This window comes from Gluconacetobacter johannae, assembly GCF_014174305.1.
Classification (GTDB): Bacteria; Pseudomonadota; Alphaproteobacteria; order Acetobacterales; family Acetobacteraceae; genus Gluconacetobacter; species Gluconacetobacter johannae.
The window spans coordinates 115,344-173,014 of the sequence record NZ_JABEQH010000003.1 but is presented as its reverse complement, the minus strand read 5'-3'; the positions used below and the strand labels follow the sequence as shown (position 1 = coordinate 173,014).

General features: G+C 69.0%; 49 protein-coding genes and 1 riboswitch (2 of these 50 cut by a window edge). Of the genes, 13 read left to right on the top strand and 36 right to left on the bottom strand.

From position 1 onward, the window contains the following. Positions 1-619: the 5' end (the start) of a TonB-dependent receptor gene (locus tag HLH21_RS03360; protein WP_246379124.1), read on the bottom strand. It extends 1,961 nt beyond the left edge of the window; the window shows 619 of its 2,580 coding nt (coding positions 1-619); the start codon lies at positions 617-619; its stop codon lies off the left edge, out of view. Positions 620-887: 268 nt separating this feature from the next. Here HLH21_RS03360 and HLH21_RS03355 point away from each other — a divergent pair, with 268 nt between their 5' ends. The 3 genes from HLH21_RS03355 (at position 888) to HLH21_RS03345 (ending at position 5,764) form a co-directional block, all read left to right on the top strand. After that, a complete protein-coding gene (locus tag HLH21_RS03355; RefSeq protein WP_182941242.1) occupies positions 888-1,841 on the top strand; it encodes a LysR substrate-binding domain-containing protein in 954 nt (317 codons plus the stop codon). Positions 1,842-1,983: 142 nt separating this feature from the next. After that, positions 1,984-4,281, top strand: a complete 2,298-nt coding sequence (locus tag HLH21_RS03350) for a TonB-dependent receptor (protein WP_246379123.1) — start codon at positions 1,984-1,986, stop codon at positions 4,279-4,281. Between the two features lie 88 nt (positions 4,282-4,369). Continuing rightward, positions 4,370-5,764, top strand: coding sequence for an amino acid permease (locus HLH21_RS03345; protein ID WP_246379122.1), 1,395 nt, complete (start codon positions 4,370-4,372; stop codon positions 5,762-5,764). Between the two features lie 17 nt (positions 5,765-5,781). On the opposite strand, the gene HLH21_RS03340 is transcribed toward HLH21_RS03345, so the two are convergent. The 18 genes from HLH21_RS03340 to glgA form a co-directional block, all read right to left on the bottom strand. Beyond that, positions 5,782-6,072, bottom strand: coding sequence for a hypothetical protein (locus HLH21_RS03340; protein ID WP_182941367.1), 291 nt, complete (start codon positions 6,070-6,072; stop codon positions 5,782-5,784). Further along, on the bottom strand, positions 6,072-6,719 hold the full coding sequence (locus HLH21_RS03335; RefSeq protein ID WP_182941239.1) for a cytochrome c oxidase subunit 3: 648 nt from the start codon (positions 6,717-6,719) through the stop codon (positions 6,072-6,074). Before HLH21_RS03335 ends, HLH21_RS03340 begins: the two co-directional genes overlap by 1 nt. Continuing rightward, complete coding sequence (locus HLH21_RS03330) at positions 6,712-8,367, bottom strand: cytochrome c oxidase subunit I (protein WP_182941236.1); 1,656 nt, start codon at positions 8,365-8,367, stop codon at positions 6,712-6,714. Before HLH21_RS03330 ends, HLH21_RS03335 begins: the two co-directional genes overlap by 8 nt. Before the next feature lie 5 nt (positions 8,368-8,372). Beyond that, positions 8,373-9,338 carry a cytochrome c oxidase subunit II gene (coxB, locus tag HLH21_RS03325; protein WP_182941233.1) on the bottom strand — a complete coding sequence of 322 codons (966 nt, stop codon included), beginning with the start codon at positions 9,336-9,338 and terminating at the stop codon, positions 8,373-8,375. Beyond that, entirely contained in the window at positions 9,335-10,102 is a 768-nt protein-coding gene (locus HLH21_RS03320) for a thioredoxin domain-containing protein (RefSeq protein ID WP_264811894.1), read from the bottom strand. Before HLH21_RS03320 ends, coxB begins: the two co-directional genes overlap by 4 nt. Positions 10,103-10,107: 5 nt before the next feature. Further along, on the bottom strand, positions 10,108-10,488 hold the full coding sequence (locus HLH21_RS03315) for a hypothetical protein (protein WP_182941230.1): 381 nt from the start codon (positions 10,486-10,488) through the stop codon (positions 10,108-10,110). After that, positions 10,481-11,527, bottom strand: coding sequence for a hypothetical protein (locus tag HLH21_RS03310; protein ID WP_182941227.1), 1,047 nt, complete (start codon positions 11,525-11,527; stop codon positions 10,481-10,483). Before HLH21_RS03310 ends, HLH21_RS03315 begins: the two co-directional genes overlap by 8 nt. Beyond that, the gene (locus HLH21_RS03305) at positions 11,524-12,024 is read right to left on the bottom strand and encodes a c-type cytochrome (protein ID WP_182941225.1); all 501 of its coding nucleotides are present in this window, start codon (positions 12,022-12,024) and stop codon (positions 11,524-11,526) included. The genes HLH21_RS03310 and HLH21_RS03305 overlap by 4 nt, the downstream gene beginning before the upstream one ends. Beyond that, entirely contained in the window at positions 12,021-12,521 is a 501-nt protein-coding gene (locus HLH21_RS03300) for a DUF3341 domain-containing protein (RefSeq protein ID WP_182941222.1), read from the bottom strand. The genes HLH21_RS03305 and HLH21_RS03300 overlap by 4 nt, the downstream gene beginning before the upstream one ends. Further along, positions 12,518-13,876: an NrfD/PsrC family molybdoenzyme membrane anchor subunit gene (gene nrfD, locus HLH21_RS03295; RefSeq protein ID WP_182941219.1), complete on the bottom strand. Its 1,359-nt coding sequence runs from the start codon at positions 13,874-13,876 to the stop codon at positions 12,518-12,520. The genes HLH21_RS03300 and nrfD overlap by 4 nt, the downstream gene beginning before the upstream one ends. Then, positions 13,873-16,710: a 4Fe-4S dicluster domain-containing protein gene (locus HLH21_RS03290; RefSeq protein WP_182941216.1), complete on the bottom strand. Its 2,838-nt coding sequence runs from the start codon at positions 16,708-16,710 to the stop codon at positions 13,873-13,875. Before HLH21_RS03290 ends, nrfD begins: the two co-directional genes overlap by 4 nt. Continuing rightward, positions 16,698-17,351, bottom strand: coding sequence for a cytochrome c3 family protein (locus HLH21_RS03285; RefSeq protein WP_182941213.1), 654 nt, complete (start codon positions 17,349-17,351; stop codon positions 16,698-16,700). The genes HLH21_RS03290 and HLH21_RS03285 overlap by 13 nt, the downstream gene beginning before the upstream one ends. Positions 17,352-17,494: 143 nt before the next feature. Continuing rightward, on the bottom strand, positions 17,495-20,260 hold the full coding sequence (treY, locus tag HLH21_RS03280) for a malto-oligosyltrehalose synthase (RefSeq protein WP_182941210.1): 2,766 nt from the start codon (positions 20,258-20,260) through the stop codon (positions 17,495-17,497). Next, positions 20,257-22,323: a 4-alpha-glucanotransferase gene (malQ, locus tag HLH21_RS03275; RefSeq protein WP_182941207.1), complete on the bottom strand. Its 2,067-nt coding sequence runs from the start codon at positions 22,321-22,323 to the stop codon at positions 20,257-20,259. Before malQ ends, treY begins: the two co-directional genes overlap by 4 nt. Next, on the bottom strand, positions 22,316-24,079 hold the full coding sequence (gene treZ, locus HLH21_RS03270; protein WP_182941204.1) for a malto-oligosyltrehalose trehalohydrolase: 1,764 nt from the start codon (positions 24,077-24,079) through the stop codon (positions 22,316-22,318). The genes malQ and treZ overlap by 8 nt, the downstream gene beginning before the upstream one ends. A gap of 25 nt (positions 24,080-24,104) precedes the next feature. After that, positions 24,105-26,213 carry a glycogen debranching protein GlgX gene (glgX, locus tag HLH21_RS03265; RefSeq protein WP_182941201.1) on the bottom strand — a complete coding sequence of 703 codons (2,109 nt, stop codon included), beginning with the start codon at positions 26,211-26,213 and terminating at the stop codon, positions 24,105-24,107. After that, positions 26,210-28,429, bottom strand: coding sequence for a 1,4-alpha-glucan branching protein GlgB (gene glgB / locus HLH21_RS03260; protein ID WP_182941199.1), 2,220 nt, complete (start codon positions 28,427-28,429; stop codon positions 26,210-26,212). Before glgB ends, glgX begins: the two co-directional genes overlap by 4 nt. Before the next feature lie 63 nt (positions 28,430-28,492). After that, on the bottom strand, positions 28,493-30,148 hold the full coding sequence (gene glgA, locus HLH21_RS03255) for a glycogen synthase GlgA (protein ID WP_182941196.1): 1,656 nt from the start codon (positions 30,146-30,148) through the stop codon (positions 28,493-28,495). Between the two features lie 301 nt (positions 30,149-30,449). Here glgA and HLH21_RS03250 point away from each other — a divergent pair, with 301 nt between their 5' ends. After that, on the top strand, positions 30,450-31,727 hold the full coding sequence (locus HLH21_RS03250) for an MFS transporter (protein WP_182941193.1): 1,278 nt from the start codon (positions 30,450-30,452) through the stop codon (positions 31,725-31,727). A 12-nt stretch (positions 31,728-31,739) separates the two neighbouring features. Here the strand turns inward: HLH21_RS03250 and HLH21_RS03245 are convergent, their stop codons facing one another. Further along, positions 31,740-32,879 (bottom strand): glycerate kinase, encoded by a 1,140-nt coding sequence (locus HLH21_RS03245; protein WP_182941190.1) that lies wholly within the window; start codon positions 32,877-32,879, stop codon positions 31,740-31,742. 136 nt (positions 32,880-33,015) lie between these two features. On the opposite strand from HLH21_RS03245, the gene HLH21_RS03240 reads away from it, so the two are divergent. The 3 genes from HLH21_RS03240 to HLH21_RS03230 all read left to right on the top strand — a co-directional run bounded on the left by HLH21_RS03240 (position 33,016) and on the right by HLH21_RS03230 (position 35,294). Further along, positions 33,016-34,224: a sugar diacid recognition domain-containing protein gene (locus HLH21_RS03240; protein WP_246379121.1), complete on the top strand. Its 1,209-nt coding sequence runs from the start codon at positions 33,016-33,018 to the stop codon at positions 34,222-34,224. A gap of 88 nt (positions 34,225-34,312) precedes the next feature. Further along, on the top strand, positions 34,313-34,492 hold the full coding sequence (locus HLH21_RS03235) for a CsbD family protein (protein ID WP_182941363.1): 180 nt from the start codon (positions 34,313-34,315) through the stop codon (positions 34,490-34,492). 130 nt (positions 34,493-34,622) lie between these two features. Next, entirely contained in the window at positions 34,623-35,294 is a 672-nt protein-coding gene (locus tag HLH21_RS03230) for an HAD family hydrolase (protein WP_182941187.1), read from the top strand. Between the two features lie 22 nt (positions 35,295-35,316). Here HLH21_RS03230 and HLH21_RS03225 read toward each other — a convergent pair whose 3' ends face one another. Further along, a complete protein-coding gene (locus HLH21_RS03225) occupies positions 35,317-35,778 on the bottom strand; it encodes an Lrp/AsnC family transcriptional regulator (protein WP_182941184.1) in 462 nt (153 codons plus the stop codon). Positions 35,779-35,888: 110 nt separating this feature from the next. Between HLH21_RS03225 and HLH21_RS03220 the strand changes: the two genes are divergently transcribed. Next, positions 35,889-37,337, top strand: coding sequence for an aminotransferase class V-fold PLP-dependent enzyme (locus HLH21_RS03220; protein ID WP_182941181.1), 1,449 nt, complete (start codon positions 35,889-35,891; stop codon positions 37,335-37,337). Between the two features lie 168 nt (positions 37,338-37,505). On the opposite strand, the gene thiC is transcribed toward HLH21_RS03220, so the two are convergent. Then, positions 37,506-39,383 carry a phosphomethylpyrimidine synthase ThiC gene (gene thiC, locus HLH21_RS03215; RefSeq protein ID WP_182941178.1) on the bottom strand — a complete coding sequence of 626 codons (1,878 nt, stop codon included), beginning with the start codon at positions 39,381-39,383 and terminating at the stop codon, positions 37,506-37,508. Between the two features lie 69 nt (positions 39,384-39,452). Continuing rightward, positions 39,453-39,560: riboswitch (TPP riboswitch) on the bottom strand. A gap of 55 nt (positions 39,561-39,615) precedes the next feature. Between thiC and HLH21_RS03210 the strand changes: the two genes are divergently transcribed. Beyond that, positions 39,616-40,155 carry a peptide deformylase gene (locus HLH21_RS03210; protein ID WP_306414189.1) on the top strand — a complete coding sequence of 180 codons (540 nt, stop codon included), beginning with the start codon at positions 39,616-39,618 and terminating at the stop codon, positions 40,153-40,155. A gap of 8 nt (positions 40,156-40,163) precedes the next feature. Here the strand turns inward: HLH21_RS03210 and aroD are convergent, their stop codons facing one another. Both aroD and pckA read right to left on the bottom strand, forming a co-directional pair. Further along, positions 40,164-41,015, bottom strand: a complete 852-nt coding sequence (gene aroD, locus HLH21_RS03205; protein WP_182941175.1) for a type I 3-dehydroquinate dehydratase — start codon at positions 41,013-41,015, stop codon at positions 40,164-40,166. Positions 41,016-41,087: 72 nt separating this feature from the next. Next, complete coding sequence (pckA, locus tag HLH21_RS03200) at positions 41,088-42,671, bottom strand: phosphoenolpyruvate carboxykinase (ATP) (protein ID WP_182941172.1); 1,584 nt, start codon at positions 42,669-42,671, stop codon at positions 41,088-41,090. A 267-nt stretch (positions 42,672-42,938) separates the two neighbouring features. Here pckA and HLH21_RS03195 point away from each other — a divergent pair, with 267 nt between their 5' ends. After that, positions 42,939-44,309, top strand: coding sequence for a sugar porter family MFS transporter (locus HLH21_RS03195; RefSeq protein ID WP_182941169.1), 1,371 nt, complete (start codon positions 42,939-42,941; stop codon positions 44,307-44,309). A 95-nt stretch (positions 44,310-44,404) separates the two neighbouring features. Further along, positions 44,405-45,550, top strand: a complete 1,146-nt coding sequence (locus HLH21_RS03190; RefSeq protein WP_182941166.1) for an aminotransferase class I/II-fold pyridoxal phosphate-dependent enzyme — start codon at positions 44,405-44,407, stop codon at positions 45,548-45,550. 7 nt (positions 45,551-45,557) lie between these two features. Here HLH21_RS03190 and HLH21_RS03185 read toward each other — a convergent pair whose 3' ends face one another. Genes HLH21_RS03185 through HLH21_RS03170 form a run of 4 tightly spaced genes read right to left on the bottom strand, consistent with a single transcriptional unit; the run spans position 45,558 to position 49,602 of the window. Beyond that, positions 45,558-46,454 (bottom strand): pirin family protein, encoded by an 897-nt coding sequence (locus HLH21_RS03185; protein ID WP_182941163.1) that lies wholly within the window; start codon positions 46,452-46,454, stop codon positions 45,558-45,560. A gap of 56 nt (positions 46,455-46,510) precedes the next feature. Further along, on the bottom strand, positions 46,511-48,103 hold the full coding sequence (locus tag HLH21_RS03180) for a Na+/H+ antiporter (RefSeq protein ID WP_182941160.1): 1,593 nt from the start codon (positions 48,101-48,103) through the stop codon (positions 46,511-46,513). 33 nt (positions 48,104-48,136) lie between these two features. Further along, complete coding sequence (locus HLH21_RS03175) at positions 48,137-48,694, bottom strand: NADPH-dependent FMN reductase (RefSeq protein WP_182941158.1); 558 nt, start codon at positions 48,692-48,694, stop codon at positions 48,137-48,139. 35 nt (positions 48,695-48,729) lie between these two features. Continuing rightward, on the bottom strand, positions 48,730-49,602 hold the full coding sequence (locus HLH21_RS03170; protein ID WP_264811903.1) for a pirin family protein: 873 nt from the start codon (positions 49,600-49,602) through the stop codon (positions 48,730-48,732). Between the two features lie 198 nt (positions 49,603-49,800). Here HLH21_RS03170 and HLH21_RS03165 point away from each other — a divergent pair, with 198 nt between their 5' ends. Next, positions 49,801-50,463, top strand: a complete 663-nt coding sequence (locus HLH21_RS03165; protein ID WP_182941152.1) for a DNA adenine methylase — start codon at positions 49,801-49,803, stop codon at positions 50,461-50,463. A gap of 18 nt (positions 50,464-50,481) precedes the next feature. Here HLH21_RS03165 and HLH21_RS03160 read toward each other — a convergent pair whose 3' ends face one another. The 8 genes from HLH21_RS03160 to HLH21_RS17130 form a co-directional block, all read right to left on the bottom strand. Continuing rightward, positions 50,482-51,258, bottom strand: coding sequence for an amino acid ABC transporter ATP-binding protein (locus HLH21_RS03160; RefSeq protein ID WP_220789649.1), 777 nt, complete (start codon positions 51,256-51,258; stop codon positions 50,482-50,484). Further along, positions 51,255-51,962, bottom strand: coding sequence for an amino acid ABC transporter permease (locus HLH21_RS03155; RefSeq protein ID WP_182941147.1), 708 nt, complete (start codon positions 51,960-51,962; stop codon positions 51,255-51,257). The genes HLH21_RS03160 and HLH21_RS03155 overlap by 4 nt, the downstream gene beginning before the upstream one ends. Before the next feature lie 4 nt (positions 51,963-51,966). Further along, complete coding sequence (locus HLH21_RS03150; protein WP_220789648.1) at positions 51,967-52,884, bottom strand: substrate-binding periplasmic protein; 918 nt, start codon at positions 52,882-52,884, stop codon at positions 51,967-51,969. Positions 52,885-52,886: 2 nt separating this feature from the next. Next, positions 52,887-54,224, bottom strand: a complete 1,338-nt coding sequence (locus HLH21_RS03145; protein WP_182941144.1) for an LLM class flavin-dependent oxidoreductase — start codon at positions 54,222-54,224, stop codon at positions 52,887-52,889. Between the two features lie 27 nt (positions 54,225-54,251). Next, the gene (locus tag HLH21_RS03140; protein WP_182941141.1) at positions 54,252-54,983 is read right to left on the bottom strand and encodes a class II aldolase and adducin N-terminal domain-containing protein; all 732 of its coding nucleotides are present in this window, start codon (positions 54,981-54,983) and stop codon (positions 54,252-54,254) included. A gap of 75 nt (positions 54,984-55,058) precedes the next feature. After that, positions 55,059-56,180: a glycosyltransferase family 4 protein gene (locus HLH21_RS03135; RefSeq protein WP_182941355.1), complete on the bottom strand. Its 1,122-nt coding sequence runs from the start codon at positions 56,178-56,180 to the stop codon at positions 55,059-55,061. A 16-nt stretch (positions 56,181-56,196) separates the two neighbouring features. Beyond that, on the bottom strand, positions 56,197-57,024 hold the full coding sequence (locus HLH21_RS03130) for a UDP-2,3-diacylglucosamine diphosphatase (protein ID WP_182941138.1): 828 nt from the start codon (positions 57,022-57,024) through the stop codon (positions 56,197-56,199). 58 nt (positions 57,025-57,082) lie between these two features. Further along, positions 57,083-57,214, bottom strand: a complete 132-nt coding sequence (locus HLH21_RS17130) for a hypothetical protein (RefSeq protein WP_264811891.1) — start codon at positions 57,212-57,214, stop codon at positions 57,083-57,085. Positions 57,215-57,452: 238 nt separating this feature from the next. On the opposite strand from HLH21_RS17130, the gene HLH21_RS03125 reads away from it, so the two are divergent. After that, a protein-coding gene (locus tag HLH21_RS03125; RefSeq protein WP_182941353.1) for a histidine phosphatase family protein crosses the window boundary here: on the top strand, positions 57,453-57,671 show its start. The gene runs 330 nt beyond the window's last position; 219 of the gene's 549 nt are visible here — the first part of the coding sequence; its start codon is at positions 57,453-57,455; the stop codon falls past the right edge of the window.

Here is a 57,671-nt window from a genome sequence, read left to right as displayed (position 1 = left end):
GGAACCGCATCGTGCCGCCCAGGCTGGAATTGCCCGGCAGGTCGACACCGCCGGCGCCCTGCGATGTCTCGACGCCCTGGATGTCGTCGGAAATCCAGGCGTTGGCGACATTGATGCCGCTGACGCTGGAATAGGTCTGGTCATTGAGCGGAATGCCGTCGAGCGTCATCCCGATCGAATCCTGGAAGAAGCCGCGCACATACACGCTGGTCCCCCAGGTATCGAGGCCGAGCGGATCGCTGGAGCTGAAGCTGACGCCGGGCAACTGGCCGACCGACTTCAGCACGTTGGTGCCTGCGACTTGCGATTCCAGCATCGCGCGGGTCACGCTGACCTCGCCGCCGTGGGAGACATGATGGCTGGCGACCACGTTGACCGCCTCGTCCGCCGCGGGGGCAAGGCCGGCACGGCGCACGGGCGCGCCGGTCGTCTTCGCGGCTCCCTGCCGGGTGGCGCGGACTGCCGCGGGCCGGTGCTTCGCGGACGCATGCGGCGACGGCGCGGCTGATTCGGGCGCCGTCTGCGCGAAAGCCGGCTCGCCGCCGATCACGCCGATCATGCCGCCCAGCACGGCCGAGCCAAGAAGCCGCGCACGCAGGAGCCGCCTGTTTCGTACCATAACCCGTCCTGATCGCATGTAATGCCTTTCCCCGACGCCGCGTCTCGCGTGCATCCCATTCTGCCCGCTCGACCTGACTGTCGAGCCCGGCGGGTTCCATTTGACAAGACGTTTTGTACCCGGACCGTCCGGTTTCGCCTCGAACAGATGCGTTTGTGTCACACCTGTTAATCCAGCGTAACAATATGTAGAAGTTGCCTTCGTTGCAGCACCGGTGCCAAAAAGGCACCATTCATCCCTCGTGTCCCCTCACCGTCCCCGGATTCCCATGGCAGACAAGCGTGTTTTTCCCCCATTCGGACCGCTTCGCGCCTTCGACGCGTTCGGCCGGACCCGCGGCATCCGCCGGGCGGCGGAATGGCTGCGGATCGACCACGCCGTCGTCAGCCGTCACCTGCGCGCCCTGGAACAATGGACGGGCGTGCCCCTTCTGGACCGGGCAGCCGGTGGACTGACCGAGGCCGGCAAGGTCTATCACGACCGGATCGCCGCCGCCCTGGACGAGATCGCCAACGCGACCGAGGCCCTGCGTACCGGCGACCTGCCGCAGCTCAGCGTCTGGTGCGTTCCGGGATTCGCCTTTCACTGGCTGGTGCGCCGCCTGGGCGCCTTCCGCGACGAACATCCCGAGATCGACCTGATCCTGCGCCCCAGCGACGAGCGCGCGTCGTTCTGGTCCGATGGGGTGGACGCCGACATCCGCTATCGGCTGGACGGCACGACGACGCCCTCCCCGCCGGGGATCCGCCAGGCGGAACTGGCCCGGCCGCTGGTCTTTCCCGTGGCCAGTCCCGATTTCGTCCGGCAGGCCACGGGTGGGCTCCAGCGGATCGAGGATCTGACCTCGCTGCCCCTGCTGGCCGAGGAAAACAGCGACGAATGGCTGGCCTGGTTCGCGATGCAGGGGGTACCGGTACCCACGGTCACCCCGGCGGCCCGGCTGTGGCATGCCCATGTGATGCTGGCCGCCGCGCGCGAAGGGCACGGCGTGGCGTTGGCCAACCAGTTCCTGCTGGAAGACGACCTGAAATCGGGCAACCTGGTGCGGCTGGGAACGGCCGACGGCCCGTTTCCCGGCGCCGCCATCGGGGCCTACACGCTGTTCATCCCCGAAAACCGGTGGGACCGGCCGGCCCTGGTCCGGTTCCGGACCTGGCTGTCCCACATTGCCGGATCGTTCCAGCCCTGCGACGCCCCCCTGCCCCCCGACATGGTGGCGTAAAAAAGTCGGGACCTGTTGTCCGTACGCAACAAGCGGCGAAAACCCGACCGGAAAATGGCCGGTTTATATTGAAACGTTATATCATACGGTTTAGAGGGACAAGAGAACACACCCTCCTTCCCAGCCGGACAGATCGCCCCGCATGCCCGTATTTCGCCCTTCCGCCCGTCGCGCGTCGATGACCCTGTTGCTGTCGGGTGTGGCCCCCGTGGCCCTGACCATGGCCCTGGCCATGACGCCGGCGCGCGCCGACACGACCGCGCCCGTGGCGCAGGGACAGCCCGCCGGGACCAAAACCGCCCCATCGTCGCCCTCGACCGGCCAACCCGCCGCGCCGGACGCCACGACCCCGTCCTCGGCCCCCGAGCGCATCACCGTGACGGCGCGCCTCGACCGGGCGCGCTCGGCCCTGCAACCCTCGACGGGGGCCACGGTCTATCGCTTCAGCCGTACCGCCATCGAAACCGTGCCCGGCGGGGACAACGCGCCGCTGAACGGCGTGCTGTTGCAGGCCCCCGGCGTGACGCAGGACAGCTACGGCCAGATCCATGTCCGCGGCGACCATAACGAGGTCCAGTTCCGCCTGGACGGCGTGCAGCTGCCCGAAGGCCTGACCGTGTTCGGCCAGACGCTGATGACCCGCTTTGCCGATTCCCTGTCGATGACGACGGGCGCGCTGCCCAGCGAATACGGTTTCCTGCAGGCGGCGGTGATCGACATCACCACCAAGAACGGCGCCACGAACCCCGGCGGCGATGCCTCGGTCTATGGCGGGGCGCGGGATTATTTCTTTCCGTCCCTGCAATATGGCGGACATCACGGAAAATGGGATTATTTCGCCACCGGCGATTTCCTGCACGACCGGATGGCGATCGAGAACACCACCCCCAGCTTCAACGCCGTGCACGACCTGAGCAACCAGTACCACGCCCTGGGCCACCTGCGGTACACGGCCGACGAGGACACCCGCATCAGCCTGATCGCCGGCGTGTCCAACGCGGAATACCAGCTTCCGAACAACCCCGGACAGCAGACGCAATTCCAGCAGCCGGCCTATTCCGGCAGCGCGCTGGCGCAGCAACTGGCCGGCAGCGTGGACAGCGCCGGCCTGGACGAGCGCCAGAAGGAAATCACCGATTTCGGCATCCTGTCCCTGCAGAAGGAAATCGGAAAGTTCAGCCTCCAGACCTCGGCGTTCGTCCGGTACAGCAGCCTGCGCTATTCCCCGGACATGCTGGGGGACCTGGTCTATAACGGCATCGCGCAGCAAGCCGCGCGCTCGGTCTTCTCGTCGGGCAGCCAGAGCGACGTGACATGGCGCATCAACCGCCGGCACACCATGCGCTTCGGCTACCAGGCGTTCGTCGAACGCAACGTGTCCAAGGCGGATTCTCTGGTCTACCAGCAGGCGGGCGTCGATGCGAACGGCGACCCGGTCTATGGCGACAGTCCGGTTTCGATCCATGACGGCAGCGGACGCACCGGCTGGATCTGGGGCCTGTACGCCCAGGACGAATGGCAGCCGCTGCGCGCGCTGACGGTCAATTACGGGCTGCGGCTGGACGGGGTGGACGAATACACCCACCAGAAGCAGCTCAGCCCCCGCCTGAACCTGGTCTGGACCCCGCTGCGCGGCACGACGCTGCATGCCGGCTATTCCCGCTATTTCACCCCGCCGCCGTTCGAGGTCGTCAGCGGCACGTCGGTCAGCCGGTTCGACGGCACCAGCGCCGCCGCACCCGGCACCCGCAACGACACCGTCCGGGCCGAAAGCGACCATTATTTCGATGCCGGCATCACCCAGCAGATCCTGCCGGGCTGGCGCGCCTCGTTCGACGCCTATTACAAGCTGGCGCACAACCTGATCGACGAAGGCCAGTTCGGCGCGCCGATCATCCTGTCGGGCTTCAATTATCGGCGCGGACAGGTGAACGGCTACGAGGTCAGCACGTCGTACGACCGTGGCCCGCTGTCGCTGTACGGCAACATGGCCTGGTCGCGCGCCATCGGCAAGGACATCACCAGCGCGCAATTCAATTTCTCGCCCGACGACCTGGCCTATATCCGGCAGCACTGGGTCCATCTGGACCACGACCAGCGCTGGACGGCGTCGGCGGGCGGGTCTTACACCTTCTTCCACCGCACCGGGCACCCCACGCGCCTGTCGGCCACCATGGTCTACGGCAACGGCCTGCGCGCGGACAGCGACATTCCAAACGGTGCGAAGCTGCCGCAATATGTCACCTTCAACCTGTCGCTGGTCCAGTCGTTCCGGGACCTGTTCCATGTGCCGTTCCTGAAGCGCACCCAGGTGCGGCTGGACGTCACCAACCTGTTCGACCGCACCTACGAACTGCGCGACGGCAGCGGCATCGGGGTCGGCGCGCCGCAATACGGGCTGCGCCGCACCATCCTGACCGGAATTTCCCAGCAATTCTGACCGCGTCTCCGGCAGGCCATGACATTCCGGTTCCGATACCTATAATCGGGGCCGAAATGCCCTGACACCAGGCGGGAGGCCCAAGCCGATGTCCATCTCCACCGCCGTGTCGCCGGCATCGTCCGTGCCGGACGATGCCGGGGACGCGCGACTGCGTAAGCGCCATGTGGCGATGATCTCGATCGGCGGCGTGATCGGGGCCAGCCTGTTCGTGGGCTCGTCCAGCGCCATCGCCACCGCCGGGCCGGGCGTGTTCCTGTCCTACCTGCTGGCCGGGCTGATTATCCTGTGCGTCACCCGGATGCTGGGCGAAATGACCGTCGCCGCCCCCGACGCCGGGTCGTTCGTCGCGCACATCCGGCGCGGCATCGGCCCGCGCACCGCCTTCGTGGGCGGATGGACCTACTGGGTGATGTGGGCGACCATCCTGGGGATCGAGGCGATCGCGGCGGCCAGCTTCCTGGCGCCGCTGCTGCCGCTGCCGTTCCTGGCGATCGAATGCGCCATCATCGCCGTGATGACCGCCATCAACCTGTGCTCGGTCCGGGGATACGGCGAATTCGAATACTGGTTCTCGATGACCAAGATCATGACCATCGTGATCTTCATCGCCATCGGCGGCTGCGCGCTGCTGGGCTTTACCGGATACCGCACGGACATCCCCTCCAACCTGCTGGCCCATGGCGGCCTGTTCCCGCACGGGGGCTTCGCCCTGATGGCCAGCATTCCCGCCATCATGCTGTCGATGGCCGGCGCCGAGATCACGACCATCGCCGCCATGGACTCCACCCACCCGGCGGAAAGCGTCGGCCAGGCCACGCGCTCGGTGGTGCTGAAAATCCTGATCTTCTACCTGCTGTCGATCGGGCTGATCCTGTGCCTGACGCCGTGGGCGGCGGTGATTCCGGGGCGTTCGCCGTTCCTGACGACGCTGCAACGCCTCGACATTCCCTTCGCGTCGCTGCTGATGACGGGGGTGATGCTGGTCGCTACCCTGTCGGCGCTGAATTCGGGCCTGTACGTGACATCGCGTGTCCTGTGCGAACTGGCCGAAAGCGGGGACGCGCCGCGCCTGTTCCTGTCGCGCAGCGCCAACGGCACGCCGCGCCGGGCCATCCTGGCCGGCAGCGTCATCGCCATCCTGGTGGCCCTCGCCGGCATGCTGTCGCCCGACCTGGTGTTCGCCTTCCTGGTCAGCGCGACCGGCACCTTCGTGCTGTTCGATTATGTGCTGATCGCAATCGCCCAGATCCGCCTGCGTCGCCGGACCATCGCCCGGGGCGATCACCCCACCTTGCCGATGTGGGGCTTCCCGTGGATTTCCTACGTCACGCTGGCCCTGCTGGTGGGCGCGCTGCTGACGATGCTGGTCGCGACGACGCATACGCGGATGGAAGTCATCCTGGGGTCCCTGACCGTCGGTTTCATCGTCCTGCTCGAAAAGGGCACGCTGGCGCTGCGCGGCGCACCAGCCGAGGACTGACCCCGCACCCCCGGATGCTACTCCGCGGTCGGCCCCGGCAGGGCGGCCGCGTGCACCGGGACGGTCGTGCGCGTGAAACTGTCCAGGCTGCCCAGCGCCAGCAGGATCGTCAGCCAGAACAGGCCGCCCAGCGCGAAGATGATCGCAAGCGGCGGCGCGCGCAGGATCTGCATGAAACCCAGCACGATGACCAGCACCATCAGGACGGCCAGCACGCCCACGCCGATGCCGGACCCCATGCGCGCGGCCACCAGTTCCGCCGCCAGCAGCAGGACCAGCATTCCCCAGCAGGCCGCGATGCGCGCCATCACGCCCGCCCGATCAGATAGAGCAGCGGAAACAGCAGCATCCAGACCAGGTCGACGAAGCTCCAGTACAGCCCCACGATATCCACGGGCGTGTTCCAGGCGGCACTGAACGCCCGGTGCCGGGCCTTGCGGCAGATCCACAGGATCAACCCGATGCCGACCACCATGTGCATGCCGTGCAGGAAGGTCGCCAGGAAATAGAAGCTGTAGAAAAGCTGGGCGCCCCCGGCGTCAGGGCCATGAAGGGCGAAATGCGGGCCGGGAAACAGGTTCTCCCGGAATTCCTGCCCCCATTCGCCCCCCTTCAGGGCCAGGAACGTCAGGCCCAGCGCCGCCGCGCCGAACCCGGCCCGGACCACGCGGCGGTTGTCGCCGCGCTTTCCGGCCTCGACCGCCATCGTATAGACCGCGCTGCTGGTAATCAGGATCAGGGTGTTGGCGGCCCCGATCGCCAGATTGGTGTGCCGCACGCCCTCGGCCCAGCCACCGGCGCGGGTATGCGAATAGATCAGGCAGATCAGGAACAGCCCGCCGAACAGCAAGGCCTCGCTGGCCAGGAACAGCCACATGCCGGCGATCGCGGTCTCGTCCCGATGCAGGGGCGTCTCGTACGGGGAGTGATGATCCAGCGCCGAACCGTCAGACATGCGGCCCCCCCACGGCCGTGCCCGGCGGGCCGGCGCGGCCGTCCAGTTCGGCGTAATCATAGGCGTAGGTGGTCACCACCGGCGTCTCGGCGAAATTCTCGACCGGCGGCGGCGATGCGGTCCGCCATTCCAGCCCGGTCGCCCGCCACGGATTGTCGGGCGCGCGCGCGCCGCGAAACAGCGACCAGGTGAAATAGACCAGCGGCAGCGCATAGGCCACGGCCAGGATGCCCGCCCCGGCCGAGGACAGCACGTTCAGCACCTGGAACTGCGCGGGATAGGTGGCATAGCGGCGCGGCATGCCCTCGAACCCCAGGATGAACTGCGGCAGGAAGGTCAGGTTGAAGCCGAAGAAGATCAGTCCGGCGGCCAGGCGCCCCCAGGTCTCGGGATACATCCGGCCGGTGATCTTGGGCCACCAGTAATGCAGCCCCCCGAAATAGGCCGACACCATGCCGCCGACCATGATGTAGTGGAAATGCGCCACCACGAAATAGGTCTGCGTCAGATGCACGTCGGCGGCCAGCGAGGCCAGGAACAACCCGGTCAGCCCGCCCACGGTGAACAGCCCGATGAACCCCATGGCATACAGCATCGGCGCGTCCAGCCGGATCGACCCGCCATGCATCGTGCCCAGCCAGTTGAAGACCTTGATGGCCGACGGGACCGAGACGAAGAAGCTGAACATCGAAAAGACGATGGCGGAATAAAGCGACGTCCCGGCCACGAACATGTGGTGCCCCCACACCACGAAGCCGATCGCCGCGATCGAGACCGAGGACCACGCCACGAACCGGTAGCCGAACACCGGCTTGTGGCAGAAGGTGCTGACGATCTCGCTGACCACCCCCATGCCGGGCAGGATCATGATGTAGACGGCGGGGTGGGAGTAGAACCAGAACAGCTGCTGGAACAGCAGCGGATCGCCGCCCAGCGACGGGTCGAACACCCCGACCCGGAACAGATGCTCGAACGCCAGCAACAGCAGCGTGATGCCCAGCACCGGCGTCGCCAGCACGAAGATGACGCTGGTGGCATACAGCGCCCACAGCATCAGCGGCAGCCGGTACCAGCCCATCCCCGGCGCGCGCAACTGGTGGATGCTGACGATGAAATTCACCCCCGTGGCGATCGAAGAAAAACCGTTGAGGAACACCCCCAGCACCACCGGCAGCACGCGCCCTTCGGTATATTCGGACGAAAGCGGGGTATAGAAGGTCCAGCCGGTTTCCAGCCCGCCCCGGAACAGCCCGTAGACCACCAGCAGGCCAGACGCCACGAACAGGTACCAGCTCAGAAGATTGAGGCGCGGAAACGCAAGGTCGCGGGCGCCGAGCATCAGCGGGACCAGGAAATTGCCCAGCGTGACCGGAATGGAGGGCACCAGGAACAGCCAGACCATCACCACCCCATGCATGGTGAACATCCGGTTATAGGTGGCGTCGGACAGGATGGTGCCGCCAGGTTCCAGCAGTTGCAGCCGCACCAGCGCCGCGCCGACGCTGCCCAGCGCGAAGAACGCGGTGATCGACCCCAGGTACAGCAGGGCGATGCGCTTGTGGTCGCGCGTCAGCAGCCACGATCGCAGGGTGCCGTCCTGCCAGAGGTAGCTCCGCTGCGGGGCGGTAGGGTCCAGCGTTCCCGACATCGCGTTCAATTCCCTGCACTCGGCGGAAGGGTGGGCGAAAGGGTCTGCAGATAGGCGACCAGCGCGGCCAGTTCGTCCTCGCTCAGCACGCCGCGAAAGGACGGCATCTCGGTCGCAAAGGACGCCCCCGGCCTGCGGGGCGCATCGACGATGGAATCGTGCAGGAACGCGGCGTCGGCCACGACCGCGCGCCCGTCGGCCAGCACCACCCGGCTGCCGTACAGCCCGACCATCGACGGCGCCCGGCTGGTATCGGCCGCGTCGGGGGCATAGCGGCTGGAGGCATGGCAGCCGCTGCACCCGCTGCGGATGAACAGGGCCTCGCCCGTCGCGGCCAGGCTGCCGCTGGCCGGCGTGCTGTTCAGCCAGCCGGCATAGTCCGCGGCGCTGAGGATGGTCAGCGTGCCGGTCATGCGCGAATGGGCCAGCCCGCAGAACTGCGTGCAATAGAACCGGAACGATCCGGTCCTGTCGGCGGTGAACCACAGGCTCTGGTACCGGCCGGGCAGCACGTCGTGCTTGATCCGCAGGACCGGGATCGAAAAATCGTGGATCACGTCTTCCGATGTCAGCAGCAGTTGCACTGGCCGGCCCGCCGGCACATGCAGCGCGTTGATTTCGCGCTGGCCGCCCGGATACTGGACCTTCCACATCCATTGCTTGCCGGTGACATAGACCTGGATCGCCCCGGCCGGCGGCCGGAAGCCCACGACATAAAGCTGCGTGGCCCACAGGAACAGAGCGAAGAAGATCGCCAGCGTCACGGCCGTCCAGACGATCTCGAACCTCCAGCTCTTATGGGCCGCGATGGCGCGGGCGATGGCCGTGGTGCGGCCCGCGCGGAAGCGCAGGATGTTCAGCAGCATCAGCCCGAACACCAGCCCCAGCACCGCCAGGCTGATGACGACCAGCCCCGCCAGCAACAGGTCGATCCGCATGGCATGGGCCGAGGCTTCGGGCAGCCAGGTCATCGGCCCCTCCGCCAATGGGCCATGGCCAGCCCGGTCCCCAGGGCCAGCACCGTCATCGCAGCCCCCAGCCGCAGCAGCTTCCAGGTCGCCAGCGTATAGCGCCCGGTGGCGGCATCGTAATGAAAGCACAGCAGCAGGACCGGCGACGCCTCGGCCCGCCGGCCCAGGGCGGCCTGCGCCAGGGCCTGCCGGACATCGCCAGGGCGGTAGCCGACCCCTAGCACATAGCCCGAGACCATGCCGGCCGGCGTCGCGAAGACCAGCCCCATCGGATGCAGATACTGCTTCAGCGCCGGATCGTAGCGCGCATGGAACCCCACCGCCTCGGCCAGGCGGCGGATCGAACCCGCCTGGCCCACCAGGAAGTGCCAGCCCTGCTCGGCGCCGTCGGTGGCGTGGCGGGCCAGGTCGTCCTGCCGGGCCTGCCGGGCCAGGGCGGCGGTTTCGGCGGGGTCGATGCTGACGACGATCAGCGCATAATCGCCGGGCGGCTTCAGGCCGCTCACGCCCAGGGCATGCAGCAGATCCTCGCGTTCCAGCGCGCACAGGTTGGGGCAATTGTAATAGCCCATCGACAGGATGGCCGGATGCCCGTCGAGGAACGCCCCCAGCGGCAGGGTGCGCCCCGCCGTGTCGGTGAAGCGCGCATCCAGCGGCAGCGACGCCCCCTGCCGCTGGGTGAAGGCCAGATCCTGCATCGGCCCGGCCCGCGCCGGCCCCGGCGACACCAGCGCCGCCGCCAGGACCAGAAATGCCGCCGCCACGGGCCTCATGGCCGGCCCGCCCCGGCGGCGGGCCAGCCCGGAATGCCGTCCCGCGCCACCTGCCGCATCGCCTGGTCGATCGGCACATGGGCCACGCCGCCCTTGCGATCCACCCAGCCGAAACCGGTCAGCCGCGCCAGGTCCGCCGCGCGGAAGGCCGCCATGTCGGCCGGCGGATCGCTTTGCAGGGCGGGCGACGTCATCGGCGGCAGGGGCGCGCGCAGCAGCATGTCCAGCGCGCGCTGCGGGAACAGCACATCGGCCAGCACCGCCAGCGCCACCACCGCGACGCCCACCCCCAAGCCGACGGCCACGACCGGCCGCAGGGTCACGTCCGCGGGTTCGTGACGGGGGCGGGAAAAATGCGGGGCGGGATCGTCAGCCATGGGCGCCCCCCATGCCCATCGCCGCGCCCTGGCGCAGCATCGAGCGGAGGCCCAGCGCCGCCCCCGCCGCCGCGAACAGCAGAAGCGACGCCAGGGTCAGCAGCACCGACACCGGCGCGCGTTCCGGCAGGACCAGCCACAGGTTACGCACCACCTCCATGACCACCAGCAGTGTCGCCGCCGCCACGACGACCGGCCGCCTGACCTGCAGCGGGGCCAGCATCAGCAGCACGAAGGGCAGCAGGAAATGCAGCAGCGCGATCCCCACCGCGATGGCGCCCCACCCCCCATGCAGCCGGCGGCCGTACCAGGCGGCCTCGACCGGCAGGTTGGACTGCCAGACGATCAGGAACTGCATGAAATCCAGATAGGCCCACAGCACCGTCAGCCCCAGCAGCAGCCGGGCCAGGTCGCGCACAGCGTCCCGGTCGGCCACCCCGCCGGCCAGCAGGGCCAGCAGCATGCCCAGCGCCAGCGCCAGCAGCCCCGCCCCTGCGGATGCGATCAGCCCGTAGGCGCTGGAACTGAAGCGCGGGTCGAGCGATTCCGTCAGGTCGATGGCCGCGAAACTGAAGGTCAGCGCCAGCAGGATCAGCCCCGCCGGCGCAATGCGCGCCACCTCCCGCCCCCGCAGGCACACCACCGCAAGCGTGCCCCAGACCAGCGCATAGAGCGCGACCCGCAGCAGGGCGAACGGCGCGTTCAGATAGAACCGGTTGGCGCCGTGCGCGTGCAGCCAGGGATAGAGATCACCCGCCCCGGCCAGCAGCACCGCCAGCGCCGGCAGGCCCAGCGGCAGCGTGGCCACCCCGGCGCGCAGGGCCGGGCGCAGCGTGTCGCCCCAGCGCCCGCCCGTCAGCGCGTGCGCCAGGATCAGCGCCATGCTGCCCAGCGGCCAGCCCAGCCAGGCGGCGCACGCCGCAAGCCACGGGCCGTAGACCGCATGGGGCCTCCACACCAGCCCGGCCAGCACCCCAAGCCCCGCCAGTCCGGCGACGCCCCACGCCACGCGTTCGGTACGGGCCAGGGGTCCCCTCATGGCGCGGCCCGCTGCCGGGGTGTCAGGTCGGCCAGCATCATGTGCTGGCTGCGCTGCAACGCACGCACATAGGCGACGACGGCCCAGCGATCGTCCGGCGCGATCCGCTGGGCGAAGCCGTACATCACGCCCCAGCCGCCGGTCACGACGTCGTACAGCCGCTGCGGCGGGGCAGCCATCAGTTCGGCGGTGGCCAGCGGCGGCGCGGCCGGAAAGCCGCGCTGCACGATCATGCCATGCCCGTCGCCCGTCTCGGCATGGCAGGGCGCGCAGAACACATGATATTCGGTCCGTCCACGCTCCAGCAGCGCCATGGTCAGCGGCGGCGCCGGCCGGGGCGCCTCGCCGTACTGCACCGTGCCGGACGGGACGTCGCCCGGCGCGGTGGCGCGGCTGGCGTACGGGTTCTGCTTCTTCTGGCTGGTCATGTCGTCGCAGCCCGCGACCACCAGGGCCATGGCCGCGATCCCGACAGCGAAGGCGGCGGCGTTCCTCATTCCGCCACGTCCTCGATTCCGATCGCGGCGTGGCGGGACAGCACCTGGCGCGCGCGGGCGGCGTCGGTGGGACGCGCGACCAGGACATAGCCCCCCAGCATCGCCGCGCGCATGCCCTCCGCCTCGTCGACGGGGTCGTACAGGCGCGGCATCCCGGCCAGCACCAGGAACCCGGCCATGCCGGCGACCACCGCGCCCAGCACCGCCAGTTCGAAGGTCGTGGGAATATAGGCGGGCCAGGACAGGTCCGGCCGGCCGCCGATATTCTGCGGATAGCTGATGGTCGTGGCATAGGCCTGCATCAGGAAACCGCCCAGCCCGCCCGCGACCCCGCCGCCCAGCATCACCGCCGGCAGGATGGAGCCGCCTTCCGCCCCACCCTGTGCCTCGTCCGGCTCCATCGCCATATAGGTCTCGACGCCGCCGGGGTCGCCGCGCCGGATCTCGGCGGCGGCCTCCCGCATCGCGGCTTCGGTGGCGAAGGCGGCGACGATCATGCCGGCCCCCGCAGCATGGCCCGCATTTCGGCCATCGCCACCACCGGCATCAGCCGCACGATCAGCAGGAAGGCGGTCAGGAACAGCCCGATCGTGCCGAACAGCAGGCTCCATTCCCATAGCGTCGGCGTGTACTGCCCCCAGGTCGAGGGCAGTTGCGTGCGCGCCAGGCTGGTCACGATGATCTGGAACCGCTCCAGCCACATGCCCACCAGCACCCCCAGGCCGATCAGCCACACCAGCGGCTGCGTCAGCCGCACCGACCGCCACCACAGCAATTGCGGAAACACGATGTTCAGGACGATGGTGCCCCAATAGACCGGCGCATACAGGCCGAAGACGCGCATGAGGAACATCGTCCGGTCCGCCTCGTCCGGCCCGTAGAAGGTGGCGAAGGCGTCCATGACATAGGCGTAGCCGACACACAGGCTGCTGGTCAGGAACAGCCGGCCCAGCACGTCGATATGCCGCTCGGTCACATAGGCGTGCAGGCCCAGCAGCGACCGCAGCGGCAGGATGGCCAGCAGCACGACGGCGAACCCCGACAGGGCCGCGCCGAACACGAAGAATGGCGGAAACTGCGTGGAATGCCAGCCGGTGGCGGCGCTGCCCGCGAAATCCATGCCCACGATGCTGTGCACCGACACCACCAGCGGCGCCATCAGCGCGGCCATGACGGCATAGACCGCGCGATAATGCCGCCACTGCCGGCCCGATCCGCGAAAACCCAGGGCCAGCACGCCATAGAACACGCGCCGCCCCTGCCCCTGCGCCCGGTCGCGCAAGGTCGCAAGATCCGGCAGCAGCCCGAAATACCAGAACAGGATCGACGCCAGGACGTACGTCAGGATCGCGAAGAAATCCCACACCAGGGGGCTGCGGAACTGCGCCCACAGCCCCATGGTGTTCGGGTAGGGAAACAACCAGTAGAAGAACCACGGCCGGCCCAGATGCAGGATCGGAAAGATGGCGGCGCACAGGGCCGCGCACAGGGTCAGGCTTTCCGCCAGCCGGTTCAGCGCCGTGCGCCACTCCACCCCCAGCAGGAAGAACAGCGCCGAGATGAACGTGCCGCCCGAGGCGATGGCGATCCACCAGACGTAATTGAGGATATCCAGCCCCCAGACCACCGGCCAGTCGATGCCCCAGATGCCCAGGCCGGCATAGAACAGCCACCCGACCGCGATCACGCCCATCCCCAGCAGCCCCAGCGACACCGCAAGGGCCGCCCACCACCACAGCGGCGTCCACGGGCGCGCGCCCTCGCGCAGCGTCACCGCGCAGATGCGCTCGGTCAACGATTGTGCGGTCTCGCCAGGTGCGACGACCGGAGCGACGGCGGCCGGGCCGCTCACAGTTCGATCGCCGGATTGCGGTTGCGGATGCGCCCCTCATAGGTCACGCGCGGATGCGTGCCCTGTTCGGGCAGCACCACATAGGTCAGCGGGCTGGCCTTGCGATGGCTGACGGCGGCGTCAGGATCGTTGATGTCGCCGAAGGTGATGGCCTGCGTGGGACAGGCGGCCTGGCAGGCCGTCACCACCTGTTCCGCCACCCCGTCGCGGTCGGCCGCGATGCGCGCCTGCGCGATCCGCTGGACGCAGAAGGTGCATTTTTCCATCACGCCGCGCGCGCGCACCGAAACGTCCGGATTGCGGCTGATCGGCGGCCGGCGTTCCTGCTCGGCGAAGGCGAAATAATTGAATCGCCTGACCTTGTAAGGACAGTTGTTGGAACAGAATTTCGTGCCGACGCATCGGTTGTAGACCATCACGTTCAGGCCCTCCGAATCATGCGTCGTGGCGCCGACGGGGCAGACCGTCTCGCAAGGCGCCTGTTCGCAATGCATGCAGAGCATCGGCTGGAAGAACGTATCGGGGGCGGACTGCGTTCCTTCATAGATCCGGTCAATCCGCAGCCAGTGCATCTCGCGCTGGCGCAGCACCTCGTCCCGCCCCACCACCGGCACGTTGTTCTCCGCCTGGCAGGCGGTCATGCAGGCGTTGCAGCCGATGCAGGCGTTCAGGTCGATGCTCATCCCCCACGCCACCGGGGCGCCGGGGTCGCGCCGGTACAGGGCGGCGGCGGGGACTGGATGATCCTGCATCTTCCCCAGGAATCCAGCATCCTGCCGAAACCGCGCCAGCGTGCCATGCCGCACGATGTCGGACGGCGCGTCGGCGACCAGCGTGGCATGGTGCTCGGTGCAGGCGACGGCCACGGTGCGGCCGGTGGCGACAATCCGCACCGGCCCGGCGGCGTCGCGCAGCGGATACAGGTCCGTGCCGACCCCGTCGCCCGTCGCCCCCGCATGCCGCCGGCCCGACCCCAGCAGCCCGACGACGCAGCCCGATGCCTGCCCAAGCTGCACCCACACCGGCAGCGCGACGCGATGCGCGCCCACCGACAGCGCGACCTCGTCCCCGTTACGCAGGCCTTGCGATCGCGCCAGCTCCGGCGGAATCAGCAGCGGATTGCCCCAGACGGTCTTGCTCAGCGGTCGCGGCAGTTCCTGCAACCACGGGTTGTTCGCCTCGCGCCCGTCCCACAGATGCGGATCGGGCCGCAGCAGCAGGGTCAACGCCGCCGATCCGGCGGGTGATACGGGTGGCAGGACGGTCGCGATCGCCGCATCGAGGCGCGGGGCGGCGGTGCCCGGCACCACGCCGGCCGCCAGCGCCGCGCGCCAGTCGGCCTCGGACGCCAGCCGCTCCCGCCACGTCTGCCGCACCTGCTCCCGCGCGGATCGGGCGGCGTCCCCGGCACAGGCCCGCAGGACGGTCACGGCGCTCATCCCGCCGTAAAGCGGCATGGCCTGCGGCTGCAGGATCGTCGCTGTGCCGTCATCGGCGCGGGCGTCGCCCCAGTCCTCGAACCCGTGGGCCAGCGGAACATGCCAGCGGGCCGCCTGCGCCGTCTCGTGCGGCCGGTCCGCCAGCGCCACGCTGAGGGGGACGCGCGGCAGCGCCGCGGCAAAGCGCGGCACCTGATAGACCGGGTTGACGTCCAGGATCAGCAGCGCCCGGACGCGCCCGTTCTCCATGTCGTCCATCAGCGCCGACAAGGTCGATGTGGGCTGCGCGGGCCGATAGTCGGGCGGCTCGAACACGTCGAACGCCCCGCCCCGGCCGCCCAGCGCCTCGTTCATCGCGTGCACGCTCGCGTGGGCGTCGGCCCCGTGATCGGGGCCGAGATGGATCAGCGCCCGGCCGGGATGGGCGCGCAGATCGGCCACCACCGCCCCCAGCCAGTCCGGCCCGCCGGACGGCGCCGCATTGTGCAGGATGGCCGCGCCCAGCCGCCCGACGATCTCATCGCAGACGGCCGGGGCCGCGACGAAGCGGTGGTCGGCGGCCACACCCGTCAGGCTGGGCGTCGGCTCCACGGCATAGAGGCGGTTCATCGGCCCTTGCACCGGGTTGCGCCGTCCGGCGAAGGCCCGTGCATGGCGCAGATGGCCGGGCGCGCTGTCCAGCAGGTCGCTGTCCACGGCCAGGGCGACATCCACCTGCCGCAGGTCCGGGATCACCATCGCCGGGCGGCCATAGGCCAGGGCCGCGCCCTGCCGCGCCGCATCCCGCCCGATGGCGTCCCATTGATGCCAGACCGCGCCGGGGTGGGCCGCCAGCAGCGCGTCGATCGCCGCCCCAAGCGTGGGCGACGTGACCGTTCCGGTCAGGATACGCAGGCCGGACGCCGCCTGCGGCACGCTTCCGACGGGCGCGCGCACCGCCTGCAACGCGGTCGTCACCTCCTGCCAGGCGGCCGGCATGCCGTCGTGCAGCGGCCCGCTGGCGCGGTCGGGGTCGTAGAAATCCTGGATCGCGGCCTGGGCGAAGATGTCGGTGGCGCCCAGGCTGGCGGGATGCCCGGGGTTGCCTTCCACCTTGGTCGGCCGCCCCATCTGGTGGGTGACCAGAATGCCGTGGGCATAGCCGTCGCGCACATGCGCGCTGGCATAGATGTTGGGCACCCCCGGAATCACCCCCGGCGCCGCCCGCACGGCCGAGACGAAACCCCGGTCCGGGGTGCCGGGGTCGCACCCCGCCAGCCCGCCGCCGGCCAGCGCCAGGGCCAGCAGCTTCAGCGTCCGCCGCCGGTCCAGCGGATGCGCCAGCGCCTGTTCCAGATGCGGAAAACGCCGGACCCAGTCCCGCTCGTCGCCCGGCAGCCCCTCTAGCGATGGCATATCGCGCACTCCGTCAGGTTGCGGCCGCCGATATGGTACGCGCGCATCAACTCGGCGGGCGGCGGCGTCGCAGGGTCCGGATGCCAGTTGGTGTCATAGATGTTCGCAAGCGGCCGCAGATTCGGCCCCGGGTCGCGATGGCAGTCCAGGCAGAACTGCATCGTCAGCGTCTTCGCCTTGTAGGTCAGGGGCATGCGCGCCACGTCGCCATGGCAGCTCTCGCAGCCCACACCTTTGGACACATGGATGCTGTGATTGAAATAAACGTAATCCGGAACATCCGTCACGCGCGCCCAGACGATCGGCCGGTTCTCCGACAGGCTGTCGCGGACCTCCGCCAGCAGGGCGGCATTGGTCCAGATCTGGGAATGACACGTCATGCAGGTAAAGGTCGGCGGCAGGCTGGCCTGCGCGCTGCGCTCCACGCTGCTGTGGCAGAACCGGCAGTCGATGCCCAGCCCCGCGACATGATGCTGATGGCTGAACGGAACCGGCTGCTGGATCGCCCACCCGACATGCCGGACGTAATCGGACCGCGGCCACGTGAACCACCAGAGGCACACGCCGACGACCACGCCCACGGCCCCCAGCATCACCACCGTAACGATGACATTGGCACGTGGACTGAATACCGCCGCCATCGGCCATGTTCCACCTTGCTGGTCGCGGCCGCGCCGACCGGGCGGACGGCCCGATCCACCCCCGCATCGTTCCCCCTTCGAACGCGACCGGGACGGAAAACGATCCCATCACGTCGCGGTGACCACATGGAGAGTGGGCCGCGTCAACCGGGCTGGCGCGTCCGTCCGATCAGCACGTCAAGCGGCAGGCCGCCCTCCAGCGTCGCCAGCCGTCGCAGGGCGGCGGCGTCGCAGGTCCGTCCGGGACGAATGACCGAGGCCCACGATCCGGGCAGGTCGTCCCGCCAGTCCAGCACCGTGCCCCGTGGCGGGAAGGCGGCGCAGGACAGGTCCGCCGGATCGGGCGCGAGCGCGAAGGGCAGGCGCGGCGCGATGACCAGCAGGCACAGATCGTCCAGCGTCCGGGTAAAGGCGACGAGGTGGCCCCGCCCCGGACCCAGCACGCGGACCGGGGCATAGGCCCCCTCGGCGAACAGCGCGGGATGCGCCAGGCGCAGGCGCAGCAGCGCCTGGATCAGGCGCTGCTTCACCCGGCCGTCCCGCCAGTGCCGCGCCAGGGCGGTGACGTCGCCGTCGGCCGACAGGCTTGCCAGGCGGGCCGCGAAGTCGACCGGCCGGCGATTGTCCGGATCGACCAGGCTGAAATCCCAGTATTCGCACCCCTGGTACAGGTCGGGCACCCCCGGACAGGTCAGGCGCAGCAGCGTCTGGCCCAGCCCGTTCAGCGCGCCGGCCGGGGCGATGCGGCCGACAACGGCATCCAGCGACGCCAGGAACCCGTTCGACGGATCGGCATGCAGCAGGGCGTCGACGAACCCGCGACAACCTTCCTCATAGGCCGGGTCGGGATCGGTCCAGCTGGTGTGCCGCTTGGCCTCGCGCAGGGCCTTGGTCTGCCAGGCCTGGATGCGGTCACGAAAAATCCGGCTGGCCTTGGCGTGCGGGGCGGCGTCGGTCATCGGCCATGTCGCGGCCAGGACCTGATACAGGATCAGTTCGTCCGCCCGGTCCGGCGCAGGGCCGCCACGGGCGCGGCCGCGCAATGCGGCGTTGCGGTCGGTCCATTCCCCCACCTGGCGGGCCCAGTCCTCACCCGCTTCGGACAGGACGGCCAGCCGGGCGCGCGCATCCTCGCCCCGCTTGTGATCGTGCGTCGCGGTCGCCAGCATCGCGCGCGGAAAATTGTGCAATCGGGCGAGGTTCGCGGCGTGGAACGCATCGACCGTTCCGGCGAACAGCGCGGGATGGGTGCCGACATCGTTGCGCGACAGCAGCCGGCCATAGCGATAGAACGCCGTGTCCTCGACCGCCTTGGCGGCGAGCGGCGCGCTGAGATGCTCGAAACAGGCGATGGCCGCGCCGGCCCCCATCGCCATGCCGGCGGGGCCGAGCCTCTTTTCAAGCCAGTCGAGCACCGGCCCGTGCGCGGGCGGCAGGTCGGCCCGCGCGGCCCGGCAGGCCCGGCGCAGCAGCCTGCGGTCGGCCGCCGCCGGCGCAAGGGACATGTCACCGGCATAGGTCCGGTAGACGGGAAAATGCACCAGCACCCGCCGCAGGACGCGCATGATCGCGGCATCGGTGAAATCGCGCGTCCCCGCCTCACGGCGCGCCAGCCCGCCCAGCAGATGCACCAGCCGCCCGCACTCCGCGCCCAGCACGCCCGACAGGATCATCCCGCGCGCCGCGCGCTCCTCGACGCCGAAGGACGCGGCGCCCGCCGCCGCCCAGATCCACAGATCCGTCAGCGGCGCCTCGCCGCGCGGGTCGTGCAGGACGGCATCGACCTGTTCCAGGAAATCGTACCCCGTCGACCCGTCGGCGCCCCACGATTCGGGCAGGGCCTCGCCCGGCCCCAGAATCTTCTCGACATGGATCGAGGCGCCGGGCGGCACGCCGGGCGGCCGCAGGGGGGCCAGTTCCGACAGGCGCCGGCGCAGGTGCCGGCAATATTCGGCCGGGCGGGTCAGGCCGTCGATATGATCGACCCGCACGCCGTCGATCAGCCCGCGCGCGTACAGCGAGAACACCGTCGCATGGACGGCGTCGAACACGTCGGAATGTTCGACGCACAGGCCGGCCAGCCCGGTGATGTCGAAGAATCGCCGCCAGTTGATGATGTCGCCGGCGGTGCGCCACCAGGCCAGCCGATAATGCTGGCGTTCCAGCAGGCGATGCAGCCGCTCGCCCCCGCCCGGCGCGGCGGGATCGTACCGGCCGATCGCCCGGCCGATCGTCCGCGCCCCTTCGTGCGTCCTGCCCCATTGCCCGAAAGCGCGCAGCAGGCCGTCCGCCGACGCGGGCGGGGCGGCGCGCAGATGCGCGAGGATGTCGGCGACGGGGGGCGGAAGATCGACCCCGTCGAACAGGTCGCGATAATTGCGGGGACAGATCGGAAAGCGATGGTCGTAATGCTGGCAGAAGAAGGTTCCGTCCTGCGCGTCATGATGCAGCACGATGTCGCCGTTACGCAGGGCCTCGCCATACGGGCTGCCCAGGAACGGCAGCAGCACCCGCCCGTGCAGCCATCTGTCCGGGGGCGTCCAGTCGATATCGAAGAAATGCGCGTACCGGCTGGATTTTCCCCATCTCAGCACGTCGTCCCACCAGCGGTTTCCGCTGCCGCCGACCGCCATGTGGTTCGGCACGATATCCAGGATCAGGCCCATCCCCCGGCCGCGCAGCCGCGCGACCAGCCGGGCCAGGGCGGCTTCGCCCCCCAGTTCGGGATTGATCCGGCCATAGTCGATCGTGTCGTAGCCATGCGTCGATCCCGGCCGGGCGGCCAGCAGCGGCGAGGCATAGATATGGCTGACGCCCAGCTCGGCGAAATAATCGACCCGCGCCGCCGCGTCGTCCAGCGTGAAGCCGCCATGGAATTGCAGGCGGATTGTCGCGCGCAGGCCGGTCATGTGGCGCGCCTGCCGTCACGCAGCAGGCCCAGCCGGCGGGCGGCCTCGGGCCGCGAGAGCAGCGCGAGGTCCCGCCCGCCGGGATAGCGGCGCTGCCAGTTCGGATGGCCCGTGACGGTGCCGGGCAGGTTGGGCTGCTCGATCAGGCCAAGCACGTCCTCCAGCGGCAGGATCGCCAGCGGCGAGGGCGTTATCCCGATGAAACGCGCCGCCGCGTCCGCCACGATGCGCGCGCCCTCCTCGGTGACCGGGGGCATGGGGCTGGGCTCGCCCCCGGTATGGAGCACCGCCCACAGGGCCGCGCGGTCGTGATCGCGCGCCGCCAGCGCGTCCTCGACCCGCGCCCCCTTCGGAAGCTGGCGCAACGCCTTGCGCCAGCCGATATCCGTGCCCAGCCACCAGCCCGAGACGGTCGGCAGATCGTGGGTGCTGGTCATCGCCGCCGCGTTCCGGTTCCATCGCGCCGCGGGCATGAAGCCGCCCGCCCGGTCGCGCTGGAACCACAGCACGTTCATGCCCATGATCGCCCGCCGCTCGGCATGGCGGCGATAATCGGCCGACACGGTGCCCAGGTCCTCGCCGATCACGATGGCGTCGTGCCGGTACGATTCCAGCGCCACCAGACGCATCAGGTCCTGGCGCGGGAAGCACAGGTAGGCGCCGTCGGTCGGCGCGCCGCCGTCGGGAATGATCCACAGCCGCTCCAGGCCCATCACATGGTCGATCCGCACGCCGCCCTGGCGGGCGAAGGCGGCCCGTAGCGTCTCGATGAAGGCGCGATAGCCGTGGGCCTGCATGCCGCCGGGCGAAAATGTCGTCAGGCCCCAGTTCTGCCCGATCGGGCCCAGCGGGTCCGGCGGCGCGCCCACCGACGCGCCGATCAGGAATTCGTCCTGGCGCATCCAGCACTGGCTGCCGGACGGGTCGGTGCCCACCGCCAGGTCGGCGATCAGGCCGATCTTCATCCCCGCCTCCTGCGCGGCGCGGCCCGCCTGCCCCAGGCTGCGGGCCGCCAGCCATTGCAGGAACAGGTGAAACCCGACCTCGTGCTGGCGTTCCTCGGCAAAGCGCGCGACTTCCGGACTGTCGGGATTACGCAGGGCCGTCGGCCAGATGCGCCAGTTTCCACCCCTGGGGCCGCGCTGCAACTGCTGGGCATGCAGCGCCTCGAACACCGCGTGCTGGTGCAGCGCGCGGCCCTGCGCCTGGACGAATGCCGTCATCTCGGCGGGTGGCAGGGCGCGGACATGGTCGTCATACAGGCCGCGCAGGATCTGAAGCCGCAGGGCCGCCGCGCGCGGCCAGTCGATCAGCGGCGCGTCCTCAAGCTGTTTCAGCGCCCCCTCGGGAATGCCCTGCCGGCGTACCGACAAGGCCACGTCATGGGGCTGGAACCAGCAGCACGCATCCGCCAGCAGGGTGTTGAGGAACAGCCGGCTGGACGGCGAATAGGGGCTGTACTGGTCCGGACGGGCGGCGAACATGGCATGGACAGGGCTGATCGCCAGCGCATCGGCCCCGGCGGTGGCCGCCTGCCGCGCCAGGCTGGCCAGGGCGCCGAAATGGCCGATGCCGCCATCGCCCGGCGCGCGCAGGCCATAGATCTGGGCCGCAATTCCCCAGGCCCGCCCTCCGCCGTTGCCCGCGCGTTCGCGCACCGTCCGGCACGACGGGGGCGCCATCGCCAGGATCGTCCGCCCCGGCCCGATGTCCAGCGTGTGATACCCGATCCGCTTCACGGCGGGCAGCACGACCCGCCCGTCGGCGGACAGCGCGGCACGACCGGACAGGGTTTCGCCGTCCTCGAACACCAGCCGGAACGGCACCGTGCCGTCCGCCGCCACCGAGACCGCGAACGGGGGCAGCGGCGTGGCGACATCGACCTGCCCGACGACCAGCGCCGGCAGGCCGGCCCCGCCCGCCGACGCGCGCCCGCCCTCCAGCACCCGCAGCAGGCTACGCAGGCTGTCCGCACTGACCCGGTGCATTTTCCCGTCCGTGCCCCGCCAGGACGTGGCCAGCCCCGCCTGCCGCGCCCGCGCCTGTAGCGATGGATCACTCATGGCCGGCCTCGGTCAGGCGCACCGTGACGCCGCGCGGCGGCAGCGCATGCGGATCGGGCGAGCCGAACAGCAGCGGCCCGGCGAAGCCGGGCGGCAGATCGACCGCCGCATCGCCCAGATTGAGCGCGATCGCCAGCACCGCATCATCCCCCATCACCCATCGCGCGGCCACGGCGGCCGGCCCGATGGGCACGGACTCCAGACCGCGCGCCCCGCGCAGGCGCGGCACGACATGGCGGAAGCGCAACGCCAGCAGCGTCCGGGTCAGCGCCAGCCACTCCCGGCACGCCGCCGCCCCGGCCTCGGCCACATCGAGGGCCGAGGCCGCGAAAGTCGCGGGATCGTTCGGATCGGGGATCGTCTCGCGGCGCGCGGGGTCGCTGAAATGGGCGAAGGCGGCGAATTCGCGGCGCCTGCCGTCGCGGACGATCCGGCCCAGTTCGGGCACATGGCTGGTGAAGAACTGGAACGGCCGGCGCGATCCCCATTCCTCGCCCATGAACATCAGCGGGATCTGCGGCGACAGCAGCAGCAGCGCATAGGCCGCCGCCAGCGCGTGCGGATCGGCCAGGGCGGTCAGCCGTTCGCCCATGGCGCGGTTGCCGATCTGGTCGTGATTCTGCAGGAACAGCACGAACGCGCTGGGCGGCAGGCCGGCCGAAGGCGTGCCGCGCGGCCGGCCGAGCGTCGGGAACATCTGGCCCTGGAACGCAAACCCCTGCCCCAGCACGCGGGCCAGGTCGGCCGCCGGGTCCTGGGAAAAATTCCTGTAATATCCCTCATCCTCGCCGGTCAGCAGCACATGCAGGGCGTTGTGGCCATCATCGTTCCACTGCGCGGCGAACCCCATGCCCAGCAGGGCGGCGTCGTTGTTCTCGTTTTCCAGGATCAGGTGCACATGGCGGCCGGGTTCGGTCTCGGCACGGACGCGGGCGGCCAGATCCACCAGCCAGTCCTGTTCGACGATCGCGTGGACGGCGTCCAGGCGCAATCCGTCGAACCGGAATTCCATCAGCCAGTACAACGCGTTTTCGATGAAATAGGTCCGCACCTGCGGCAGCCGGAAATCAATGGCCACCCCCCACGGGGTCGCGCGGTCGTGGCGAAAGAACGGCGCCGCGTAGCTGGCCAGGAAATTTCCGTCCGGCCCGAAATGATTGTAAACGACATCGAGGAAGACCATCATCCCCAGCCCGTGGGCATGGTCGATCAGCGCCTTAAGCTCGTCCGGCGTGCCGTAGGCCGATTCCGGCGCATAGGGCAGCACCCCGTCATAGCCCCAGTTGCGGCCACCGGGGAATTCCGACAGCGGCATCAGTTCGATCGCCGTGATCCCCAGCGCCGCCAGGCCGGCGAGGCGGTCCCGCACCCCGCGAAACCCGCCCGCCGCGCCGACATGGATTTCATAGATGACGGCTTCCTCCCACGCCCGGCCGCGCCAGCCGGCGTGCGCCCAGGCGTAGGACCGGGGGTCGACGACCATGCTGGGGCCGAAGACGTCGTCGGGCTGCGCGCGCGACGCCGGGTCGGGCACCGCCAGGTCGGGCCGCACGCGATAGCGATAGCGCGCGCCGGCCCCGCAGGGCGCCACGGCGCCGAACCAGCCCTCGGCATGCCGGTCCATCGAAATGGGCGGCAGGCCCTCGATTTCCAGCCCGACCGCGTCGCAGGACGGCGCCCACAGGCGAAAGCGCGTGCGCGACGGACCGATCAGCGTGGCGCCCGACATGCAGGTGAAAGCGTGGGTCGTACGCATGGCCGGTCCCTTCATGTCCTGCGCCTCATGTCCTGCGCCGGGCCTCGAACCCCAGCAGCACGACGCCGCGTGCGGGAACGCGCCAGTGCGTCACCGGCCCCAGTGATTCCTCGCCCCGCACCGGGTCGGCGCTGTCCACCAGCATCGTCCATGTCCCCGGCACCGGCGGCAGGCTGCACTGTGCGTCCTCGGCCCCCGCGTTCAGGATCAGATAGGTGGTGTCCACCCCGTTCCAAGCATCCGTGCACGAGCGCAACAGGCCCAGCACGCGGCCCCCTTCGTCGTTCCAGGAGGCGGGCGTCATCGGATTGCCGTCGGGGCCGAACCAGGCGATGTCGGTCAGGCCGGGCTCGGTCTCGCGATGGCCATACAGATAGCCGCCCCAGCGCACCGACGGATGTGCGGCGCGCACCGCCGCCAGCCGCGCCACGAAGGCGCACAGCGCCCGGCCGGCCGGGTCCTCGGCCAGCGACCAGTCCAGCCATGTCGTATTGTTGTCCTGGCAATAGGCGTTGTTGTTGCCGTGCTGGGTCTGCCCGAATTCGTCGCCCGCCAGGATCATCGGCGTGCCCTGCGACAGGAACAGGGTGGCCATCATGGCGCGCCTCAGCCGGTCGCGCGTGGCGAGGATCGCCGCGTCGTCGGTCGGCCCCTCGACGCCCCAGTTGGCGCTGTAATTCTCGGAATGGCCGTCCTGCCCGTTCTCGCCGTTCGCGTCATTGTGACGCTCGACGTAGCTGACGACGTCCATCAACGTGAACCCGTCATGCGAGGTCACGAAATTCAGCGAACTCCACGGCCGCCGCCCGCGCCGGTCGAACACGTCGCCCGACCCGCTGAGCCGCGCCGCCAGGTCCCCCCGCTGCAACCCGTCGCCGCGCCAGAACCGCCGCACCGTGTCGCGGAACCGGTCGTTCCATTCGGCAAAGCCCGGCGGGTGGTTGCCAAGCTGGTAGCCGCCCGGCCCCGGATCCCACGGTTCGGCGATCAGCTTCAGCGTGGAGAGAAGCGGGTCCTGTCGCAGGACGTCGAAGAACCCGCAGGACTGGTCGAACCCGTAGCTTTCCCGCCCGAGGGTCGAGCACAGGTCGAAGCGGAACCCGTCGACATGGAAATCGCGCGCCCAGTGGCGCAGCGAATCCATCACCATCTGCAACACGCGCGGATGCGACAGGTTCAGCGTGTTGCCGCAGCCGGTATCGTTGATGAGATGCCGTTCGGCTTCGGGAACCAGGCGGTAATAGCTGGCATTGTCCAGGCCGCGATAGCACAGGGTGGGCCCCAGTTCGCTCCCTTCGCAGGTATGGTTGTAGACGACGTCCAGAATCACTTCGATCCCGGCCGCGTGCAGGCGGCGGATCGCGGTCCGGACCTCGTGGGGCGAGCCCTCGGCCAGATAGCCGGCATGGGGGGCGAAGAACGCCAGCGTGTTGTACCCCCAGTAGTTCGTCAGCCCCCGTTCCAGCAGGAACCGGTCCTTGACGTAGGCGTGGATGGGCATCAGCTCCAGCGTCGTGATGCCCAGCCGCAGCAGGTGGTCGATCAGTTGCGGGTCGGTCAGGGCGCGGAAGGTGCCGCGTTCCACCGGCAGCAGATCGCCCCGCCGCATGGTCAGGCCGCGCAGATGCGCCTCCATGATGACCGTGCGGTCCCACGGCACGCCCGGTCGCCGGTCGTCGCCCCAATTGAAGGCGTCGTTGGTGACCACGCATTTCGGCATCGCCGGCGCGCTGTCGCGCCGGTCGATCGACAGATCCACGCGCGGCGAGTTGATCCGGTAGCCGAACAGCGAATCCGACCAGCTGAGCTGCCCGTGCAGGGCGCGGGCATAGGGGTCGATCAGCAGCTTGTGCGGGTTGAACCGGTGGCCGCGCAGCGGCTCGTAGGGGCCATAGGCGCGAAATCCGTACAGCAGGCCGGGCCGCGCGTCCGGCAGGTAGCCGTGCCAGACCTCATCGGTACGTTCGGGCAGTTCGAAACGCGCGATTTCCCGCCGGCCGGAGGGGTCGAAGATGCACAGGTCGATCCGCACCGCATTGGCCGAAAACACCGCGAAATTGACGCCCAGACCATCCCATGTCGCGCCCAGGGGCATGTTGGACCCCGCCGTCAGGCGCGCGGGAAAGCGCATCATGCGTGGCCCCCGTCGGGCGACAGGTACAGCACCGCCAGCGGCGGCAGCGTCAGGACGCAGGACTGGGCATAGCCATGCGCGGCGTCGGGCGTCGTGTGGACGCCGCCCTCGTTTCCAACCCCCGACCCCTCGTAATCCTGTGCGTCGGTATTGAGCATTTCCCGCCAGTACCCCGGCACGGGCACGCCCACGCGATAGAAGGGGCGCGGCACCGGCGTCATGTTGCACACCACCAGCACCGGCGGCGCGCCATGGGCCAGCCGCAGCCACGCGAAGACGGCATTGTCGCTGTCGTCGCCGATGACCCAGGCGAAGCCCTGCGGCACGGAATCCTCGCGGTGCAGGGCCGGAAGGACGCGATAGAGGCGGTTGACATCGCGGACCAGCGCCTGCACCCCGCGCGCCATCGGGTTGCCCAGCCCGCGCCAGTCGAGTTCGCCGTCGGCGTGCCATTCATGGACCTGCGCCAGTTCGCCGCCCATGAACAGCAGCTTCTTGCCCGGATGCGCCCACATGAAGGCGAAATAGGCCCGCATCCCCGCATGCTTCCGCCAGTCGTCGCCCGGCATGCGCGACAGCAGCGACCCCTTGCCGTGCACCACCTCGTCATGCGACAGCGGCAGGATGAACCGTTCCGAAAAGGCGTAGTACAGGCCGAACATGATTTCGGAGTGGTGGTAGCGCCGCCAGAGCGGGTCGCGCGACATGTACTGCAAGGTGTCGTGCATCCACCCCATGTTCCATTTATAGGCGAAGCCGAGCCCGCCATCGGCGACCGGCCGGCTGACCCCCGGCCAGGCGGTGGATTCCTCGGCGATCACCATGGCCGAGGGACAATACTGGGCCACCGAGGTGTTCAGGTCGCGCAGGAACTGGATGGCCTCCAGATTCTCGCGCCCGCCATGGATGTTCGAGATCCATTCGCCTTCCTCGCGGCTGTAGTCGCGATAGAGCATCGACGCCACCGCATCGACCCGCAGCCCGTCCACATGATAGCGTTGCAGCCACATCAGCGCGCTGCCGATCAGGAAGCCGCTGACCTCGTGCCGGCCGAAATTGTAGATCAGCGTGTGCCAGTCGGGATGAAACCCTTCCCGACGGTCCTCGTGCTCGTACAGGCATGACCCGTCGAACCGGGCCAGGCCGTGCGTGTCGGCGGGAAAATGCGCCGGCACCCAGTCCAGGATGACGCCCAGCCCCGCCCGATGGCAGGCATTCACGAACGAGGCGAACTGCGCGGGCGATCCGTAGCGGGCCGAGGGCGCGTACAGCCCCAGCGTCTGGTACCCCCACGACCCGCCGAACGGATGCTCCATGATCGGCATCAGTTCGATATGGCTGAACCCCATATCCACGACATAGGGGATCAGCGTCCGTTCCAGCTCGTCCCAGCGCATGATGCCGGCCGGGTCGCCCTCCGGCCGCCGCCACGAGGCCGCGTGCACTTCATAGATCGACAACGGGGCCGAGTCCGCCTGCCGGGCGGCGCGGCCGTTCATCCACGCCTCGTCGTCCCACGGGAAAAGCTGCGGATCGACGACGACCGAGGCCGTGGCCGGCGGCCGTTCCGTCGCCAGGGCCATCGGGTCGGCCTTCGGCGGCAGCAGGCGGCGGTCCTGGTCCAGGATCTCGTACTTGTAGCGTTCGCCGGGGCCGATGCGCGGGATGAACAATTCCCAGATCCCGGCCGCGTGGCGCAGGCGCATCGGGTGGCGACGCCCGTCCCAGACGTTGAAGTCGCCGATGACGGACACGCGGAAGGCGTTGGGCGCCCACAGGGCGAAGCGCACGCCCGTCACGCCGCCGATGTCCATCACCTGGGCGCCCATGACGCGATCGAGGTCGCGATGCCGCCCCTCGGTGAACAGGTGCAGGTCCAGATCGCCCAGCAGCAGGCCGAAGGAATAGGGATCCTCGGTTTCCTCCCACCCGTCGGCCCAGCCGATCTTCAGCCGGTATGACGCGCCCGCCGGCACGGTGCCGACATACAGCCCCCGGTCGTCGACGCGGCGCATCGCGCGTTCCACGGGGGCCGAGCGCGGCCGCGGCACCACCAGCTTGACGGCCCGCGCATCGGGGCAGAAGGCCCGCACGATGTCGTTGCGTCCATGTGCGTGGCGTCCCAGCACCGAAAACGGATCGGCGCAGACGCCGCGAAGCAGATCCTCGGTCCCGGGGGGCAGGAGATAGGCACTGTCAGTCCGGGCAGCATTCATGAGGCGGGATTCCGTCTGGCGAGCATCGGGCGTCGGCGGGGAAGGCGCGGGGCGGTGGCGGGATCAATGCGACCGGACAAACGGATCGTGGGCCCGCACCCGCGACCGTCGCGCCGCCTGCCGGGCCAGGCGCCCGGTCCGCGACGGCATGTCGGCGCCCGGCGGGCCGGGTGGCCATGGCCGTCGCCCGTGTGCGCCGCGCCGCGACAGGATGATGTCCTTCTCCGCGCCCGAAGCTGCGGCGTCGTTGCGTCCCAGCACCCGGCGGAACAGTTGCGCGTACTCCCGCGCCTTGTGCCGCCACGAAACGTCGTAGTGCGCGCCGTTGCGTTGCAGGTGCGACCAGCGTTGCGGGTCGCGGAACATCGCGCCGCCGCGCTCGATCGCGGCGACCAGCGTATCGGGATCGGTGGGGAAGAACAGGAAGCCGGTCGCCGCGTCGCACGACATCGCCGCCGCGTTGGCGTCGATGATCGTGTCGGCCAGCCCGCCCACGCGCGAGGCGATGGGCACGCACCCGTACCGGCTGGCGCAGAGCTGCGTCAGGCCGCAGGGTTCGAACCGCGACGGGATCAGCAGGCTGTCGGCCGACGCCTGCAGGCGATGGCCCAGCTGTTCGCTGTAGCCGATATGGCAGGCCAGGCGATCGGAAAACCGGCGGGACAGGCGGGCGAAGGTCTGCTCCATCGCCGCCTCGCCGCTGCCGACGACGACCAGTTGCGTCCGGTCGTCCAGGATGCGCGGCACGACGTCGGCCAGGATATCGACCCCTTTCTGCCCGGTCAGGCGGCTGACCAGGCCCAGCAGGAAGACATCCGGATCCTGACGCAGGCCGAATTCGGCCTGGAACGCGCGCTTGTTCGGCCGGCGCGCCCGGAAATCGCCCACCTGGTAGGGGAACAGCACGGCCGGGTCGGTCGCGGGGTTCCAATCGTCCGTGTCGATTCCATTCAGGATGCCAACCAGACGGTCCGACCGGCTACGCAGCAGGCCGTCCAGCCCCATCCCCCATTCCGGCTTCTGGATTTCACGCGCATAGGTCGGCGACACGGTGGTGATCCAGGTGGCGAAATGCAGCCCTGCCTTCAGGAACCCGATATCGCCGTGATATTCCACGCCGTCCATGGCGAAAGCATGAGGCGGCAGGCCGAAGCGTTCCAGGTCCCGCGCGGGAAAGCGCCCCTGGAACGCGAGATTGTGGATGGTATGGACGACCGGCGCCGCCGGCTGCCCGTCATAATGCAGGTAGGCGGCCGTCAGGCCGGCCTGCCAGTCATGGGCCAGCACCAGGTCGGGCCTACACGCGGCGACATGCCCCTGCGCGATCGTGGCCGCCACGCGCGACAAGGTTGCGAAGCGGACGCCGTTGTCCGGCCAGTCCACGCCATCGGGGCCCAGATAGGGGTTGCCCTTGCGCCGGAACAGGGCGGGGCTGTCCACCACCAGCAGGCGGTGGCCCGCCGCCGTGCCTTCCAGCAGGGCGACTTCGACCCCCGGCAACGGCGTCATCTCGGCCACCCGGACCGGACCTTCCAGTGCATCGAGCACTGCGGGATACCCCGGCAGCAGGGTCGCGACCGCCACGCCCTCGGCCCGCAAGGCCACGGGCAGCGAACCGACGACGTCGCCGAGCCCCCCGGTCTTGACGAAGGGAAACATCTCGGACGCGACGGACAGCACCTGGACCGAACTGGACGGAACCTGGTGGTGTCGATCCATCTTTCTGGCCTTCCTGGTGCGGGGGAGGACGACGGCGCGCGACCGCCGCCGATCTGTGTGCCTAACGAGCCGGAATGCCCGATGGCACACCCTTCACAGGAAAGTGATATTAAGAGAAAACTAACGACATTTTCATCAATAATCCGAAATCACGACCGGCCGGCGACAGCCGCGAGGCCACCGGGCTCACCCGATTGTCAGCCATCTGCCCATCTCGTGATCCGCCACCGAGCTATCCGGCCTGCGGGTTCCGGCTAGAAACGAAAGGACATCGCGAAACCCCGAGGAACCATCCGCGCCGATGAATGTCCTGTCCCTTCCCCCCCAGACGCGCACCGCCGCCGACGCGCGTCACGTCATCGCCGCCTGTTTCCTCGGCTGGATGCTGGATGCGTGCGATTTCTTCATCGTCCTCTTCACGCTGGACAATGTCGCCCGCAGCTTCGCAACCACGCTGGAGACCATCCTGCTGGCCCCGACGCTGACCCTGGTCAGCCGCCCGGTGGGCGCGTACCTGTTCGGACGGGCGGCGGACCGCTACGGACGCCGCCCCGTGCTGATGGCGACCATCCTGACCTATTCCTGCATCGAACTGCTGTCGGCCGCCGCCCCCACGCTGGGTCTGTTCCTGGCCCTGCGGCTGCTGTTCGGGGTGGCGCTGGGCGGCGAATGGGGGGTGGGGACATCGCTGACCATGGAAACCGTGCCCGCCGGCTGGCGCGGCATGGCGTCGGGGCTGCTGCAGGCCGGATATCCCGCGGGATATCTGCTGGCGTCGCTGCTGTTCCTGCTGCTGCCCGCACTGGGCTGGCGCGGGCTGTTCGTGCTGGGCGCGACGTCGGTGGTCTCGGTCGTCTATATCGCCCTCTTCGTGAAGGAAAGCCCGGTCTGGCTGGCGCGACGGCACGCGAGGCACACGCTCGGCGAAACGGCAGGCGATGCGGGCGGCGGGGCCGTCCTGCCACTGCTGCGGCGTCACGGGCCGCTGGTCCTCTATGCCGTCGGCCTGATGACGGCGTTCAATTTCCTCAGCCACGGGTCGCAGGACCTGTATCCCAAGATCTTCCTGGCCCTGCAGAAGAACATCGCCCATCCGACCATCACCCTCATCGTGGTGCTGTACAACCTGGCGGCCATCGCGGGGGGCCTGTGCTTCGGCATCCTGTCCGAACGGATCGGCCGGCCGCGCGCCATGGCGCTGGCCGCCGGCCTGGCGCTGCCGCTGCTGCCGCTCTGGGCGCTGTCCGGCTCGGCGACTGAGATCGGCCTTGGCGCGGTGCTGATCCAGTTCTGCATCCAGGGCGCGTGGGGCGTGGTCCCGGCCTATCTGAACGAACTGTCCCCACCGGATGTCCGCGCGACGTTTCCCGGCGTGGCGTACCAGCTTGGCAACCTGCTGGCCGCCAGCACCGGCCTGATCGAAAACGGCATCGCATCGCACACGGGCGGCAACCTCGCGCCGGCGATGATGCTGGTGGTCGGGGCCGCCGCCTGCGGCATCGTCACGCTGACCCTGCTGAACGCGCGGACACACCCCACCCTGCTGCCAGCCTTCGTCCCCCCAGGCGATCCGGGCTGATTGGCAATATCTTCAGCGCGGACGCAGCAGGGCGGTGGCGGCCGCCACGTTCCGCGCGGTGGCGCGGACGTTCACGGCGGCTTCGGCCAGGGCCTCGTCCAGGGTGCAGGGCCGGTTCACCACGCTGAAAATCGCGTCGATGCCGTGGGCATGCACTGCCTGCGCGTCGGCGCCCAGCGACCCGGCGATGCCGATGACCGGCCGGCCATGGCGGCGGGCGACGCGGCCGACCCCGACGGGGGCCTTGCCATGCACCGTCTGCCCGTCGATCCGCCCTTCGCCGGTGATGACCAGGTCGGCATCCGCGACGATCGCATCCAGGCCCAGCGCCTCCATCACGATGTCCACGCCGGGGCGCAGGGCGGCGTCCAGGAAGGCGATCGCCCCCGCCCCCATGCCACCGGCCGCGCCTGCGCCGGGAATGGCCCCCACCGCCCGGCCCAGCGTGCGCTCCAGCACGCACCCGTACTGCGCCAGAGCGTCGTCCAGCAGCCGCACCATCTCGGGCGTCGCCCCTTTCTGCGGCCCGAAGATTTCCGACGCCCCATGCGGGCCGGTCAGCGGATTGTCGACGTCGCACGCCACCTCGACCCGGCAGTCGGCCAGCCGGGGGTCCAGTCCCGCCATGTCGATCGTCGCCAGGCGGCCCAAAGCGCCGCCGCCCAACGGCAGTTCGGCCCCCGACCGGTCGCGCAGCGACGCGCCCAGCGCCTGCGCCATGCCGGCCCCGCCGTCATTGGTGGCGCTGCCGCCCAGGGCCAGGATGATGTGACGGCAGCCGTGGTCCAGGGCTTGCAGGATCAGTTCCCCGACGCCGTACGTCGTGGCCGCCAACGGGTCGCGCAGCCCGCGCGGCACCAGCATCAGGCCGGCGGCGGCGGCCATTTCCACCACGGCGGTCCGTCCGTCGCCCAGGATGCCGAAATGGGCCTCGACCGGTTCGCCCAGCGGCCCTGTCACCCTCCGCCGCAGCATCCGGCCACCGGTCGCCACCACCAGGGCTTCGGCCGTGCCCTCGCCGCCGTCGGCGGCCGGTAGCTTCACATAGGTCGCCTCCGGATAGATCTCGCGAAAACCGGCCTCGATCGCATCAGCCACCTCCAGCGCCGACAGGCTTTCCTTGAAGGAATCACAGACAATCACGATCTTCATCGCCGGCTCCTGGGTCGGTGGCTCTTGGGGCGCCCATGACGGTAAGGCAGAAACGCCTTGGCGGGCTTGATGCAAATGCCCTAAGGATAGCGGATCATTTCCATAAATTTTCAGGCAATCGACCAATATCCCGATCATGCCGATGATGTCCGTCCCGGAGTCCCCCCGGCCGCAGGGCGGCCCGCCGCCCTGGTCGATCGACCCCGCGCTGGCGCAGGCCATCGTGGACCGGTCGATGGCCATCATCGACTGCAACATCAACGTCATGGATGCACGGGGGGTGATCGTCGCCAGCGGCGACCCGGCGCGGCTGGGCCAGAGGCATGACGCCGCGCTGCTGGTCATCGCCCGGCAGGCCCCGGTCGAGATCGGCGCCCGCACGGCCCGCCAGTTCGGCGCGGCGGCGCGGCCGGGCGTCAATCTGCCGCTACGCGTCGACGGCGCGGTGGTGGGCTGCGTCGGGCTGACCGGCACCCCGGCCAGCATGCGACCCTATGCCGAACTGGTACGCATGGCCGCCGAGACGATGCTGGAACAGGCACGGCAGACGCGCATGCTCTCGCACGACGCCCGCCTGCGCGAGGAACTGGTCCTGAGCCTGGTGCGGGGCGAGGCCCCGGTGCCGGCGCTGAGGGACGCGGCCGCGCGGCTGGGCGTCGATCTGCATCGGCCGCGCGTCGCCACGATTCTGGAGGTCCGCGCCGACACGCTGGACGCCAACACCCTGCTGGGCGAATTGCAGCGGCTGACCACGCTGTTGAGCGCACCCGGCTCCGGCAACCTGGTCGCGTCGCCGTCGCTGACCGAGATCGTCGTCCTGACGCCCGCGCTGAACGCGAAGGGGGTCTGGAACCTGGACTGGCACCGCGCGCGCGCCGCCCGCCTGCTGGCCCGCGCGACCGAGGCCACCGGCCTGTCGCTCTGCCTGGCGCTGGGCCGCTATTTCGACGGGCCGGACGGGCTGGCGCGATCGTGCCGGATGGCGCGCGCGACGCTGGCGGTCGGCCGCCGGCTGTATCCGGACCGGCCGGTGCTGTTCTACCAGGACATGCGCCTGCCCGTGCTGCTGGACGGTGCCCACCAGGACTGGCGGGCCGAGGAACTGCGCGCCCCCCTGCGCCCCCTGACCGAGGATGCGCGGCATGCGCCGCTGCTGCACACGCTGACGACATGGCTGGCCCATGGCATGCAGCAGGCCGCCACGGCCCGCGCGCTGGACCTGCATCGCAACAGCCTGGATTACCGCCTGAAACGGATCGAACGGATCTGCGGCGTCGATCTGACGCGGACCGAGGACATCGTGGCGCTGTACCTGGCGCTTCAGCTTGCGCCGCCGGGCGGATGACGGAACCGGGACTGCAACCTCCATCCCCGCCGGGCGTTTCGCTCCTGCCGGCCTCCGGCCAGGGAGGCGCCATCATGGAGTGACCGAGATGGGCGAACTGAAAGACAAGGCCAAGGGACATGCCGACACGATGCTCGGCGCGGTCAAGCACCGCATCGGCAAGGCAACGCACAATCCGGAACTGGAAGCCAGGGGCGCGGCCCAGAAGCTGAAGGGCCAGGCCGAGAAGACCAAGGGCGGAGTGAAGGGCACGCTGAACAAGCTCTGAGCGCGCAAGCCCCGGTCGCCGTCGGGGGGCAGGAGGCGATCCGCCGCCCTGCCCTCCCTGCCGGACCACTCATCCCCCAGACCATCGGCCTCTGCCCCCACGCGGACAGGATGCCCGGAAAGCGTTAAGGATGATGACACTCCAGCCGATCGACGGCGTGATCTTCGACATGGACGGCCTGCTGCTGGACAGTGAAAGCCTGGCCATGGATGCGCTGATCCATGCCGGCGCGGCCGTGGGATACGACATGCCCGCCTCGTTCTGCCGGCGCATGGTCGGCGTGGCGGCGGATGGGTGCCGCGCCCTGGTGCTGGAAACCTATGGCGAGTCCTTCCCCTTGCAGGCCTTCTTCGCGGCGCAGGAGGTCCATCTGCGCGATCTGGTCGATGCCGGCAGGCTGGTGATGAAGGAAGGGGTCGCGCCGCTGCTGGACTATCTGGACGCCGAGGGGATTCCCCGCGCGGTCGCAACGTCCTCCAGCCGCGTTCGCGCCGATCATCACCTGGCCCTGACGAACCTGCACTGGCGGTTCGACGTCATCGTGACGCGCGACGACGTCACGCGGGGCAAGCCCGACCCCGAACCCTACCTGACCGCGGCCCGCCAGATCGGCGTTCCCGCCGCGCAGTGCCTGGCGCTGGAGGATTCGCACAGCGGCGCGCGTGCCGCCCACGCCGCCCGCATCCCCGTCATCGTCGTGCCGGACCTGCTGGAGCCCAACGACGATATCCGGCGGAAGGCCTTGGCGATCATGGAGGACCTGCACATGGTGCTGGATTTCATCAGGCAGGCCCGGTCGTAGGGATCCCGTTCCGGACACCCTTTCAGATCGGCAGGTCGCGATTGTCCGAAATCGCCTCCATCGCCATGTACGACGTGACCGTATCCAGTTCGACCTGCGCGATCAGGCGCCGGTAGATCTCGTCGAAGGCGTTCATGTCCGCCGCCACGATTTTCAGCATGTAATCGTAGTCGCCGGCGATGCGGTAGAAATCGATCACGTTGGGAATGGCGGTCACCGCGCCCCGGAAGGTTTGCAGCCACTCCTGGGAATGGTGCCGGGTGCGGACCATGACGAACACCGTCAGCTTCAGGCCCAGCGCCCCCGCATCCAGCCGCACGGTCTGCCCCCGCACCAGCCCGCGTTCGCGCAGGGCATGCAGCCGCCGCCAGCAGGCGTTCTGCGACAGCCCCACGATGTCGGCCAGTTCGCGCTGCGACAGCGCGGCATCCTTCTGCAGCGCACGCAACAGGGCGCGATCGAAATGATCCAGCTTTTCTCTCATGACCGATCATATGACCACATATGCCGCATCCGGAAGCATGGAATGGTGAAGTTTGTCCACGCGAGCGGGTCTATCGTCATCCGACCGACAGCCCAGCCGAGGACAGAGCGATGCAGGACGACCACACCCCGCTTTCGGACTTCGCCGCTACGCTGCGGGCGGGCGACCTGGCGGCCCTGCGCGACGGCGTGATCGGCGAAGGCGCGCCCATTCCCGGCCCCTTCGGCACCCGGGCGCTGATCTATGCCGACTACGTGGCCTCGGGCCGCGCCCTGCACCAGGTCGAGGATTTCGTGGCGACGCAGGTCCTGCCCTATTACGCCAACAGCCATACCGAGGCCTCGTACTGCGGACGGTACATGACCCGCCTGCGGCAGGCGGCGCGAAGCGAGATCGCCCGCCTGTGCGGCGCGACGGGGGCATTTTCAACCATCTTCACCGGGTCCGGGGCGACGGCGGGGCTGAACCGGCTGGTGCATCTGCTGGGGGTCGAGGACGCGGTGCGGGCCGGGCAGGCCCCGGTGGTCTTCATCGGGCCGTATGAACATCACTCCAACATCCTGCCCTGGCGCGAGAGCGGCGCCGAAATCGTCGAGATCGCCGAGGCCGAACAGGGCGGCCCCGACTTGGGCGCGCTGGCGTCGGCACTGGCAGCGGCAGGGCCGGGGCGGCTGAAGGTCGGGGCGTTCTCGGCGGCGTCGAACGTGACGGGAATCGTCACCGACCCCGATGCCGTGACGGCCCTGCTGAAACGGCACGACGCCCGCACGGTCTGGGATTATGCGGGCGGCGGCCCGTACCTGCCCATCGACATGAAGGCCGGCACCCCGTTCGAGAAGGATGCCGTCGTCGTCTCGCCCCACAAATTCATCGGCGGCCCCGGCGCGTCCGGCGTCATGATCGTCCGCGACGCGGCGGTGTCGCGCGACAGGCCGGTGTTCACCGGCGGCGGGACGGTGCGGTTCGTATCCCCCTGGGGGCATGATTATTCCGAAAACCTGGCCTGCCGCGAGGAAGCCGGCACCCCCAACGTCGTGGGCGACATCCGCGCGGGGCTGGCCTTCCTGGTCAAGGAGGCCATCGGGCAGGAAAGGATGGACGCGCGCCACGCCGCATTCCGCCGCGCGGCCCTGGCGGTGTGGGACCGCAACCCGAATATCCAGATCCTGGGTAACAGGGGGGCGGCGGCCTGCCTGCCGATCTTCTCGTTTCGCGTGCGCGACCCGCTGCGCGGCGGCACGATCCATCAGCAATTGTTCACGCGCATGCTGTCCGACGGCTACGGCATCCAGGCCCGTGGCGGATGCGCCTGCGCCGGGCCGTACGCCCATCGGCTGCTGGGGATCGACGCCGCCCGCTCGCACGCGCTCCGCGCCGCCATCCTGGGGGGCGAGGAAATGGACAAGCCCGGCTGGACCCGCCTGAACTTCAGCGCGCTGATGGACGACGCGAAAGCCGGGCGGATCATCGCCGCTGTCGACGAGCTGGCGCGCACCCCCTACCCGATGGCCGACGCCTATGTCGGCGATTGCGCCACCGCCCGTTTCCGGGCCGCCTGATCCCCGATCATACCAACCCGCTTTGGGATTGACGTCTAACCAGGGCTCTGCCCTGGACCCGACAGGGCCTGAGGCCCTGCACCCCAATCATTTGATAACGAATGGGTTTCCAAAGGGCAACGCCCTTGGCGGGGGCATCTCATGCGTCGGTCTTTCGGACAGTTGGTATCAGACGGGGGCCGGGTCCATCGCCACGTCGATCACGCCCCCCTGGTCGCGGAAGCGCGCGCCCATTTCCGCCAGGCCGGCCTCGATTTCGGCCGGGGACAGGCCCTCCTCCACCCGGTTCTGGGCCAAAGCCGCGTCGCGGATGTCGTGGCTGATCTTCATCGAACAGAATTTCGGCCCGCACATCGAACAGAAATGCGCGGTCTTGTGCGCCTCCTTCGGCAGGGTCTCGTCATGGAACCCCCGCGCGGTCTCGGGGTCCAGCCCCAGGTTGAACTGGTCCTCCCACCGGAATTCGAAGCGCGCCCGCGACATCGCGTCGTCATGCAGCCGGGCGGCGGGATGCCCCTTGGCCAGGTCGGCGGCGTGGGCCGCCAGCTTGTAGGTGATGACACCGGTCTTGACGTCGTTGCGGTCGGGCAGGCCCAGATGTTCCTTCGGCGTGACGTAGCAGAGCATGGCGGTGCCGAACCAGCCGATCATCGCCGCCCCGATGGCGCTGGTGATATGGTCGTAGCCCGGCGCGATATCCGTCGTCAGCGGCCCGAGCGTATAGAACGGGGCCTCGCCGCAATGGCGCAGCTGCTCGTCCATGTTCGCCTTGATCTTGTGCATCGGCACATGGCCCGGCCCTTCGATCATCACCTGGCAGCCGTGGTCCCAGGCGACCCGCGTCAGCTCGCCCAGGGTCCGCAGTTCGGCGAACTGCGCCGCGTCGTTCGCATCGGCGATGGAGCCGGGACGCAGCCCGTCGCCCAGGCTGAACGTCACGTCATAGGCGCGCATGATCTCGCAGATTTCGGGAAAGTTCTCGTACAGGAAGCTCTCGCGATGATGGGCCAGGCACCATCTGGCCATGATCGAGCCACCACGCGACACGATGCCGGTGACCCGCCGCGCGGTCAGCGGGACGAAGGGCAGGCGCACGCCGGCATGGATGGTGAAGTAATCGACCCCCTGTTCGGCCTGTTCGATCAGCGTGTCGCGGAACACCTCCCAGCTCAGGTCCTCGGCCACGCCGCCGACCTTCTCCAGCGCCTGGTAGAGGGGAACCGTGCCGATCGGCACCGGGCTGTTGCGGACGATCCAGTCGCGGATGTTGTGGATGTTGCGGCCGGTCGACAGGTCCATGACCGTGTCGGCGCCCCAGCGCGTGGCCCACACCATCTTGTCGACTTCGTCCGCGACATGGCCCAGGACCGCCGAATTTCCGATGTTGGCGTTGATCTTCACCAGGAAATTGCGGCCGATAATCATCGGCTCCAGTTCCGGATGGTTGATGTTGGCCGGGATCACCGCGCGGCCGCGCGCGATCTCGTCCCGCACGAATTCGGGCGTCACGTGATCGGGGATGCTGGCCCCGAAATCCTCGCCATCGCGCGGCGCCGCGTCCATCTGCTCTCGCCGCAGATTTTCGCGGATGGCGACATATTCCATTTCGGCCGTCACGATTCCGGCGCGGGCATACTCCAGTTGCGTCACCAGGCGGCCGGGGCGGCGGCGCAGGACGGTGCGTCGGGAATCGTCGAACGCGGGGGCCAGCAGCGCCCCGGCCGCGCCGCCGTTATCCTCCGGCCGGACGGCGCGCGGGTACGGCACGGCCTCGGCATCCGCGCGGCGGTCGATCCACGGGCCGCGAATACCCGGCAGCCCGCGCGCGATGTCGATCGTGGCCTGCGGGTCGGTATAGGGGCCGGATGGATCGTACAGCGTCACCGGCGGTTCGTTCGCGGTCGGATGCAGATCGACCTGGCGGAAGGGCACGCGCAGGTCGGGATGGAGCGTACCCTGCTGGTACATCTTGCGGCCGCCGACGCGCGGGCCGATGGTCACGTCGCCGGTGGCGGGTGCGCGGGACCGATTGGTCTGGGTGTTCATGACGCGTCCTCATGGTCTTGGAGGAGCCGCGCCGGCGCGAATGTCATATTCGCGGCACGCCATGCGGGCGCCCGCGTCCAATTCCCATCCCTTCGCCGGCATGACCCGGATCAGGTTCGACGGGTCAGGGGCTCGCCCCTCTCTCAGCCACCAAGCGCGGCTCCCCGGAGAACGACGCGATCATAGCGCCGGGCGAGGATAGCCGGTCAAGCATCGCCCCCTGAATATCTCCGTGATCCGCCCCCCGTGCGGTGCTACCCTGGCCGCCGAGATGACCATCCTGCCCATCGTCCCCTATCCCGACCCCAGGCTGAACAGCGCCGCCACCCCCGTGACCACGTTCGACACCGCTCTGGCAACGCTGGCGGCCGATCTGCTGGAGACCATGCGCGCGGCCCCGGGCATCGGCATCACCGCGCCGCATGTCGGCATCGGCCTGCGGCTTGTGGTCATCGCGCTGCCGGCGGACGGCCAGGTGCGGACCTACGTGAATCCGCACATCGAATGGGCCAGCCCCGAGACCGCGCGGTTCGAGGAAGGCAGCGTGTCCATGCCGGGGGTGTCGGCGGACATCGACCGCCCCGCCCGCGTGCGGGTGCGCTATCAGGACCTGACAGGCGCGGCGCGGGTCGAGGACGCCGACGGGATGCTGGCGGTCTGCCTGCAGCATGAAATCGACCAGCTTGACGGCCTCTTCTGGACCCGGCGCCTGTCGCGCCTGAAGCGCGAACGGGTGGTCAGACGCTTCGAGAAGCTGCGCCGCGCGGCGTAGCCCCCCGTCTACGCCGCCCCGCCGGGCGGCGTGCCGGCCACCCGCAGGTCGGGGGCCGCGGCGCGATGGACGATATCGACGCAATGGCGCAGATCGTGGACGTCGATCTGGCCGGGGGCCGAGGGCTGGCCCAGCATGCCGAAGGTCGCCGCCGACCCGAAGATTTCACCCGCCAGGCGCGACACCACGCCCACCCCGCCCATCGCCATGGTCATCAGCGGCCGGTCGGCCCAGCGGGTCCGCATTTCGTACGTCGCGGCCAGCAGGTTCAGCACGTCGCCGCCGTCGCGCGGCATGACGGCCAGCTTGATGAGATCGACGTCATACTCCTGCATCGCGCGCATCCGCGCCACCAGGGCCGGAACCTTGTCGGTGCCGGTGAAATCGTGGGACGACAGGATGACGCCCACCCCGGCGCCCCGCGCCGCCGCCACGACGCGGCGCACGACGTGCCGGCCGCGATTGAATTCGACGTCGATCAGGTCCGGAGCCGCGTCGGAGCCGGCGGCGTTCAGCACCTGGTCGTAGAAGGCGACATAGGCCTCGTCCCCGATCGGGGCCATGCCGCCCTCGGCCCCGGTACGGAAGGTGACGATCAGCGGACGGTGCGCCAGGATATGCCGCACCGCATGGCACAGCGCGGCGGCCCGTGGCGCGTCCAGCGCGCACTCCAGGTGATCGACCCGCAATTCCACCAGATCGACCGCGCGCTCGGCCGCCAGGCGATGGGCGGCCGCCTGGGCCTCGTCCGCCGTGACGGCGGTGATCGGCACGATGACGGCGGGGCGGCCCACCCCCAGCGTGACCCCCCGAACCGTGACGCCCCGAAGGGTCGGGCCCCCGACTGTCCTGCTGTGCATCGGCATGGTGCTCCCTCACGAAGGCAAGGGCCGAGGCCCTTGCCGGGTTCGGGCAGGGCCCGACCTTGATGTCTATGTGGTGCTGTCCGCGCGGAAACTCTCGAAATTCCGCTCGAACCGTTCCGCAAGGTCGGCGGCGGCGCGGCGATAGGCCGCCGGGTCGTCCCAGGTCCGGGCGGGGTCGAGGATATCGTCGGGCACGCCGGGCACGCGGGTGGGAATGGCCAGGCCGAAATGCGGTTCGACCTGGAAGGGCACGTCGTCCAGCCGCCCGTCCAGCGCCGCGCGCACCAGCGCGCGCGTATGCGCCAGCGCGATCCGCCGCCCGACGCCATAGGGGCCGCCGGTCCATCCGGTATTGACCAGCCAGCACGTCACCGGCCCGCGCGCCAGGCAGGACGCCAGGCGGTCGCCGTACACCTGGGGCCGGCGCGGCAGGAAGGGCGCGCCGAAACAGGTGCTGAAGGTCGCCTGGGGGGTCTTGCCCAGCCCCGTCTCGGTCCCGGCGATCCGCGCGGTATAGCCCGACAGGAAATGATAGACCGCCTGGGCCAAGGTCAGGCGCGACAGCGGCGGCAGCACGCCGAACGCATCGGCCGTCAGCATCACCACATGGCGCGGCGCGCCGCCGCACCCGTCCCGGCTGGCATTTTCCACGAAATCAATCGGGTAGCAGGCGCGCGTGTTCTCGGTCAGGCTGCCGTCCATGAAATCGGGCACGCCGTCGCGGTCGGCCACCACATTTTCCAGCACCGCGCCGAAGCGGTGCGATGCGTCCCAGATCTCGGGCTCGGCCTCGCGCCGCAGGCCGATCACCTTGGCGTAGCAGCCGCCCTCGACATTGAAGACCCCGTCGTGCGACCAGCCGTGTTCGTCATCGCCGATCAATGTCCGCGACGCATCCGACGACAGGGTGGTCTTGCCGGTGCCCGACAGGCCGAAGAACAGCGCGACGTCGCCCTCCGGCCCGATATTGGCCGAGCAATGCATCGGCATCACGTCCTGCTCGGGCAGCAGCCAGTTCATGACGGTGAAGATGGATTTCTTGATCTCGCCGGCATAGTGGGTGCCGGCGATGACGACCAGCCGCTGCGTCAGCGACAGCATGACGGCCGTGGTGCCGTGCACGCCATGCGCCACCGGGTCCATCGGCAGATCCGGCGCATGCAGGATCACATAGTCCGGCGCGAACGACTCCAGCTCCTCCGCCGTCGGGCGGATGAACATGTTGCGGGCGAACAGGGCATGCCACGCATGGGTGGTCACCAGCCGGATGCGGATGCGGTGGCGCGGATCGGCCCCGGCATACAGGTCCTGGGTGAACAGTTCCTGCCCATCCAGATAGCCGCGCACATGGTCGCAGCCCCGCTGGAAGGCATCGACCGGCAGGCGCGCGTTGATCTCGCCCCACCAGATGTCCGCGCTGACGTCCGGCTCGTCTACGATGAACTTGTCCCGCACGGACCGGCCGGTGTGCAGGCCGGTCCGCACCATCAGCGCGCCGCCCGACGACAGGCTGCCTTCGTGGCGGCGGATCGCGATCTCGGTCAGGGCGGGAGCATGGAGATTGGCATGGACGAGACCGGCGCGGCGCAGGCCGGTCCCTTTCAGGGCGTCGTCCGAACCGGCAGGCCGGAAATTATTATTGCTGTTCATTTTTTCCGTTTCCCGAATATGTCGTCGTACCCCGGCCGTCGCCCGGGGGGCGCCAGTCTCGCGCGATCAGCATGGCAATTCCCTGACCAACACCCCGGCGGGTCATCACAAATGCGCGATACGGACTGCGCGGCCCGGACGATTCAGTGCAGAAATAGGGCAATCGAAAAAGTTCCCGGAGAATTTTGCGACGCCAGTCAAAAAATGTTTCAGGACAAAGACAAAACAATGGTTTGATCCCGCCGGGAATTTTGACATGATATTGCCATGAATGAATTGGAACGACCTGAATCGAACCTTATTGTTGATGTCGTGGCCGGAATATCAGCCGCCGGCGGCCTGTTGTTTGGATATGACACAGGAATTATTTCCGCCGCCCTGCTGCAGATTTCGCAGCAGTTCCAGCTTGGCACCGGCGGACAGCAGATCGTCACCTCCGCGATCATCGCCGGCGCGCTGCTGGGCTGCATGGGCGCCGCCCCCCTGTCGGACCGGGGCGGCCGACGGCGCACCGTCATGGTGGCCGCCGCGGTCTTCATCGTCGGCACGATCATGGCGTCCCTTGCCAACACCATCTGGCTGCTGACGCTGGCGCGGTTCGTGCTGGGGCTGGCCGTGGGCGCGGCCTCGCAGATCGTGCCGGTCTATATTTCGGAACTGGCGCCCGCCCGGCGGCGCGGGCGCCTGGTCGGCATGTTTCAGCTTGCCGTGGTGACGGGGGTGCTGGTCTCGTTCATCGCCGGCTATCTGCTGCGTCACGACAGCTGGCGGATCATGTTCGCCCTGGGGGCCGCGCCGGCCGTGGTGCTGCTGCTGGGCATGGCGTTCCTGCCCAACAGCCCGCGCTGGCTGGCGATGCGTGGCGATTTCGAGGGCGCGCGCGCCGTCCTGCGCCGGGTGCGCGGCAGCCACCGGCGGGCCGAGCGCGAATTGCAGGAGATCATCGACGCCCATGACGTCCAGGCGCCATGGTCTGAACTGGCCCAGCCCTGGGTCCGCCCGGCGCTGGTCGCGGCCGTGGGCATCGGTCTGCTGTGCCAGCTGACCGGGATCAACGCCGTCCTGTATTACGCGCCCACCATCTTCTCGGGCGCCGGCTTCGGCGAGAGTTCGGCGCTGCTGACGTCGGTGGCGGTCGGGGTGGCCATGATCGTGGCGACCCTGTTCGGAAGCTGGGCGGTCGAGGTGATCGGCCGGCGCACGCTGATGCTGTGGCTGCTGCCGGGGGCCAGCGTGGCGCTGTTCGCGCTGGCCGCGCTGTTTCATCTGGGCGCCACGACCGGGCCGAACGCCTGGATGATGGTCGTGGCCCTGCTGGCCTATGCGGTCCTGAATGTGGGCAGCCTGTCGGTCACGATCTGGATCGTCGGGGCCGAGGTCTTTCCCCTGTCCTGCCGGGGCAAGGGCATGAGCCTGGTGGCGGCGGCCCACTGGGGGGCGGACCTGCTGATTTCGCTGACCACCCTGTCGATGGTACAGGCGTTCGGGGCCGGCGGCACCTTCCTGCTGTTCGCCTGCGTCAACGCCTTCGCCTTCTTCTTCGTGCTGCGCTACGTGCCGGAAACCCGCGGGCGATCGCTGGAGGAAATCGAGGACCGCCTGCGTCGCGGGGTGTTTTCGACGCCCGAGGCCGTCTAGCGTCCGCGCCGGGGCGGGCCGAGGCCGACGCCTTGCCAGCAGCCGGCCGGGCGATTATGCCAGCCCGCTGCCGCCCCTTTCGGACCTCCCCGCCCATGACCGTCCCCCGGATCGACCCCTTCCACGCCATCGGCATCAGCACCATCGCCCATCGCATGGCCGCCGAGGGGCGCGACATCATCCATATGGAATTCGGCCAGCCTTCGACCGGCGCGCCGCGCGAGGCCATCGCGGCGGCGCATCGGGTGCTGGACAGCGACGCCATGGGATATTGGGAGAGCATGCCGCTGAAGGCGCGCATCGCCCGCCATTACCGCGACAGCTACGGCGTGGACATCCAGCCCGACCAGATCATCCTGACCTGTGGGGCGTCGCCGGCCTTCGTCCTGGTGCTGGGCTGCTGTTTCGCGCCGGGCGCGCGGGTCGCGCTGGCGCGGCCGGGCTATGTCGCCTATCGCAACGCGTTGCGCGCGCTGCATCTGCAACCGGTGGAAATCGCCTGTGGCCCGGCCGAGCGATTCCAGTTGACCGCCGCCGCCGTCGCGGCCCTGGACCCGACGCCCGACGGGCTGATCGTCGCCAGCCCCGCCAACCCGACCGGCACGATCCTGCCGGCCGACGAGATGCGGGCCATCGCGCAGGTCTGCCGCGCGCGCGGCATCCGTATCATCTCGGACGAGATCTATCACGGGTTGAGCTATATCGAGCCCGCACGCTGCATCCTGCAGGACGATCCCGAGGCGCTGGTCGTCAACAGCTTCTCGAAATATTTCAGCATGGCGGGCTGGCGGCTGGGCTGGCTGGTCGTGCCGCCGGAGTTGATCGACGCCGCGCGGGCGCGCATGGGCAATCTGTTCCTGACCCCGCCGTCGCTCAGCCAGCATGCGGGCCTGGTCGCCTTCGACTGCCGGGACGAACTGGAATGCCATGTGCGGACCTACCGGCATAATCGCGACCTGATGCTGGACCGCCTGCCCGCGATGGGTCTGGACCGGATCGCACCGCCCGACGGGGCCTTCTACATCTATGCCGATATCGGCCACCTGACCGACGACAGCCTGGCATTCTGCACCCGCATGCTGGCCGACACCGGCATCGCCACCGCACCGGGCCTGGATTTCGACCCCGTCGAGGGGCATCGCTTCATGCGCTTCAGCTTCGCGGTATCGACCGACCGGGTGGAAGACGCGCTGGCCCGCATGGCCCCCTGGTTCGACGCCGCCCATGCCCGGCGCCCCTGACGGACTCTTATGACATCGGTTCGGGCGTGGGGCGGGGCGCTTCGGGCAGGGGGATGAATTCGTCCTGGTCATGCACCGGCAGGACCATGCGCCCCGCCTGCCAGTCGGCCTTCGCCTGCTCCAGCCGGTCGCGGGACGACGAGACGAAATTCCAGAACAGGAACCGCTCGCCCAGCGGCTCGCCGCCCAGCGCCATCAGGGTGGCGGGCGACAATGCCGTCACTTCCGCCGGGGCGCCGGGGGAAAACAGGATCATCTCTCCCGCGCCGAAGCGCTGCCCCTCGATTTCGACCTGACCCTGGGCGACATGCACCGCGCGGTCGGTGTGGCCCTCGGGCAGCGCCACGGTGGCGCCGGCGTCCAGTTGCCAATGCAGGTAGAACAGCGGCGACAGCGCCGGCACGGCGGCGCGCAGGCCGAACGCCGTGCCGGCCAGCAGGCGGGTGGTGGCCTTGCCCTCGCGCCAGGCCGGCAGGTCGTCCAGCCCCTGGTGGTGATGGAACGACGGCGCGACCTCCTCCTGCCCGTCGGGCAGGGCGACCCAGGCCTGGATGCCGTGCAGACGGTCGCCGGCGATCCGCGCGTGTTCGAACCGTTCGCTGTGGGTGATGCCGCGCCCCGCGGTCATCCAGTTGATCTCGGCCGGGCGGATCGGCTGTTCCGAGCCCACGCTGTCGCGATGCATGATCTCGCCCGCGAACAGGTAGGTGACGGTGGACAGCCCGATATGCGGGTGCGGCCGCACGTCGGCCCGGCGGGCGTCGGCCGCCGCCAGGTCCAGCGGCCCCATGTGGTCGAAGAACACGAACGGCCCGACCATCCGGCGCCGGGCGAAGGGCAGCACGCGCCCGACCTCGAACCCGCCCAGGCTGCGGCGGCGCTGCGGAATAACCATCTCGATCATCGGATCGACCTCCTCGAACCCCGGACATGGGGCAACAGGCCCCACGCCCCACGGCGTCAATCGTTCCCCCGCGCCCCCTCGGCCGCCAGTTGCTGAAGGTCGAGTTCGTTCTCCAGCCGGCGCAGGACATGGTCGTGGATCATGCCGCCCCGATGCAGGCGCAGCAGTTCCGCGCGCCCGGCCTCGATCGTCGCCAGCAGCACGGCGTAATGCGCGTCGCGATCCTGGCGCAGCGTGTCCACCTCGTTGCTGAAGCGCGCCGCCACCCGGGCGCGATAGCGATATTGCTCCAGCAGGCGGGGATGCAGGACCGTGCCGTCCGGCGCGTGCGCCAGCCTCTCCACCGTCTGCCGCTGTGCGTCCGCCAGGCGCGCCCGCGCCTGCGGTTCCGTCAGATGGGCGGCGTGCGGCCCCGTCTGACGGGCGACGCCGGTCCAGCGGATGACCAGGCCGATGGTGGCCCCCTGCCCCAGCACCGTCACCAGGATGACCGCGAATGTCGCCAGCAGGATGAAATCGCGGCCGGGGACGGTCGCGGGCACCGACAGCGCCACCGCCAGGCTGACCACGCCGCGCATCCCGGCCCATCCCAGGACGGTCGCGCGGCCCACCGCCTCGGCCGGCGCCGGACGGGTCGTGTCGGGGGCCAGCAGCCATTCCAGCAGGGTGGCCCCGTACATCCAGGCGAACCGGGCCACGATCGTCGCCAGCACCACCCCGGCCACCGGCCAGGCCAGGTGCGGCAGCGACCCGGCGACGCCCTGCCGGGGATGCAGCACGCCGCGCAGCGACAGGCCGATCAGGATGAAGATCAGCGATTCCAGCATGAAGGTCAGCACGGACCACACGGCGGTGGCGCGCAGCCGGACATCGGCGCCGAAGATCTCGTGCTGGTGCCAGCCGATCATCAGCCCGGCCGTGACGGTGGCCATGACGCCGGACACGCCGGCCCGCTCGCCCGTGATATAGACGATCCACGGCGTCAGCAGCGTCAGGCTGATGACCAGCATCGGGTCGCGGATCCGGCGCAGGATGTGCAGGACGATCCAGCCGCACGCCCCGCCCAGCACCACGCCGCCCACCGCCAGCACCCCGAAGGCGAGGGTCGCATGCAGCAGGCTGAAGCTGCCGGTCAGCACCGCCGCCACGGCGAAGCGGTACAGCACCAGGCTGGTCGCATCGTTCAGCAGGCTTTCGCCTTCCAGCATGACGGACAGTTTTTCGGGCAGGTGCACCCGCTCCAGCACGCTCTTGGCCGCCACCGCGTCGGGCGGCGCCACGATGGCCCCCAGCGCGAAGCAGGCCGCCCAGGGCATCGAGGGCATCAGCCAGTGCGCCGCCACCCCCACAACCAGGGTAGTGAACAGCACCGTCCCGACCGCAAGTTGCAGGATGGGGCCGAGATTGACCCGAAAGGCCGGCCACACCGTGAAATACGCCCCCGACAGCAGCAGCGGCGGCAGGAACGCGACCAGCACCAGTTCGGGGTCGAGATCGACATCCGGCATGCCCGGGATCAGGGCCAGCGCGATGCCGCCGACGATCAGCGCCGCCGAGGTCGGCAGCCGCAGCAGCCGGGCCACCAGCGCCAGGACGACGATGGCCACGACCAGGACCAGGATAAATTCAAAACGACCGACGTCCGACACCTGATCCCCCTGCCGCACCGGCCATACAGCCCCTTATACCCGCGGCGCCAGCCGGGTGGCGAGATCGACCAGTCGAGTCATGCGGTCGCGCAGCACGTTCCGCGTCGCCTCGTCGGTCAGCAGTCCGCCCGCGTCGAACTTGGCGCCGGCCCCGCCGACCAGCGTTTCCGCCGCCGGCAGGACATACACGCCCACCACCGAAAGCACCTGCCGCAGATGATAATGCGCCAGGGCGGTGCCCAGCGCGCCCGGACTGGCGCCCACGATCGCCGCCACCTTGCCGTCGAAAGGCTGGTGCGGCGGGCGCGAGACCCAGTCGATCGCGTTTTTCAGCACCCCGGGGACCGAGCGGTTATATTCGGGCGTCGCGAACAGCAGCGCGTCGGCCTCGAGAATGCGCCGGCGCAGGTCCTCCACCACGGGCGGAAAGCCCGCCGCACGCACGTCCTCGTCATAGGGCGGGATGTCGCGCAGCCCCTCATACAATTCCACCTGCACGCCCTCCGGCGCCAGGTCGCGGGCCGCCAGCAGCAGGCCGGTATTGAACGAGCCCCGTCGCAGGCTGCCGGAAAGGCCGAGAATCCTGGTCATGGTGTTTCTCCCCTAAGTGGTCTGGCCGCCGCCGGTCAGGCCGGGACCATCCGGCCGAAACGGCCGTCCTGGAAATCGGCGATGGCCTGGCGGATTTCGGCCTCGCTGTTCATCACGAACGGCCCGCGCCCGACGATCGGCTCGTCGATCGGCTCGCCCGTCAGCACCAGCATCGTCGCCTCGCCCTCGGCATGGACCACCACGCCGGCCCCTTCGCGGTCCAGCAGCACCATCTCGGCCTCGCCCACCGCCTGCGTGCCGTTGACCGTGACATGGCCGCCCAGGACCACCAGCATGCTGGTGTGCCCCTCCGGCAGGTCCAGCGTCACATCCGCGTCGCGGGTCAGGCGCATGTCCCAGACATTGACCGGCGTGAAGGTGCGCGCCGGTCCTTTGCTGCCCCCGAACGCGCCCGCGATGACGCGAACCTGGCCGGCGCCGTCGGGCAACGCGACCACCGGGATATCGGCATCCCGGATCGACTGGTATCCGGGCGTCGTCATCTTGTCCCGGGCCGGCAGGTTGACCCACAGTTGCACCATCCGGAACGGACCACCGGTGCGGGTGAAGCCCTTCGAATGATATTCCTGGTGCAGGATGCCGCCGCCGGCCGTCATCCACTGCACGTCGCCCGGCCCGATCACCCCGCCCTGGCCGGTCGAATCGCGATGTTCGACCTCGCCGTCATAGACGATCGTCACCGTCTCGAACCCGCGATGCGGATGGGCGCCCACGCCGCGCGGCCGGTCGGCCGGGTCGAACTGGTAGGGGCCGGCATAATCCAGCAGCAGGAACGGGCTGGCATGCCGCCCCAGCGTGTCATAGGAAAACAGCGAGCGAACCGGGAACCCGTCGCCCACCCAGTGACCGTCGTTATTGCCGTAAACGCCAAGGATCTTCTTCATGATGCCGCCTCCACGGATGCCGGTTCGGACGGACGCCATGCGCCGTGAGGCCAGAACGTCATCGGGCAACGATAGATCCGGCGGATTGAGATGAACGTCCCGAAAGCCTCGCGGCCACGATCGGGGCGGTTCAGACCGTTTTCGGCAACCCTGCCTGTCCGCGCTTGCCTGCCAACAGCCGTACCCTTGGGGACCATTTGAATGCAACTCGCCCTAGCTATCGAGAAAGAACCATCTGATGAAATGAACATTGTAAATTCGACGCGTGACGAAATTTGGCAGACCTTGAAAGAAAACCCGAAGATGGTTGTCGATTGGTATCGCACCCGCTGGGAACACATGCAGGGTGCGGATCTACTTTTTCTATGCCGATCCTGTTATGGCGGCGTAGTCCGCTTTCGGATGCGTGACGGCTACATGTCTACTCCCTGTGGGGCTCATGAACCGATCCATCCGGGCGTATTTGCGCGCCGTGTCGCCCAATGGAGCACGCGTGTCGCGGGAACGACCTTTTTTCATCGGGGGTACGAGGAATCCCTCGAACGTGCCCGAAGCGGCGACGTCGTCTATTGCGACCCTCCATACGCGCATAGTCAGGCCATCCTGTACGGCGCACAGAATTTTACCCTGGACGACCTTTTCAGGTCGATTGAACGCGCCAGGAAACGGGGGGTGTTTGTTGCGATGAGTATCGATGGCTCAAAGAAGTCCGGCGAGAAATCCTGTCCGATTGAATGGCCCGGAGGCCTTTTCGCGCGTGAGGAAGCTGTCAACGTCGGGCGTTCAATGTTGCGCCGTCGTCAGATGGGAGGCGAAACACTCGAGGCCGAAGTTGTGAGTGATCGCCTCTTGCTGACTCATTGATCCCCTGTCCCGGCCGTATCATTCGTGAATCGACCGGACGAAATCCGCCAGGCGCGCCGTCCGGGGGCGTTGGAAGATGTCGTCCGGGCAGCCTGATTCGACAATGCGTCCGCCGTCGCAGAAATGGACCCGGTCGGCCACGTCGCGGGCGAATTTCATCTCATGCGTCACGATCAGCATGGTGATCTCCTGCCGTGCAAGGTCGTTGATGATCGCCAGGATTCCCTTGACCAGTTGCGGGTCCAGCGCGCTGGTCGGCTCGTCGAACAGGATGACCGACGGCGCCATCGCCATCGCGCGCGCGATGGCGACGCGCTGTTTCTGCCCGCCCGAGATCTGATCGGGATAATGGTCCTCGCGGTCGGCCATGCCCACGTCGCGCAGCAGGCGGCGGGCGCGGTCGATCGCGGCCTCCCGGTCCAGGCCCAGGACCGTCACCGGCCCTTCCATCACGTTCTGCAACACCGTCCGGTGGCTGAACAGGTTGAAATGCTGGAAGACCATCGGCATGCGGCTGCGCGCCCGGCGCAGGGTCCGCTCCGGCGCGACGCGCACACCCGTCCCGTCATCCCGGCACAGCGCCTCGCCAAAGACGGAAATCGAGCCGCCGCTGGGCCGTTCCAGGACATTCAGGCAGCGCAGCAGCGTCGATTTGCCGCCGCCGCTGGGGCCGATCAGGCAGGCGACCTCGCCCGAGGCCACCGCCAGATCCACGCCGGCCAGGACCTCGACCGCGCCGTACCTCTTCCGCAGCCCCCGCGCGACCAGCACGGGTTCGGGCACGGCCCCGGTCATGCCGCGGCACCTTTCGGACCGGGCAGCATCGCGGCGCCGTGCCGCTGGTGGCGCGGCGTCAGCCGGCGTTCCAGCAGCCCGATCAGCCGGGCACTGCCGAAGCTCATGACGAAATAGATGAAGCCCACCATGATGTAGGTGTTCATGCTGTCGAACGTGTCCGCGATGACGATATTGGCGTGCCGCAGCAGCTCATTGACCGAGATGAACGAGACCAGGGAACAATCCTTCAGCAGCGCGATGAAATATCCGCCCACCGTCGGCAGCGTCGCCCGGAACATTTGCGGCAGGACCACCCGGCGATAGATCGCGACGCGCGACATGCCCAGCGACAGGGCCGCCTGCCGCTGGCCTGGGTCGATCGCGGCGATGGCCGCGCGAAACACTTCGGACAGGTAGGCCGCGAGGTTGAGCGACAGCCCCGCCACCCCCGCCCAGAACGCCGGCAGCGTCAGGCCGAATTCCGGCAGGGTGAAGTAGATGAACAGCAATTGCACGATCAGCGGCGTGTCGCGCCACAGTTCGACATAGGCATCCAGCGGCCAGCGCACGGCCCGGTAGGGGGACAGGCGCCCCAGGGCGACCGCCAGGCCGAGGGCCAGCCCGCACGCCATGCTGACCAGCGACAGCACAAGCGTGATCCACGCCCCTTGCAGCAGGAAGGGAAAATATTCCGGGACTTCCCTGAAGAAGAATCTGTGCACGCCCTTATCGCCCCGTCGGTTGCGGCTTGAGCAGATGATCCTGCACCGGTTCCCACACACCGTTCTTCTTCAAAATCGCCTTCAACGTCCCGTCCGCGCGCATCGCCTCCAGCGCCATGTTCAGCGCCGCCAGCAGGTCGGTGCAGGCCGGACGCACCACGATCCCCTCGTCGCCCAGATAGTAGGGCGAGGCACGTTCCGCCTCCCGCCAGGCCGGCTTGGCCTGGTAGAACAGCGGGTCGCCGATGACACGCAGGCTCCTGAACTCGTCCTTGTGGGACAGCAGCGATTCCTGGTCGAGGATAACGGCGTCGATCTGGCCGTTACGCAAGGCCTGGAAGGGATCGGCCCAGTTGTTGTAATCCGAGACCGACGCCCCATATCCCTGCGCCACCAGGCCGTGCGCCACCGTGGAATCGGTCGATCCGACGACCGAGCCCAGGACCTTGCCCCGCAGGTCGTCCATGGTCCGGATCGGGGAATCGCCCGGCACGATCACGCGGTCGTACAACCGGAAATAGGGCGCGGAGAACAGCACGTTTCCGTCGGTGATACGTTCCTGCGTGATCGCGAGGTCCGACAGCACGATGTCCCACCGGCGGGCCTTCAGGCCGGGGATCAGGGTCGGCCATTCGGTGGGGATGAAGCGGTCCTGGGGGATGCCCATCCGGCGCGCGATTTCAAGGAACAGGTCGGCCGTCACGCCATGATATGCGCCGTCCCGATCCTGCCACAGCGCGATCCGATCCCCCAGCAGGCCGGTGCCCGATGTCAGCACGCCCGCGCGCCTGACATCGTCCAGGCATCCGGCCCGCGCGCGCGGGCCGGGCAGCAGCAGCCCGATCAGGAAGACGACCGCCCAGACGCGCCGCAGCCACGGACAGGCCGGCGATGCGCGCCGCTGCATCGGGTGGTAGAGCACGATCAGCCGGCGGGCGCATGACGGTTGCGCGGACGGGCCAGCCCCAGGTTCTCGCGCAGGGTCGTGCCCTGGTATTCGGTGCGGAACAATCCGCGCCGCTGCAATTCCGGTACCACTTTTTCGGTGATGTCGGTCAGGCTGTCCGGCAGGACCGGCAGCGCCATCATGAAGCCGTCGCTGGCGCCCGCCGCGACCCATTCCTCCATCTGGTCGGCGATCTGCCGGGCGGTGCCGTAGAAGATCGCCTTGCTGCGGTTGTAGCGCCTGCAGACCTGGCGCAGGGTCAGCCCCTGGCGGATCAGCCCGGCGATTTCCTCGAAATAGACCTGATGGAAATTCGATTTTTCCGGAATACGATGTTCGGGCACCGCTTCGTCCAGCGGCAGGTCGGACAGGTCGGTTTCCAGATCGGTCTTCAGGTACATCAGCCCGATGTCGATATGAACCATCTCCTGCCAGGCGGCCCATTTCTCGCGCGCATGCGCCGCGCTCTCGCCCAGGACGATGGACACGCCGGACAGCACCTTCAGCGCGTCGGGATGGCGGCCGTAGCGCGCCATGCGTCCCTTCAGGTCCTGATGGAACGCGATGGCCTCGGACATCGAGGCCCCGGTCCCGAACACCACTTCGGCCGTCCGCGCCGCGAATTCCCTGCCGGTTTCCGACGCCCCGGCCTGGAAGATGACCGGCTGCCCCTGGGGCGAACGCGCCATGTTCAGCCCGCCCCGCACCCGGAAGAATTCGCCCTGATGGTCCAGGGCGTGGAATTTCCCGGGGTCGAACATCCGCACGTTCGCCTTGTCATGGATGAAGGCGTCGTCTTCCCAGGTGTCCCACAAGGCCTGCACGATGCCGAGGAATTCCCCGGCCCGGTCATAGCGCCGCTGATGCGGCGGCAACGCATCCAGGCCGAAATTGCGCGCGGCATAGTCGTTGGCGGTGGTCACGACGTTCCACGCCGCGCGGCCATGGCTGATATGGTCCAGCGACGCGAACAGGCGGGCCACGTTATAGGGTTCGTAGAAGCTGGTGGACGCCGTGGCGCCAAGGCCGATATGCGACGTCGCCCCCGCGATGGCCGACAGCAGGGTGATCGGCTCCATCATGTTCATGTACAGCGGCGCCCGCGTCCAGGCGTCGAGGTCTTCGGTCCGCGCCGCCGGCGTATCGGCCAGGAAGAAGAAATCCAACTTGCCCCGTTCCGCCGTCTGGACGATGCGGCGGAAATACCCGATGTCGGTCGCGGCGCCATCCTGCGCCCCAGGCATCAGCCACGCCGCCGGGTGATAGCCGTTGGCCTCGAACAGACCGCCCAGAACGATATGTCGTCGCGCACTCATATGCGGCTCCTTCAGGCGGGCGGGGCGTCAATCGGCGTAGGAGGGATCCTCGCGGTCGAGAATGCGCTTCATTTCCTCGAAATGGGCGATGGAAAAATCGCGGATCCCCTCCCAGTCGCGCGCGGTCTTCTCCGCCACGTCATCGTCCAGGATGTTCAGCGGCTGGCCGGTGGCATAGGCCGAGACCAGGATCTGGCAGGCCCGTTCCAGGGTATAGATATCGTCGAAGGCCTCGCCCACCGTGGGGGCGGTGACCAGCACGCCGTGATTGCCCATCATCAGCCGCGACCGGTCGCCCAGCAGGCCGGCCAGGCGCGCGCCCTCGGCCCCGGTGTCGGCCATGCCGCCGTACATGGTGTCCGTGGCGACCCGGTTGAAATAGCGCGCGGTGTTCTGCTCGATCGGCCGGATGGTCGGGTCCGCCAGGCAGGCGATGGTGGTGGCGTGGATCGGGTGCAGGTGCATCGCCACGCGCACCTGCGGCAGCAGGCGATGGATCTGCCCATGGATGGCCCAGGCCGTCGGGTCGATGTCGGCGCGATGGCGCGCGTCCTCGTCCTCGGCGTCCAGAAGCACCAGGTCGCTGGCCCGGATGCGCGAGAAATGCCGCCATTTCGGGTTCAGCAGGAACCATCGCCCGTCCGGGGACACCGCGGCGCTGAAATGATTGGCGACGGCTTCATGCAGGCCAAGCCGCGCCACGATGCGGAAGGCTGCCGCGAGGTCGACACGGATCCGGCTTTCGTCGTGTACGGTCATGCCCTGCTCTTTATCCTGCGCGCAGGCAGCATGAACGGAGGCACGACGGCAGGTAAACCCGGTTTTTCCGATCCATTACCTCATCGAATCGGTTGCAGTGCCTCCGTGGGATGGCAGGTGCAGGGCGGTGTCGGGCAGCACCCGCGTGATGGCGTCGAGAAACATCCGCGCGCAGGCATCCCAGCCGAACCGCGCCACATAGGCGCGGCACATCGCCCGATCGCCGTGCAGCGCCGCCAGCACGTTGCGCCGCAGGTCCGGGCCGATCGCGCCGACCGGCGACACGCCGGGGGGCAGGATGTCGCGCGGCCCCGTCACGTCGAAGGCCGCGACGGGCAGACCGCTGGCCAGGGCTTCGAGAATCACCAGGCCGAACGTGTCCGTCAGGCTGGGAAAGACGAACACGTCGCTGGCGGCATAGGCGGCCGACAGATCGGCCCCGTCCAGATAGCCCGTGAACACCGCATCGGGATAGCGCGCCGCCAGGCCGACGCGATCGGGCCCGTCGCCGACCACGATCTTGGTCCCCGGCACATCCAGGTCGAGGAACGCCGTCAGGTTCTTCTCGATCGCCACCCGCCCGACGTAGAGCAGATAGGGACCGTCCACCCCGAAGCGCGCGCGCCAGTCGCAGCCGGTCCGGCCGGGGCGGAAGCGCTCGGCATCCACGCCCCGCGTCCAGCATTCCAGATGACGGAATCCCCGGTCGTCCAGCCCGCGCAGCAGGCTGGGCGTCGGCACCAGCGTCAGGGCCGCGGCGCCATGGAACCAGCGCAGGAACCGATAGGCCGGCCCCGTCGGAAGCCCCGTCCGGGCCTGGATATATTCGGGAAAGCGCGTGTGAAACGACGTGGTGAAGCAACGGTGGTTACGGATCGCCCATCGCCGGGCCGCCAGGCCCAGCGGCCCCTCGGTCACCAGATGCAGCGCGTCGGGACGAAAATCCTCGATCATCCGGGCCAGGCGGCGGCCGGGCAGGACGCTCAGCCGGATCTCGGGGTAGGTCGGGCAGGGCACGGTACGGAACAGATGCGGCCCGACCACCGCCACGACCCGGCCCGCCGCGCGCAATTCCTCGGTCAGCCGCGACACCGTGCGGACCACCCCGTTGACCTGGGGATACCAGGCGTCCGTCACGATCAGGATGCGCGCCGGCCCCACGCAGGCCGCCCGCCCCGGCGGACGCTCCCGCACCATGCCGTGCACCGCACCGTCAGGCATCGGCCGGCACCAGCACGGCCCCCGGATGCCGCGGCGCGGCAACGCGCCATCGCACGTCGGTCATGTCCAGAAGCTGCATGCTGCCGTCGTGATGTTCCACCAGCGCGCTGCAGCTTTCCACCCAGTCGCCGTCATTCATGTACAGGATGCCGCCCACGTCCTTGATGACCGCATGATGGATATGCCCGCAGATGACGCCGTCCATGCCGCGCCGCCGGGCCTCGTCCACCACCGCGGTCTCGAACCGGTCGATGGCCATGACCGCGCCCTTGACCTGCCGTTTCAGCCACGCCGACAGCGAACGGTACGGCAGGCCCAGCCGACGACGCACCGTGTTGAACCAGCGGTTGACGAGCAGGGCGGCGGAATAGGCCCGGTCGCCCAGTACGGCCAGGAAGGGCGCGTAGCGTACCACACTGTCGAATTCGTCGCCGTGCAGCACGAGGAACCTCCGCCCCGTCACCGTTACGTGTTCGGCCTGTTCGCACAGGCGGATGCCCGCGACCTCCAGCCGATGGGGAAGCCAGCGACGGAATATCTCGTCATGGTTTCCGGGAATATAGAAAACCTCGGTCCCGCCGCGGGCCATACGCAGGATCAGGTTCAGGACGTCGTCGTGATGATCGTTCCAGAACCAGGACCGTTTCAGCTTCCACCCGTCGATGATGTCGCCGACAAGATACAGCCGCCGGCAGGACAGGCCGCGCAGGAAATCGGCCAGCAGGTCGGCCCGGCAGTCCCGCGTGCCCAGATGCACATCGGACAGGAAAACCGCCTGATAATCGTGGGAAGGGATACGATCATGCAGAATCACGTTCATCGCGGACAGGCCCCCTGATGAAAGACGGGGCCCTTCTAACCGTATCCATCCGTTTCTTTTATGTATCTTTCATGAAATCCCCGAAGACGGCGCGCAGGGCCCGCAGATCGGCTTCCGCCAGCGCCCGCGTCGCGGCCGCGCGGCCGGGATGGGCGGCGGCGGCGCCATGACGCCCGGCGATGCGGGACATGCCACCTGCAGTTGCGGGGGGCGGCCGCAGCTCTGGACCGGCCCGGCCGCTCCTGTAAGGTGCGCCCGGCCTGTCAAGAAACCGTGACCCGGACTGAAAACCATGGCCCTTGTGCCCGCTGGCGCTTTGAAGCCCTATCGGCGTGCGCGCACGGTCGCACGGACGCCATGACCCGAGGGAGACACAGGTGGATTGTCCCGCGATCGACAATATATACGCCCCCCTGGCCATCCTGCTGATGCGCCATCCCCCCGTCGCCGTGCCGGCCGGCACCTGCTACGGCCGGCACGACGTCGCCCTGCTGCCGGGGTGGCAGGGCCGCGCCGATGGCCTGGCCGTCCTGGCGCGCGGGGCCGGCTGCCGCGTCATCCATGCCTCCCCCGCCAGCCGCTGCCGGCAGGTGGCCGAACGGATCGCCGCGCGCGCCGGCATCGCGCTGCATGTCGACCCCCGCCTC

Bases quoted from the DNA above. Each gene is read 5' to 3' on its own strand.
- HLH21_RS03355 (WP_182941242.1), top strand. From the start codon at position 888: ATGGCAGACAAGCGTGTTTTTCCCCCATTCGGACCGCTTCGCGCCTTC.
- HLH21_RS03350 (WP_246379123.1), top strand. From the start codon at position 1,984: ATGCCCGTATTTCGCCCTTCCGCCCGTCGCGCGTCGATGACCCTGTTG.
- HLH21_RS03345 (WP_246379122.1), top strand. From the start codon at position 4,370: ATGTCCATCTCCACCGCCGTGTCGCCGGCATCGTCCGTGCCGGACGAT.
- HLH21_RS03340 (WP_182941367.1), bottom strand. From the start codon at position 6,072: ATGGCGCGCATCGCGGCCTGCTGGGGAATGCTGGTCCTGCTGCTGGCG.
- HLH21_RS03335 (WP_182941239.1), bottom strand. From the start codon at position 6,719: ATGTCTGACGGTTCGGCGCTGGATCATCACTCCCCGTACGAGACGCCC.
- HLH21_RS03330 (WP_182941236.1), bottom strand. From the start codon at position 8,367: ATGTCGGGAACGCTGGACCCTACCGCCCCGCAGCGGAGCTACCTCTGG.
- coxB (WP_182941233.1), bottom strand. From the start codon at position 9,338: ATGACCTGGCTGCCCGAAGCCTCGGCCCATGCCATGCGGATCGACCTG.
- HLH21_RS03315 (WP_182941230.1), bottom strand. From the start codon at position 10,488: ATGGCTGACGATCCCGCCCCGCATTTTTCCCGCCCCCGTCACGAACCC.
- HLH21_RS03310 (WP_182941227.1), bottom strand. From the start codon at position 11,527: ATGAGGGGACCCCTGGCCCGTACCGAACGCGTGGCGTGGGGCGTCGCC.
- HLH21_RS03305 (WP_182941225.1), bottom strand. From the start codon at position 12,024: ATGAGGAACGCCGCCGCCTTCGCTGTCGGGATCGCGGCCATGGCCCTG.
- HLH21_RS03300 (WP_182941222.1), bottom strand. From the start codon at position 12,521: ATGATCGTCGCCGCCTTCGCCACCGAAGCCGCGATGCGGGAGGCCGCC.
- HLH21_RS03290 (WP_182941216.1), bottom strand. From the start codon at position 16,710: ATGCCATCGCTAGAGGGGCTGCCGGGCGACGAGCGGGACTGGGTCCGG.
- HLH21_RS03285 (WP_182941213.1), bottom strand. From the start codon at position 17,351: ATGGCGGCGGTATTCAGTCCACGTGCCAATGTCATCGTTACGGTGGTG.
- treY (WP_182941210.1), bottom strand. From the start codon at position 20,260: ATGACCGGCCTGCGCGCGACAATCCGCCTGCAATTCCATGGCGGCTTC.
- malQ (WP_182941207.1), bottom strand. From the start codon at position 22,323: ATGAGTGATCCATCGCTACAGGCGCGGGCGCGGCAGGCGGGGCTGGCC.
- treZ (WP_182941204.1), bottom strand. From the start codon at position 24,079: ATGCGTACGACCCACGCTTTCACCTGCATGTCGGGCGCCACGCTGATC.
- glgX (WP_182941201.1), bottom strand. From the start codon at position 26,213: ATGATGCGCTTTCCCGCGCGCCTGACGGCGGGGTCCAACATGCCCCTG.
- glgB (WP_182941199.1), bottom strand. From the start codon at position 28,429: ATGAATGCTGCCCGGACTGACAGTGCCTATCTCCTGCCCCCCGGGACC.
- glgA (WP_182941196.1), bottom strand. From the start codon at position 30,148: ATGGATCGACACCACCAGGTTCCGTCCAGTTCGGTCCAGGTGCTGTCC.
- HLH21_RS03250 (WP_182941193.1), top strand. From the start codon at position 30,450: ATGAATGTCCTGTCCCTTCCCCCCCAGACGCGCACCGCCGCCGACGCG.
- HLH21_RS03245 (WP_182941190.1), bottom strand. From the start codon at position 32,879: ATGAAGATCGTGATTGTCTGTGATTCCTTCAAGGAAAGCCTGTCGGCG.
- HLH21_RS03240 (WP_246379121.1), top strand. From the start codon at position 33,016: ATGCCGATGATGTCCGTCCCGGAGTCCCCCCGGCCGCAGGGCGGCCCG.
- HLH21_RS03235 (WP_182941363.1), top strand. From the start codon at position 34,313: ATGGGCGAACTGAAAGACAAGGCCAAGGGACATGCCGACACGATGCTC.
- HLH21_RS03230 (WP_182941187.1), top strand. From the start codon at position 34,623: ATGATGACACTCCAGCCGATCGACGGCGTGATCTTCGACATGGACGGC.
- HLH21_RS03225 (WP_182941184.1), bottom strand. From the start codon at position 35,778: ATGAGAGAAAAGCTGGATCATTTCGATCGCGCCCTGTTGCGTGCGCTG.
- HLH21_RS03220 (WP_182941181.1), top strand. From the start codon at position 35,889: ATGCAGGACGACCACACCCCGCTTTCGGACTTCGCCGCTACGCTGCGG.
- thiC (WP_182941178.1), bottom strand. From the start codon at position 39,383: ATGAACACCCAGACCAATCGGTCCCGCGCACCCGCCACCGGCGACGTG.
- aroD (WP_182941175.1), bottom strand. From the start codon at position 41,015: ATGCACAGCAGGACAGTCGGGGGCCCGACCCTTCGGGGCGTCACGGTT.
- pckA (WP_182941172.1), bottom strand. From the start codon at position 42,671: ATGAACAGCAATAATAATTTCCGGCCTGCCGGTTCGGACGACGCCCTG.
- HLH21_RS03195 (WP_182941169.1), top strand. From the start codon at position 42,939: ATGAATGAATTGGAACGACCTGAATCGAACCTTATTGTTGATGTCGTG.
- HLH21_RS03190 (WP_182941166.1), top strand. From the start codon at position 44,405: ATGACCGTCCCCCGGATCGACCCCTTCCACGCCATCGGCATCAGCACC.
- HLH21_RS03185 (WP_182941163.1), bottom strand. From the start codon at position 46,454: ATGATCGAGATGGTTATTCCGCAGCGCCGCCGCAGCCTGGGCGGGTTC.
- HLH21_RS03175 (WP_182941158.1), bottom strand. From the start codon at position 48,694: ATGACCAGGATTCTCGGCCTTTCCGGCAGCCTGCGACGGGGCTCGTTC.
- HLH21_RS03165 (WP_182941152.1), top strand. From the start codon at position 49,801: ATGCAACTCGCCCTAGCTATCGAGAAAGAACCATCTGATGAAATGAAC.
- HLH21_RS03160 (WP_220789649.1), bottom strand. From the start codon at position 51,258: ATGACCGGGGCCGTGCCCGAACCCGTGCTGGTCGCGCGGGGGCTGCGG.
- HLH21_RS03145 (WP_182941144.1), bottom strand. From the start codon at position 54,224: ATGAGTGCGCGACGACATATCGTTCTGGGCGGTCTGTTCGAGGCCAAC.
- HLH21_RS03140 (WP_182941141.1), bottom strand. From the start codon at position 54,983: ATGACCGTACACGACGAAAGCCGGATCCGTGTCGACCTCGCGGCAGCC.
- HLH21_RS03135 (WP_182941355.1), bottom strand. From the start codon at position 56,180: ATGGTGCGGGAGCGTCCGCCGGGGCGGGCGGCCTGCGTGGGGCCGGCG.
- HLH21_RS03130 (WP_182941138.1), bottom strand. From the start codon at position 57,024: ATGAACGTGATTCTGCATGATCGTATCCCTTCCCACGATTATCAGGCG.
- HLH21_RS17130 (WP_264811891.1), bottom strand. From the start codon at position 57,214: ATGTCCCGCATCGCCGGGCGTCATGGCGCCGCCGCCGCCCATCCCGGC.